Annotated in this window: 52 protein-coding genes (2 of these 52 cut by a window edge); 35 read left to right on the top strand and 17 right to left on the bottom strand. The window is 50.8% G+C overall.

Annotation, left to right across the window (positions count from 1 at the left end):
• A protein-coding gene (locus tag ACTZWV_RS16595) for an RluA family pseudouridine synthase (protein WP_444787607.1) crosses the window boundary here: on the top strand, window positions 1–501 show its 3' portion. It extends 174 nt beyond the left edge of the window; only the last 501 of its 675 coding nucleotides appear in the window; its start codon lies off the left edge, out of view; its stop codon occupies window positions 499–501.
• 40 nt (window positions 502–541) lie between these two features.
• Window positions 542–2,122: an L-lactate permease gene (locus ACTZWV_RS16590; protein WP_444787606.1), complete on the top strand. Its 1,581-nt coding sequence runs from the start codon at window positions 542–544 to the stop codon at window positions 2,120–2,122.
• Here the strand turns inward: ACTZWV_RS16590 and rrtA are convergent.
• Complete coding sequence (gene rrtA / locus ACTZWV_RS16585) at window positions 2,108–2,761, bottom strand: rhombosortase (RefSeq protein ID WP_444787605.1); 654 nt, start codon at window positions 2,759–2,761, stop codon at window positions 2,108–2,110. The two genes, ACTZWV_RS16590 and rrtA, sit on opposite strands and share 15 nt — an antisense overlap.
• A 143-nt stretch (window positions 2,762–2,904) precedes the next feature.
• Here rrtA and ggt point away from each other — a divergent pair, with 143 nt between their 5' ends.
• Entirely contained in the window at window positions 2,905–4,650 is a 1,746-nt protein-coding gene (gene ggt, locus ACTZWV_RS16580) for a gamma-glutamyltransferase (protein ID WP_444787604.1), read from the top strand.
• 22 nt (window positions 4,651–4,672) lie between these two features.
• Window positions 4,673–5,410, top strand: coding sequence for an enoyl-CoA hydratase-related protein (locus tag ACTZWV_RS16575; protein ID WP_444787603.1), 738 nt, complete (start codon window positions 4,673–4,675; stop codon window positions 5,408–5,410).
• Here the strand turns inward: ACTZWV_RS16575 and ACTZWV_RS16570 are convergent.
• Together ACTZWV_RS16570 and cysK are read right to left on the bottom strand one after the other, a co-directional pair.
• Window positions 5,407–5,850 (bottom strand): hypothetical protein, encoded by a 444-nt coding sequence (locus tag ACTZWV_RS16570; RefSeq protein ID WP_444787602.1) that lies wholly within the window; start codon window positions 5,848–5,850, stop codon window positions 5,407–5,409. The genes ACTZWV_RS16575 and ACTZWV_RS16570 overlap by 4 nt on opposite strands.
• 106 nt (window positions 5,851–5,956) lie before the next feature.
• Window positions 5,957–6,931 carry a cysteine synthase A gene (cysK, locus tag ACTZWV_RS16565; protein WP_444787601.1) on the bottom strand — a complete coding sequence of 325 codons (975 nt, stop codon included), beginning with the start codon at window positions 6,929–6,931 and terminating at the stop codon, window positions 5,957–5,959.
• 133 nt (window positions 6,932–7,064) lie between these two features.
• On the opposite strand from cysK, the gene ACTZWV_RS16560 reads away from it, so the two are divergent.
• From ACTZWV_RS16560 to ACTZWV_RS16550, 3 genes are all read left to right on the top strand, one after another.
• Window positions 7,065–7,910, top strand: a complete 846-nt coding sequence (locus tag ACTZWV_RS16560) for an AAA family ATPase (RefSeq protein ID WP_444787600.1) — start codon at window positions 7,065–7,067, stop codon at window positions 7,908–7,910.
• Between the two features lie 184 nt (window positions 7,911–8,094).
• Entirely contained in the window at window positions 8,095–9,264 is a 1,170-nt protein-coding gene (locus ACTZWV_RS16555) for a vWA domain-containing protein (RefSeq protein ID WP_444787599.1), read from the top strand.
• A gap of 84 nt (window positions 9,265–9,348) precedes the next feature.
• The gene (locus ACTZWV_RS16550) at window positions 9,349–10,584 is read left to right on the top strand and encodes an EAL and HDOD domain-containing protein (RefSeq protein WP_444787598.1); all 1,236 of its coding nucleotides are present in this window, start codon (window positions 9,349–9,351) and stop codon (window positions 10,582–10,584) included.
• Window positions 10,585–10,643: 59 nt separating this feature from the next.
• Here ACTZWV_RS16550 and rimO read toward each other — a convergent pair whose 3' ends face one another.
• Window positions 10,644–12,047, bottom strand: a complete 1,404-nt coding sequence (gene rimO, locus ACTZWV_RS16545) for a 30S ribosomal protein S12 methylthiotransferase RimO (RefSeq protein ID WP_444787597.1) — start codon at window positions 12,045–12,047, stop codon at window positions 10,644–10,646.
• Window positions 12,048–12,237: 190 nt separating this feature from the next.
• Between rimO and ahr the strand changes: the two genes are divergently transcribed.
• Window positions 12,238–13,239 (top strand): NADPH-dependent aldehyde reductase Ahr, encoded by a 1,002-nt coding sequence (ahr, locus tag ACTZWV_RS16540; RefSeq protein ID WP_444787596.1) that lies wholly within the window; start codon window positions 12,238–12,240, stop codon window positions 13,237–13,239.
• 60 nt (window positions 13,240–13,299) lie between these two features.
• Here the strand turns inward: ahr and ACTZWV_RS16535 are convergent, their stop codons facing one another.
• Complete coding sequence (locus ACTZWV_RS16535) at window positions 13,300–13,812, bottom strand: DUF1993 domain-containing protein (RefSeq protein WP_444787595.1); 513 nt, start codon at window positions 13,810–13,812, stop codon at window positions 13,300–13,302.
• Window positions 13,813–14,012: 200 nt separating this feature from the next.
• Between ACTZWV_RS16535 and ACTZWV_RS16530 the strand changes: the two genes are divergently transcribed.
• A complete protein-coding gene (locus ACTZWV_RS16530; RefSeq protein WP_444787594.1) occupies window positions 14,013–15,647 on the top strand; it encodes a response regulator in 1,635 nt (544 codons plus the stop codon).
• A gap of 19 nt (window positions 15,648–15,666) precedes the next feature.
• Here the strand turns inward: ACTZWV_RS16530 and ylqF are convergent, their stop codons facing one another.
• The 5 genes from ylqF to ACTZWV_RS16505 form a co-directional block, all read right to left on the bottom strand.
• On the bottom strand, window positions 15,667–16,602 hold the full coding sequence (gene ylqF / locus ACTZWV_RS16525; protein ID WP_444787593.1) for a ribosome biogenesis GTPase YlqF: 936 nt from the start codon (window positions 16,600–16,602) through the stop codon (window positions 15,667–15,669).
• Window positions 16,603–16,722: 120 nt separating this feature from the next.
• Window positions 16,723–17,004, bottom strand: a complete 282-nt coding sequence (locus ACTZWV_RS16520; RefSeq protein ID WP_444787592.1) for a hypothetical protein — start codon at window positions 17,002–17,004, stop codon at window positions 16,723–16,725.
• Between the two features lie 144 nt (window positions 17,005–17,148).
• Window positions 17,149–18,219, bottom strand: coding sequence for a CsiV family protein (locus ACTZWV_RS16515; protein WP_444787591.1), 1,071 nt, complete (start codon window positions 18,217–18,219; stop codon window positions 17,149–17,151).
• On the bottom strand, window positions 18,216–21,692 hold the full coding sequence (mfd, locus tag ACTZWV_RS16510) for a transcription-repair coupling factor (RefSeq protein WP_444787590.1): 3,477 nt from the start codon (window positions 21,690–21,692) through the stop codon (window positions 18,216–18,218). The genes ACTZWV_RS16515 and mfd overlap by 4 nt, the downstream gene beginning before the upstream one ends.
• 47 nt (window positions 21,693–21,739) lie before the next feature.
• Window positions 21,740–22,351, bottom strand: coding sequence for a PilZ domain-containing protein (locus ACTZWV_RS16505; RefSeq protein WP_444787589.1), 612 nt, complete (start codon window positions 22,349–22,351; stop codon window positions 21,740–21,742).
• A gap of 96 nt (window positions 22,352–22,447) precedes the next feature.
• Between ACTZWV_RS16505 and ACTZWV_RS16500 the strand changes: the two genes are divergently transcribed.
• The 3 genes from ACTZWV_RS16500 to ACTZWV_RS16490 are packed head-to-tail and all read left to right on the top strand — an operon-like array spanning window position 22,448 to window position 25,554.
• Window positions 22,448–23,647 (top strand): lipoprotein-releasing ABC transporter permease subunit, encoded by a 1,200-nt coding sequence (locus ACTZWV_RS16500; RefSeq protein WP_444787588.1) that lies wholly within the window; start codon window positions 22,448–22,450, stop codon window positions 23,645–23,647.
• On the top strand, window positions 23,640–24,323 hold the full coding sequence (gene lolD, locus ACTZWV_RS16495; protein ID WP_444787587.1) for a lipoprotein-releasing ABC transporter ATP-binding protein LolD: 684 nt from the start codon (window positions 23,640–23,642) through the stop codon (window positions 24,321–24,323). Before ACTZWV_RS16500 ends, lolD begins: the two co-directional genes overlap by 8 nt.
• The gene (locus ACTZWV_RS16490) at window positions 24,316–25,554 is read left to right on the top strand and encodes a lipoprotein-releasing ABC transporter permease subunit (protein WP_444787586.1); all 1,239 of its coding nucleotides are present in this window, start codon (window positions 24,316–24,318) and stop codon (window positions 25,552–25,554) included. The genes lolD and ACTZWV_RS16490 overlap by 8 nt, the downstream gene beginning before the upstream one ends.
• Here ACTZWV_RS16490 and ACTZWV_RS16485 read toward each other — a convergent pair.
• Window positions 25,551–26,078, bottom strand: a complete 528-nt coding sequence (locus ACTZWV_RS16485; RefSeq protein ID WP_444787585.1) for a DUF2062 domain-containing protein — start codon at window positions 26,076–26,078, stop codon at window positions 25,551–25,553. The genes ACTZWV_RS16490 and ACTZWV_RS16485 overlap by 4 nt on opposite strands.
• Window positions 26,079–26,103: 25 nt before the next feature.
• On the opposite strand from ACTZWV_RS16485, the gene ACTZWV_RS16480 reads away from it, so the two are divergent.
• The 7 genes from ACTZWV_RS16480 to tcdA are packed head-to-tail and all read left to right on the top strand — an operon-like array spanning window position 26,104 to window position 33,536.
• Window positions 26,104–28,353 carry a DNA internalization-related competence protein ComEC/Rec2 gene (locus ACTZWV_RS16480; RefSeq protein ID WP_444787584.1) on the top strand — a complete coding sequence of 750 codons (2,250 nt, stop codon included), beginning with the start codon at window positions 26,104–26,106 and terminating at the stop codon, window positions 28,351–28,353.
• Window positions 28,354–28,385: 32 nt separating this feature from the next.
• The gene (gene msbA, locus ACTZWV_RS16475) at window positions 28,386–30,137 is read left to right on the top strand and encodes a lipid A export permease/ATP-binding protein MsbA (protein WP_444787583.1); all 1,752 of its coding nucleotides are present in this window, start codon (window positions 28,386–28,388) and stop codon (window positions 30,135–30,137) included.
• Window positions 30,134–31,108, top strand: a complete 975-nt coding sequence (gene lpxK / locus ACTZWV_RS16470) for a tetraacyldisaccharide 4'-kinase (RefSeq protein ID WP_444787582.1) — start codon at window positions 30,134–30,136, stop codon at window positions 31,106–31,108. The genes msbA and lpxK overlap by 4 nt, the downstream gene beginning before the upstream one ends.
• Entirely contained in the window at window positions 31,098–31,295 is a 198-nt protein-coding gene (locus ACTZWV_RS16465; RefSeq protein WP_305551276.1) for a Trm112 family protein, read from the top strand. Before lpxK ends, ACTZWV_RS16465 begins: the two co-directional genes overlap by 11 nt.
• Window positions 31,283–32,035, top strand: coding sequence for a 3-deoxy-manno-octulosonate cytidylyltransferase (kdsB, locus tag ACTZWV_RS16460; protein WP_444787581.1), 753 nt, complete (start codon window positions 31,283–31,285; stop codon window positions 32,033–32,035). The genes ACTZWV_RS16465 and kdsB overlap by 13 nt, the downstream gene beginning before the upstream one ends.
• Window positions 32,035–32,739: a pseudouridine synthase gene (locus ACTZWV_RS16455; protein ID WP_444787580.1), complete on the top strand. Its 705-nt coding sequence runs from the start codon at window positions 32,035–32,037 to the stop codon at window positions 32,737–32,739. Before kdsB ends, ACTZWV_RS16455 begins: the two co-directional genes overlap by 1 nt.
• A 2-nt stretch (window positions 32,740–32,741) precedes the next feature.
• Window positions 32,742–33,536: a tRNA cyclic N6-threonylcarbamoyladenosine(37) synthase TcdA gene (gene tcdA, locus ACTZWV_RS16450; protein ID WP_444787579.1), complete on the top strand. Its 795-nt coding sequence runs from the start codon at window positions 32,742–32,744 to the stop codon at window positions 33,534–33,536.
• Window positions 33,537–33,664: 128 nt separating this feature from the next.
• Here tcdA and ACTZWV_RS16445 read toward each other — a convergent pair whose 3' ends face one another.
• The 3 genes from ACTZWV_RS16445 to ACTZWV_RS16435 all read right to left on the bottom strand — a co-directional run bounded on the left by ACTZWV_RS16445 (window position 33,665) and on the right by ACTZWV_RS16435 (window position 36,747).
• The gene (locus ACTZWV_RS16445) at window positions 33,665–34,114 is read right to left on the bottom strand and encodes a SufE family protein (protein ID WP_444787578.1); all 450 of its coding nucleotides are present in this window, start codon (window positions 34,112–34,114) and stop codon (window positions 33,665–33,667) included.
• Window positions 34,111–35,328 carry an aminotransferase class V-fold PLP-dependent enzyme gene (locus tag ACTZWV_RS16440; RefSeq protein WP_444787577.1) on the bottom strand — a complete coding sequence of 406 codons (1,218 nt, stop codon included), beginning with the start codon at window positions 35,326–35,328 and terminating at the stop codon, window positions 34,111–34,113. The genes ACTZWV_RS16445 and ACTZWV_RS16440 overlap by 4 nt, the downstream gene beginning before the upstream one ends.
• Before the next feature lie 135 nt (window positions 35,329–35,463).
• Window positions 35,464–36,747 (bottom strand): citrate synthase, encoded by a 1,284-nt coding sequence (locus ACTZWV_RS16435; RefSeq protein WP_444787576.1) that lies wholly within the window; start codon window positions 36,745–36,747, stop codon window positions 35,464–35,466.
• A gap of 393 nt (window positions 36,748–37,140) precedes the next feature.
• Here ACTZWV_RS16435 and sdhC point away from each other — a divergent pair, with 393 nt between their 5' ends.
• From sdhC to ACTZWV_RS16390, 9 genes are all read left to right on the top strand, one after another.
• Window positions 37,141–37,518, top strand: a complete 378-nt coding sequence (sdhC, locus tag ACTZWV_RS16430; RefSeq protein WP_305551270.1) for a succinate dehydrogenase, cytochrome b556 subunit — start codon at window positions 37,141–37,143, stop codon at window positions 37,516–37,518.
• The gene (sdhD, locus tag ACTZWV_RS16425) at window positions 37,509–37,856 is read left to right on the top strand and encodes a succinate dehydrogenase, hydrophobic membrane anchor protein (protein WP_444787575.1); all 348 of its coding nucleotides are present in this window, start codon (window positions 37,509–37,511) and stop codon (window positions 37,854–37,856) included. Before sdhC ends, sdhD begins: the two co-directional genes overlap by 10 nt.
• Window positions 37,857–39,629 (top strand): succinate dehydrogenase flavoprotein subunit, encoded by a 1,773-nt coding sequence (gene sdhA, locus ACTZWV_RS16420; RefSeq protein ID WP_444787574.1) that lies wholly within the window; start codon window positions 37,857–37,859, stop codon window positions 39,627–39,629.
• 12 nt (window positions 39,630–39,641) lie between these two features.
• On the top strand, window positions 39,642–40,361 hold the full coding sequence (locus ACTZWV_RS16415) for a succinate dehydrogenase iron-sulfur subunit (protein WP_444787573.1): 720 nt from the start codon (window positions 39,642–39,644) through the stop codon (window positions 40,359–40,361).
• Between the two features lie 102 nt (window positions 40,362–40,463).
• Entirely contained in the window at window positions 40,464–43,274 is a 2,811-nt protein-coding gene (locus ACTZWV_RS16410) for a 2-oxoglutarate dehydrogenase E1 component (protein ID WP_444787572.1), read from the top strand.
• Between the two features lie 66 nt (window positions 43,275–43,340).
• Window positions 43,341–44,552, top strand: coding sequence for a 2-oxoglutarate dehydrogenase complex dihydrolipoyllysine-residue succinyltransferase (gene odhB / locus ACTZWV_RS16405; protein ID WP_444787571.1), 1,212 nt, complete (start codon window positions 43,341–43,343; stop codon window positions 44,550–44,552).
• A gap of 145 nt (window positions 44,553–44,697) precedes the next feature.
• The gene (gene sucC / locus ACTZWV_RS16400; protein ID WP_444787570.1) at window positions 44,698–45,864 is read left to right on the top strand and encodes an ADP-forming succinate--CoA ligase subunit beta; all 1,167 of its coding nucleotides are present in this window, start codon (window positions 44,698–44,700) and stop codon (window positions 45,862–45,864) included.
• Window positions 45,865–45,874: 10 nt separating this feature from the next.
• Window positions 45,875–46,747, top strand: a complete 873-nt coding sequence (sucD, locus tag ACTZWV_RS16395) for a succinate--CoA ligase subunit alpha (RefSeq protein WP_444787569.1) — start codon at window positions 45,875–45,877, stop codon at window positions 46,745–46,747.
• 82 nt (window positions 46,748–46,829) lie between these two features.
• Window positions 46,830–47,480, top strand: coding sequence for a glutathione S-transferase family protein (locus ACTZWV_RS16390; protein ID WP_444787568.1), 651 nt, complete (start codon window positions 46,830–46,832; stop codon window positions 47,478–47,480).
• A gap of 206 nt (window positions 47,481–47,686) precedes the next feature.
• Here ACTZWV_RS16390 and ACTZWV_RS16385 read toward each other — a convergent pair whose 3' ends face one another.
• Entirely contained in the window at window positions 47,687–48,475 is a 789-nt protein-coding gene (locus tag ACTZWV_RS16385; protein ID WP_444787567.1) for a hypothetical protein, read from the bottom strand.
• A gap of 118 nt (window positions 48,476–48,593) precedes the next feature.
• A complete protein-coding gene (locus ACTZWV_RS16380; protein ID WP_444787566.1) occupies window positions 48,594–51,572 on the bottom strand; it encodes a TonB-dependent receptor domain-containing protein in 2,979 nt (992 codons plus the stop codon).
• A 183-nt stretch (window positions 51,573–51,755) separates the two neighbouring features.
• Here ACTZWV_RS16380 and nadR point away from each other — a divergent pair, with 183 nt between their 5' ends.
• Window positions 51,756–52,802: a multifunctional transcriptional regulator/nicotinamide-nucleotide adenylyltransferase/ribosylnicotinamide kinase NadR gene (nadR, locus tag ACTZWV_RS16375; protein WP_444787565.1), complete on the top strand. Its 1,047-nt coding sequence runs from the start codon at window positions 51,756–51,758 to the stop codon at window positions 52,800–52,802.
• Window positions 52,803–52,908: 106 nt separating this feature from the next.
• On the top strand, window positions 52,909–54,576 hold the full coding sequence (gene glnS / locus ACTZWV_RS16370; RefSeq protein ID WP_444787564.1) for a glutamine--tRNA ligase: 1,668 nt from the start codon (window positions 52,909–52,911) through the stop codon (window positions 54,574–54,576).
• 57 nt (window positions 54,577–54,633) lie between these two features.
• Here the strand turns inward: glnS and ACTZWV_RS16365 are convergent, their stop codons facing one another.
• Window positions 54,634–54,828: a DUF3185 family protein gene (locus ACTZWV_RS16365; protein ID WP_173500141.1), complete on the bottom strand. Its 195-nt coding sequence runs from the start codon at window positions 54,826–54,828 to the stop codon at window positions 54,634–54,636.
• Between the two features lie 140 nt (window positions 54,829–54,968).
• Here ACTZWV_RS16365 and ACTZWV_RS16360 point away from each other — a divergent pair, with 140 nt between their 5' ends.
• The 5 genes in view from ACTZWV_RS16360 to ACTZWV_RS16340 are tightly spaced (at most 27 nt apart) and all read left to right on the top strand, a layout consistent with a single transcriptional unit that may run on beyond the window.
• A complete protein-coding gene (locus ACTZWV_RS16360) occupies window positions 54,969–55,811 on the top strand; it encodes a hypothetical protein (protein WP_444787563.1) in 843 nt (280 codons plus the stop codon).
• A gap of 27 nt (window positions 55,812–55,838) precedes the next feature.
• Window positions 55,839–56,471, top strand: a complete 633-nt coding sequence (locus ACTZWV_RS16355; protein WP_444787562.1) for a LysE family translocator — start codon at window positions 55,839–55,841, stop codon at window positions 56,469–56,471.
• 18 nt (window positions 56,472–56,489) lie between these two features.
• The gene (locus tag ACTZWV_RS16350) at window positions 56,490–56,819 is read left to right on the top strand and encodes a rhodanese-like domain-containing protein (protein WP_305551233.1); all 330 of its coding nucleotides are present in this window, start codon (window positions 56,490–56,492) and stop codon (window positions 56,817–56,819) included.
• Complete coding sequence (locus ACTZWV_RS16345; protein ID WP_444787561.1) at window positions 56,794–57,333, top strand: hypothetical protein; 540 nt, start codon at window positions 56,794–56,796, stop codon at window positions 57,331–57,333. The genes ACTZWV_RS16350 and ACTZWV_RS16345 overlap by 26 nt, the downstream gene beginning before the upstream one ends.
• Window positions 57,333–57,671: the 5' portion of a hypothetical protein gene (locus tag ACTZWV_RS16340; protein ID WP_444787560.1), read on the top strand. The gene runs 36 nt beyond the window's last position; the window shows 339 of its 375 coding nt (coding positions 1–339); the start codon lies at window positions 57,333–57,335; its stop codon lies off the right edge, out of view. The genes ACTZWV_RS16345 and ACTZWV_RS16340 overlap by 1 nt, the downstream gene beginning before the upstream one ends.

Raw genomic sequence — 57,671 nt, 5'->3', positions numbered from 1 at the left:
CCCTTTGCTGAAGTGGTGCACCGGCTGGATTACGACACCTCAGGGTTAGTGATATTACCGCTAACCAAGCGGGTGTTGTCAGATATCAGTAAACAGTTTCAGGCCCGTAGCGTGCAAAAGCGCTATGTTGCGGTGGTAAACGGTAAGCTGGACAAAGCCAAAGGCGTGATTGATTTACCGCTGGCCGCCGACGAGCAGCAGCGGCCACTGTATAAAGTGTGTCAGCAACAAGGTAAGCCGTCGCAAACCCGCTATCAGTTAGTCAGCTACAACACGGCGACCAATCAAAGCCGTGTGCAACTGGAGCCGGTAACCGGCCGCTCGCATCAGCTGCGGGTGCATATGTTGGCGCTGGGCCATGCCATGCTGGGCGATACTTTGTATGCGCCGGCAGATATCGTAGCCCAAAGCCCGCGCTTATTGCTACATGCGGAATATATCCGCTTTGTGCATCCACTGAGTAAAGCGGTAATGGAGTTTAGCGCACCGGCGTCGTTTTAACACGGCGTTGGTGTAAATTGCAGCGTTAGCAGGAGCAAGGATGAGCTTATTACAACTGATCACTGCGTTAATGCCGCTACTCAGCGTGTTTAGCTTATTGGTGCTGCTGCGCATGCCGGCGCGCAGAGCTATGCCGCTTAGTCTGGTGTGTACCGCCTTATTAGCGTTCTTTGTCTGGCAGATGCCGCTGTTGCAGCTAAGCGCAGCCATCGCCGAAGGCCTGGTGATAGCACTAACCATTCTCTGGATAGTGTTTGGCGCCATCTTACTGCTTAAAGTGCTGCAGCAGACCGGCGCCATTGACAGTATTAAGCAGGGTTTTAGCCGCATCAGCAGTGATAAGCGGGTACAGCTGATCATTATTGCCTGGTTGTTTGGCAGCTTCCTCGAGGGCGCGGCCGGCTTTGGCACCCCGGCGGCTATTGCGGCACCATTATTGGTAGCGTTGGGCTTTAGCCCGCTCGCGGCTGTGGTGCTGGCATTAATTGCCGACTCCAGCGCCGTATCTTTTGGCGCTGTGGGTACGCCGGTGTTGGTAGGTTTGGCTCAGGGCGTACCCGGTATTACGCCGGCAGAGCTGCAACAGGTCGCGGTGCAGGCTATCAGTATTGATATCATGGTAGCTTCAGTGCTGCCGCTGTTGATGTGTGTGCTGTATTGCCGTTTTTTCAGCGCTACATCAGGCTGGCGTGCCGGTTTTGCGATGGCGCCCTTTGCGCTGTTAAGCGGCCTGGCGTTTACATTGCCGGCCTATGGTGTAGCGGTATTGTTGGGGCCGGAATTTCCCTCGGTGCTGGGGGCGTTAATTGGCTTGGCGTTGGTCTGCACTATGGCAAAGCGTGGCATTTTACTGCCAGCGCCATTTGAGCCGGCTGCAGTGCCTGCTGTGAGCTTTAACCAGGCAGGGCCCGGTCTGTTACGGGCCTGGTTGCCTTATATTATCGTGGCGTTGCTGCTGGTGCTGAGCCGGGTGCCGCAATTGCCCTTTAAAGCGGCATTGCAAAGTGTCAGTGTCAGCTGGCCGGATATCTTCGGCTCGGCCATTTCGGTTAGCGTTATGCCGTTATATCTGCCCGGCAGTTTATTTGTGCTTACGGCGCTGATCGCGTTACTGTTGCAAGGTGGTAGTGCGCAGCAACTTAAAACCGCTGTGCGGCAAAGCAGCGCCATGCTGTGGCCATCTTTTATTGCCCTGGCCGCCGCAGTGCCCATGGTGCGGATTTTTCTGCATTCAGATGTCAACGATGCCGGGCTGGCAGCGATGCCGTTGGCGCTGGCAGAACAGGCGGCTGAGCATCTGAGTACGATGTGGTTATTGATGGCACCCTTAGTCGGCGCGCTGGGGTCTTTTATTGCCGGCTCTGCGACCTTTTCTAATTTAATGTTCGGTAGTTTTCAACAGGCAATGGCGCAGGATGCCGCCCTTGAGGAAAGCTTAGTGCTGGCGCTGCAAATGCTCGGTGCCAATGCCGGCAATATGATTTGTGTGGTTAACGTGGTTGCCGCGGCCAGTGTGGTAGGGCTGAACGGCCGCGAGGGCGAGATTATCCGCTATACCCTGGTGCCGATGTTGTATTACTGCCTGGCCGCCAGTCTGGTCGCCTGGCTATTTTTTCTTTAGCAGCTGTCGCGCTATAGCGGCCAGGCCAATAACAATACCGCTTAGCAAGCCATACAAATGCGCATCAATAGCAACGTCGGCGTTAATCAGTGCCGCTAATTTGGCGTCCGGCCCATGCCATTGCTCCCACAGTACCTTGCCCGCGAGGCCTGCCAGCAGCAACCAGCCGGTAGTAAGTTTACGCTGAATATCCTGCAGTGCGCCCAGCGTCAGCATGGCGTGTAACAGCCCGGACAGCCCGACATAAATCTGCAGCTGCGGGCTGAACGCATACATTAGCAGGCTGATGGCCAATGCACAGAGCAACCAGCAGCACAGCAATTGACGGTAAGTGCAGTAACGGCCGTGCAGCAGCATGGCCAGCAGTAAACCGCCCAGGTTCAGCAGTAAATGCCAATAATTTGAATGCAGCAAATGGCCGCTGAATAAGCGCCAGTATTCACCCTGGCCGATAGCACTGCGGTGATACTGCAGCAGTTGTTGCCAACCGGGCGGTAATATTGCCAACAGCACTATTACAGCGCCGAGCAGCAGATAAGGCCAATAGCGGGGGGGGAATGGCAAAAAGCTGGGCAAGGTAAAGGTCGTCTGGTTAGGATTCAGGCCGTCTATGCAAAACGATCCGCTGCTTCGGGTCAAGTAAAATCTGCGCCGGCGCGTTGTACTGCCGGTTTAAACGGCAAAGCGTCAGGCTAAGCAGACCAGTGGCGCTAACGCATATTGATCTTACGCGGCTAACCGGGTAGGGTGTGATCACTTCAGTTTTACCAGATGTATTTGCTATGAGTGTTGCTTTGTTACTGTATCGCGCCGCTGTTGTGGCGTGTGGTTTCACCTTTTTTGCTGCAGCTGCGCAGCAGGAAACCCGCGAGCCGGAAGCGGCAACCGGTATTTATCAGCAACAGCTGGTCAGTGCCAAAAGCTATATGGTGGCCGCCGCCCATCCGCTGGCGACAGAAGCCGGCCGTGCAGTATTGGCCAAAGGCGGCAGTGCGGTAGATGCAGCTATTGCCACCCAGCTGATGCTGGGCCTGGTAGAGCCGCAAAGCTCCGGTATCGGCGGTGGCGCCTTTATGCTGCATTGGCAAGCTAAACAGCAGCAACTGACGACTTTTGATGGCCGCGAAATGGCACCGGCAGCGGCCACGCCGTTGTTATTTACTGAGCAGGGTAAACCAATGAATTGGCGCGAGGCCTATGTTGGCGGTAAATCGGTTGGCGTGCCGGGCGTAATTGCTATGTTGGCAGAGGCGCATCAGCAGTATGGTAAATTGCCCTGGGCTGAATTGTTTGCTGATACCATCAAGGCCGCAGAACAGGGCTTCCCGGTATCATCGCGCACCGCTAACCAGCTGGCAAAAGGCTGGAATAAAGGTATTACGCAGTTTTATGACAGCAAACAGTATTTTATGCCCAACGGCCAACCGCTGGCAGAAGGCAGCGTGCTGAAGAACCCCGCTTATGCCGCCACGCTGAAAGCCATTGCCGGCAAGGGGCCGGACGCTTTTTATCGTGGTGAGCTGGCCAAAGCTATCAGTGAGCGGGTGCAAACAGCGCCGGTAAACCCCGGCACACTTAGTGTTGATGATCTGGCTAACTACAAGGTAGTGCAGCGCGATGCGGTGTGCATGGCGTATCGGGTTTACAAGGTATGCGGTATGGCACCGCCCAGCTCCGGTGGTATAGCGGTAATGCAAATACTGGGCATTTTACAGCAGTACGAGGTTGGCAAACTGGCGCCGGACAGCGTGCAGACCACGCATCTGCTGGCTCAGGCGGCGAAACTGGCCTTTGCTGATCGGGAGCGTTATCTGGCCGATCCGGCCTTTGTTCAGGTGCCGGTAGAGGGCATGTTAGCGCCGGATTATCTGGCACAGCGTGCGGCTTTAATTAAGGCCAACAAAGCGGGTAAGCCGGCACAAGCCGGAATACCAAAGGGCGCGCCGGCGTTACTGCCTGCACCATCGCCGGAGCTGCCGAATACCAGCCATTTTTCTATTGTTGACAGTGACGGCAATGCCGTAAGCATGACCACCAGCATTGAAAACGTGTTTGGCTCCGGCCTGATGGTGGGCGGCTTTTTATTAAATAACCAGCTGACCGATTTTAGCCTCAGCCCGGAAATTGACGGCCATCTGGTGGCAAACCGGGTAGAAGGCGGCAAGCGGCCGCGCTCGTCAATGGCACCTATGATGGTGTTTGATGCTGATAATAAATTGAAACTGATAATAGGCTCACCCGGCGGCAGTCGCATTATTAACTATGTGGCACAAAGCATAGTGGCAGTGCTGGATTGGCAGCTTGATGTACAGCAGGCATTGAATTTACCACGTATTACCCATCGTAATGATTATCTGGCATTGGAAAAAGACACTGCGCTGGCGCAGCAACAGGCCGTGTTGGAAGATATGGGCTACAAAGTGCAGGTACAGGATTTAAACAGCGGCCTGCACGCCATTATGGTGACGGCGGACGGCTTGCATGGAGCCGCCGATCCGCGCCGTGAAGGCAGCGTAGCGGGCAAATAATCAGGGATTAACAAGGATAAGCATGAGTGATATTGTACTGCAGCGCCACAACAGCGTGCTGCAAATCAGCCTGAACCGGCCGGCGAAGAAAAATGCCTTAAGCCAGCAGATGTACCGCGAGCTGACCGCCGCCCTTGCGCAGGCGGCGACAGACAACAGTATTCATGTGGTATTGCTGCAGGGCAGTGCCGACTGTTTCAGTGCCGGTAATGATTTACAGGATTTTCTCGGTGCCGGTGAATTAAATGCACAGCACCCGACGGTGCAGTTTCTGTATCAGCTGGCACAGTTTCCCAAGCCGTTAGTGGCCGCCGTAGCGGGGTTAGCCATTGGTATCGGCACTACCGCTTTGCTGCATTGTGATCTGGTGTACGCCGCCGATAACAGCCGTTTTCAGCTGCCGTTTACCAAACTGGGTTTATGCCCGGAAGCCGGCTCCAGCGTGTTGTTGCCCAATGTGGCCGGTTATCAGCGCGCGGCACAGTATTTATTGCTCGGTGAAGCCTTTGACGCCGCGCAGGCACAGCAGATGGGGCTGGTAAATCAGGTAGTAAGCCAGGATGCGGTGATGGCCTTAGCGCTGGAGAAAGCCACTGCGTTGGCGGCCTTGCCGGCAGATGCGGTACAAAGCAGCAAGGCACTGCTCAAGGTGCAGCAGAGCCTGACTTTGCAAACCATTGCTAATGAATTGGTCGAATTTCAGCGTTTGTTAAACGGGGCTGAGTGTCAGCAGCGCATAGCGGCGTTTTTTCAGCGCTAACGGGCGCTGCTGGCGAACTTATCCACTTTAACGGCCTGTACTACCCAGCGGCTGCCATCTTTAACCATTTCGACTACCCGCAGCTCGTCAACCTGTTTACCGTCGTGCTGGCCGGTAAGCAACAAGGTAATATCGGCGCGGTTATCATATTGCTCGCGTAAATTGCCGCCACTGCGGTTTACGCGAATATCCACCTGTTCAAATGACATATTCATTAAGGTGCGGCCAACCTGGCGCACAGTGCCATAGGATTCCATTAAGTCTGCGTAGTCTTTGGTGCACAGTTGTTTGGCTTTATTCAGATCTTTTTCATTGTACAAGGCATGAAAAAACTCGGTTGCTATGTACTCCGGCGTACCCCACTGGGCGTTAACTTTAGGGCTATCGTCGCCGCAAGCAGCCAACAACAGGAACAGCGGTAGCAAAAAATATAGCTTCATCGGTACAATCCGGTTAGTAAATACGCTCCTCAGTGTGGAACCTTTTGCCCGCGCTGTAAAGTAAAAGGGCTGCATAAGCAGCCCTTTATTATAGCTAAGCGCTTGATTAAGGCTGTAATTCCTGTTCGGTAAACACTTCGGTAAATAACGGGCTGGTTAAATAACGCTCGGCGGCGCTGGCCAGAATTACCACGATATTTTTACCGGCATTTTCCGGTTTTGCGGCCAGGCGCTGGGCGGCGACCAGGGCGGCACCGGAGGAAATACCGGCCAGAATGCCTTCTTCGCGCATCAAACGATGGGCGCCGGCAATGGCTTCGTCGCTGGTAACGCGCTCCACTTCATCCACCAGAGCTAAATCGAGGTTACCCGGAATAAAGCCGGCACCAATACCCTGAATTTTGTGTGGGCCGGGCTTTAACTCTTCACCGGCTTTGGCCTGAGTGATCACCGGCGATTCTGCCGGCTCTACGGCCACGCTTAACAGCGGCAGCTTTTTCTCTTGTTTCAGATAGCGGCTGACACCGGTAATAGTACCGCCGGTGCCAACACCAGCAACGAAAATATCGACCTTGCCGTCTAAGTCATTAAAAATTTCCGGCCCGGTGGTATCAAAGTGAATTTGCGGGTTAGCCGGGTTTTCAAACTGGCCTAAAATTAAATACTTATCCGGGTCAGATGCCTGAATTTCTTTGGCTTTTTCAATGGCGCCCTTCATGCCCTTAGGGCCTTCGGTCAGCACTAAATTGGCACCTAACGCTTTTAACAGCTTGCGTCGCTCTAAGCTCATGGTGGCCGGCATGGTCAGTGTAAGCTTATAGCCACGGCTGGCCGCAACAAACGCCAGCGCAATACCGGTGTTACCGGAGGTAGGCTCGACAATTTCTTTATCAGCCGTTAAGGTACCTTTTTTCTCGGCATCCCAAATCAATGCAGCGCCCAGGCGGCATTTTACGCTGAAGCTGGGGTTACGTGCTTCAATTTTGGCGTAGACATTAGCGCCGCCTTCAATAGTCCGGTTTAATTTGACCAGCGGGGTGCGGCCGATAGACAATGAGTTGTCTGCATAGACGTTTGCCATAAAAAAACTCCGTTTACGATAAATTGGTTATAAGAATACGCCAGCGTGGCAAAAATTACAGTAGCTTTTGGCTATAAGATATTACATTTCACCACAAGCCTGACGGGCTTCACAATAAGAGTAGAGGGTAGTAATGGCCTTTGTAAGCACAGATAATTATATCGTGTCTGATGAACTGGCATTAGCGGTAAATGCCGCAGTAACGCTGGAAAAACCGCTGCTGATAAAAGGCGAGCCGGGCACCGGTAAAACGCGGCTGGCAGAGGAGCTGGCGGCAAGCCTTGGCACAGAGCTTATTCAGTGGCATGTTAAATCTACCACCAAGGCACAGCACGGCCTGTACGAGTACGATGCGGTGTCGCGCTTGCGTGACAGCCAGTTGGGCAGTGACAAGGTGCACGATATCAATAACTATATCCGGCCGGGTAAATTGTGGCAGGCGTTTACTGCTGCTAAACGCCCGGTACTGCTGATAGACGAAATAGATAAAGCCGATATTGAGTTTCCCAACGATTTACTGCACGAGCTGGACCGGATGGCGTTTTACGTGCACGAAACCGGCGAGCAAATAAGCGCGGTTGAACGGCCAATTGTGATTATTACCTCAAATAACGAAAAAGAACTGCCGGATGCTTTTTTGCGTCGCTGCTTTTTTCACTATATCCGCTTTCCGGATGCCGATACCTTGCGCGCCATTGTCGCTGTGCATTACCCGCAGATCCAACAGCAGCTGTTAAGCACAGCGCTGGAGGTGTTTTTTGAGCTGCGTGAGCTGCCAGGCTTAAAGAAAAAGCCGTCGACGTCTGAGCTGCTCGACTGGTTAAAGTTATTGCTGGCCGAAGATATTCCGCCAGAGGTATTAACCGACAAGCAGCAAAAAGGCGGCTTAATGCCAATGTTTGGCGCGCTGCTGAAAAATGAGCAGGATGTGGCGCTGGTAGAGAAATTGGCGTTTTTGGCAAAAAGACAGGGCAGATAAGAGTGGCATACGCTGAATTGATAGAGCGGGTTCTGTGCTGCCTCCTGGCTCGACTGCAATACTCCTTTTGGCTCGTCGCAGCAACTCGCTTCGGCTGGCGCCTGCGCTCAGACACTCTGCGCCGACCAAAACGAGTTTCCAGTCTCACCCTGATATATGAGCAAGCCAGACTGCGGAACTTGCCATGCTAATCGATTTCTTTTTTACTTTGCGCAAATACGGCTTAAAAACCAGCATTACCGAACTGCTGGATTTACTTAATGCGCTGAAACAGCAAGTGATCTTTGCTGACACTGAAGCTTTTTATCAGCTGTCCAGGCTGTGTCTGGTAAAAGATGAAACCCAATACGATAAATTCGACCGCGCCTTTGCTGAGTACTTTGAGGGGGTAGCAGAGGTGGACATCGCCGCCAGCATACCGCCGGAGTGGCTGGTGCCTGAAGTGCTGCGCAAACTCAGCGATGAAGATAAAGCCAAACTGCAAGCCATGGGTGGCCTTGATAAACTGCTGCAAACCCTGCGAGAGCGCTTGGCTGAACAGCAAAAAAAACACAGCGGCGGCAATAAATGGATTGGCACCGGCGGCACCTCACCCTTTGGCGCTTACGGTTATAACCCCGAAGGCGTGCGCATAGGGCAGCAGGGCAGCGGTGCGCGCCGTGCGGTAAAGGTGTGGGATAAGCGCGAGTTTAAAGACCTGGACACCGACAGTGAGCTTAACAACCGCAGTATAAAGCTGGCACTAAAACAGCTGCGTAAATTCGCCCGCAGTGGGGCAGAGACCGAGCTGGATTTACACGGCACTATTCAGGCCACGTCAGAGCAGGCTGGTTGGCTCGATTTACGCTTTATGCGCGAGCGGCACAACGCCATTAAACTGCTGGTGTTTTTTGATGTTGGCGGCTCAATGGATGACCATATAGAACAATGCCAGAAACTGTTTGCCGCTGTTAAAAGCGAATTTAAACATCTGGAATTTTTCTATTTTCATAACTGCGTGTACGAAGGTGTGTGGCGCGATAATAAACGCCGTTACACTGAGCAAATTAAAACTGACGATATTATTCACACCTACGCCAGTGACTATAAGCTGATTTTCGTCGGTGACGCCACTATGGGGCCGTACGAGATTGACTACCCGGGCGGCAGTGTCGAGCATTTTAACGAGCTGCCGGGCAAGGTATGGCTACAACGTCTGCTGGCGCAGTATCCCAAAGCAGTGTGGCTCAACCCCCAACCGCAGCAGTGGTGGGGGCATTATTATTCTATCGGCATGATAGAGCAGCTGATGCAAAAACGTATGTATGCTCTGACGCTGGAGGGCTTGGGGGGAGCAATAAAGGCGTTATTATAATAACCGGCGTGCTGCTGGACAGCATGCCGGTGTGGCTTTATATTGGCCGCGTTTATCTGAATTGTATTGTGGTAAGGACAGGATTTGACCCGCCAAAGCATGGAAACCGACAAAAGCACTGCTATCCAACAAGTGTATGCTGCCCAGCCCATTTTTGACCGTAAGCAAAAACGCTATGCCATTACCTTGCTTAACCGTAGTGGCGCCGGTGTCAGCGCTTTGCTGCTGAGTGATGCCGCGCTCAGCGACGCTCAGTTACAGCAGTTGTGCAGTGATATCAGCGCGCAAAGTGCTGTATATAAGGCGCCGCTGTTTGTTGCCGTGGCGGTTGACTTTATCTTATCAGGCCGCGCTTTGCCGCTGGAGCCGGACACTGTTGTGCTGGAGCCGGTTATTCCGCCGCAGCCGGATGCAGCCTATATTGCCGCGCTCAGAGTGTTGAAGCAGCAGGGCTTTCGGCTGGCACTGCATGACGTTGCGCTGACAGAGGTTGCACAGCAGCTGTTGCCGTTGGCTGATATTGTCCGGCTGGATGTATTAAACAGCAACCTGGCCGATACAGAGCGCTATAAAACGCAGTTTGGCCGGCCAGGCTTATTATGGTTGGCCGAGCGGGTAGAAACGGATGAGCAGTTCGCTATTTTTAAAGCGCTGGGCTGTGATTTATTTCAGGGCTATTTTTTAACCAAATCGCTGCTGGTGGCCGGCAAAAAAATTGAACCCGGCGCACTTAAAGTAGCAGAGATTATCAGCTGTTTGTTTGCCGCCGAGCCGGATATTGCTCAGTTGTCGGCACTGCTGAAAAATGAACCCAATATAGTGATGGGGCTGCTGAAAATTGCCAACAGCCCGCTGTACCGCAGAACGCGTGAAGTAGGCTCAATTAAAGAAACTGTGACCCGGCTTGGCCTGGAACTGACCCGAAAATGGTTGCTGATGTGCGCAGTGCTTAGCGGTACTTCACCGGCGGCAGCAATAACGGTATTAACCCGGGCTTATACGGCACAACATATAGCGCAGCAGTGGCAACTCGGTGCCGTGCAATGCCAACAGTACTTTTTGGCGGCGCTGATCTCCGGCACAGATCTGCTGTTTGATATCCCGTCAGAGCTGTTTTTACGCCATGTTAATCTGCATAAAGACATTAAAGCTGCGATTAAAGGTAACCGCGGCCGCATGGCCGGTGCATTGGCTATAGTGCGTAGTATAGAGCGTGGCTATGCGCTGAAGCTGGCAGCCAGTGATGCTGAGCTGCCTTATATAGCGCTGTATAACCAGCAACTGTCTGATGTGCAGCAGCGCTTGCTGACACTGGAGTAGTTAACCGCACAGACAGACAAAAGGCAGCCTAAGCTGCCTTTTTCACTTAACTACAACCGTTATTCAACCAACGAGGCCCACAGGTCATATTCATCGGCTTCTTCGACCACGGCATCGATAATATCGCCAGGTTTAACCGCGGTTAAACCGTTTAAGTATACAGCACCGTCAATTTCCGGCGCATCGGCGTGGCTGCGGCCAATGGCGCCTTCGTCGTCTACTTCGTCAATCAGCACCTTAATGGTTTTGCCGATTTTCGCTTGTAGCCGTGCACTGCTGATCGCTTGCTGGGTTTGCATAAAGCGATGGTAACGCTCTTCCATTACTTCTTCTGTTACCGGGTCTGGCAAGTCGTTAGCTTTGGCGCCCTCTACCGGGCTGTATTTAAAGCAGCCCACGCGGTCCAGTTGTGCTTCCTGTAACCAGTCGAGCAGTATTTGGAAGTCTTCTTCCGTTTCCCCCGGAAAGCCGACAATAAAGGTGGAGCGGATGGTTAACTCAGGACAAATCTCGCGCCATTTTTTAATCCGCTCTAATACGCGGTCGGCCTGGCCCGGGCGTTTCATCAGCTTTAAAATCCGCGGGCTGGCATGCTGAAACGGGATATCTAAATACGGCAGTACCTTACCCTGTGCCATCAGCGGGATAATGTCATCGACATGCGGGTAAGGGTATACATAATGCAAGCGCACCCAAATACCCATCTCGCCTAAGGCTTCACACAGTGACTGCATCGAGGTTTTTACCGGTGAGCCGTTCCAAAAACCGGTTCGGTGTTTTACGTCAACACCATAGGCGCTGGTGTCTTGCGAGATGATCAGCAGCTCTTTTACGCCGGCATTTTTCAGCCGCTGGGCTTCATCCAGTACTTCACCTACCGGGCGGCTGACTAAATCGCCGCGCATGGACGGAATAATGCAGAAGGTACAACGATGGTTACAGCCTTCAGAGATTTTCAAATAAGCATAATGCTTGGGCGTTAGTTTAACGCCATGGTCCGGCACCAGCATGGTAAAGGGGTCGTATTTGGGCTTAGGTACAAATTCATGCACCTGCTTTAATACGTTTTCATAGCTGTGCGGCCCGGTAATGCCCAATACATTCGGGTGTACCTGGCGGATTTCATCTTCGCGCGCACCCAAACAGCCGGTGACAATCACTTTGCCGTTTTCGGCCAAGGCTTCGCCAATAGTATCTAACGACTCCTGCACCGCAGAGTCGATAAAACCACAGGTGTTAACAATAACCAGCTGAGCATCGTCGTAGCTGGGTACTATGTTGTAACCTTCGCTTTTCAGTTGGGTAAGAATACGCTCTGAGTCGACGAGGTTTTTCGGGCAGCCCAATGACACAAAACCTATGGTGTTACCTTTACCGGCACCGGCTTTAGCCTGCTCTGCTAAGGCTTTGGCAGGAGTGTCCAGAGTGGTGGTTTGTGTCGGGTCAAAGGTTTGTACTGTCATAGTGTCTCTTAAAGTTGGCCGGGCCGGAAAAAAGTCGGCGGATTATACCTGAAAGCTGCGCAAGAAACAGGCCTTGCTGTACAAATAGTGAGCGCCTTGCGGTTATTTCCGGGCGGGCGCACAGATCTGGTCAATACTGTTAGCTGTATAGCTACACAAAGTGCTACACCGTAACCTTGCAGGAGAGAATATGATTAACGCTTACGCCGCACCGGAAGCTAATGCCAAGCTGGTGCCTTGGCAATATGAGCCCGGGGAACTTGGCCGCGATGACGTGGAAATAGACGTCGATTACTGCGGCATCTGTCACTCAGATGTGTCAATGTTAAATAATGAATGGGGTATGTCGGCTTACCCACTGGTAGCCGGCCACGAAGTGGTGGGCCGTATCAGCGCGGTGGGCTCTGCTGTAAGCCATCTTAAAGCCGGTCAGGTGGTGGGTTTGGGCTGGCATTCAGATTACTGCAAAGTGTGCAGTAGCTGCGGCAGCGGCGACCATAACCTGTGCAATAAGGCGCAAGGCACCATAGTAGGCCGCCACGGTGGCTTCGCCGACAAAGTAAGGGCGAATGCTGCCAGCGTGGTGCCATTGCCGGATGGCATGGATGCGAAAACAGCCGGGCCGCTGTTCTGCGGCGGTATTACTGTATTTAACCCTCTGGTGCAGTTTGATATAAAACCCACCGATAAAGTGGCAGTAATCGGTATTGGTGGCCTTGGCCATATTGCGCTGCAGTTTCTGCGTGCCTGGGGCTGTGAAGTTACTGCTTTTACTTCCAGCGACAGTAAAGCCTCAGAAGCACAAGAGCTGGGTGCGCATCAGTGCATTAATTCACGCAGCAGTGCCGAAATTGAGCAGGCGGCAGGGCGCTTTGACTTTATTATTTCTACTGTCAATGTGGCGCTGGATTGGAATTTATACCTGTCGACATTAAAGCCCAAAGGCCGGTTGCACTTTGTTGGCGCCACGCTGGAGCCGCTGAACATCGGCGTATTTGGCCTGATTATGGCGCAGCGCTCTGTGTCTGGCTCACCGGTTGGCAGCCCGGCTACCATTGCCAAAATGCTTGAGTTTGCCGTGCAACACAATATTAAACCGGTAGTGGAAATGTTTAAGTTTGCGCAAATAAACGAGGCACTGGCGCATTTAAAAAGTGGTAAGGCACGTTACCGTATCGTGTTAGAACGCTAACACGGTTGACACCTGAAACAACAACGCCGGGTTATGACCCGGCGTTGTTGTTGTTGCTAATTAAACTTTATAAGGCATGGCACCAAGATAATCTTTTTTACCGACATCGACACCATTGTGGCGCAAGATGGCATAAGCGGTAGTGACATGGAAGTAGATGTTCGGCAGTACATGTTGCATTAAAAACTCTTCACCGGTTAAATATTTACCTTCCCAGCGCGGTTGGCTGATCTTCTGCGTGGCAGCGTTGGCAAAATCCGCTGCGCTAAACGTAGCCAAATAAGCCTGAGTGTCGCTGATACGTTGTTTTAACTCAGCCAGGGTGGTTTCATCATCAGCATGTTTTGGCGCGCTGTCTACTTTGTTGCTTAGCCTTGCTGCACCGAGCTTGGCCGTATCACAGGCAATTTGTACCTGGCGGGTCAGGTTAAACTGGTCCGGTGCCAGTCTGGAGTTTAACAGTACCGCCATCTCTACTTTTTTGCTGTCGGCAAAGGCGGCGCCTTTATCCAGTATATGCTGTAAATTTTGTAGCATTTTGCTCATTTGTACGATGCTGAGTTGATAAAACATAGTTTGGCCCTCTGGCTCGGTTGATAAAACGTCTGGTTGCTGAGTTTGGGGTGATGGCTGCGACTGACAATGGGGTCGGCGGATTATATTTTCGCGATGTTGCTTTTATCGCAGCTTGCTAATATAACTGATATTAACCTTAGTGCATTTATAGCCGTTGTCGCAGGGATGCAAAGTATGCTGATGGAACAAGTACGCTGATGGAACAAGAAGAACTTACCGCTTATGACAAGTTAAATGTACTGATTATTGATGATCAGATACTGGTACAAAACGTCATTAAATCGGCGTTACTTGAACTGGGCATCGTGAATATTAAATATGCCGAGAACTCTTATTATGCCCTGCGTTTATGCGAACAAACTCTGTTTCATGTGGTGATCTGCGCCTTTAATGTTAAAAGCGACAAAGACGGTTTTCATTTGCTCGAAGAGCTGAAGTTTAAGCGGTATGTCACTAAATGCACGGTATTAATTTTCCTCAGTGCGGAAACCAGTGAAGATTTGGTCAACAGCATTGTTGAGTTACAGCCGGATGATTTCTGGGTTAAACCGTTAAACAGTAAGCATGTGCAAACGCGACTGCCGGTGACACTGGAAGTAAAACGCACCTTGTTTAACGTGTATCAGGCGATTGATCGCCAGGATTACAGCAAGGCAGTGTATTTTGCCGAACGGCATTTGCTTAACCCAGCGCTGAGTAAATACCATCTGCAGATGAAGCGGTTAAAAGGCGAATGCCTGCTGAATTTGCGCGAGTTTGCCGACGCCGCGGTGTATTACGATACCTTACTGAAAAGCCATAAGCTGTCATGGGCTTATCTGGGCTATATCAAGGCTTTATTGCAACAAGATAAGCTGGCAGAAATTCAGACGCTGTTGCAGCAACTTACCGACAAAACCGACACGCGGTTTGCCACTTACGATATGCTGGCGCATTACTACATAGGTAAGCAAGACTATGAGCAGGCCTATGAAGAAATTAAAAAAGCCACACGGTTAGCGCCGCGTAACATTGAACGCAATAAACGCCTGCTGGATTTAGCACGGTTAAATCACGACCATATCGGCCAATATCAGGCCACTATTGCTATGGCCAAACATGCGAAAAACTCGATTCATGACTCGCCTTTGCTGCGGCTTAACGTGGTGCGTGCCGGCATCGATTATGCTACGACGCTGGATAAAGCCGATGCGGTAAAAGTGCTGAGCCAGTCTGATTTACTGCTAACTGAGTTGGAAAAACAGCTGCCGTTAGCGGCGCAATTAAAAGATCAACTGCTGGTGGTGCGGGCCAGGTTACATACGGCCCGCGAGGAGCGCAGCAAGGCTGAGGGTATTGTTGATAATCAGGTTAGCTTGCGGCCGGGTACCTCAGTAGAGGATAACCTGGATAAAGTGAAAGCCCTGCATGAGCTGGGCCGGCGTGAAGATGCGGTATCGTTGCTGGATGCGATTAAACGGCAAATTACCGGCACCGGCCTGACCAATCAGGTAGTGGGCAAATACATTGAACAGGAAGCCGCTGAGCGCAGTGCGGTGCACTTTACGCCGCAGCAGTTAAACCGGATGGCGGTGGAGTTTTTTAAACGCAATAAATTTCATGCGGCGCTGAATTCGTTAGAGCAGGCGTTTTCATTAACGCCGAATAATATGAGTGTGGCATTAAATATTCTAAAAGTGCTGGCGGCATTGCGTGGCCAGGAGGCGCTGGATGAGGGGCATATTGCGCTGGCGAAAACCCTGCTGCAGCAGCTGTCGCATGAACAGCTCGACAGCGAGCAACAGGACAAATTTGCCGAGTATCAGCAGTTGTTGAGTAACATTTTGGCGTAACAGTGCTCGGGACAGCTGCTTAGCGGTATTTTCGCTGTGCTTTGCGTTTGCGCTCGGCTTCACGCTCGGCTTTTTCCTTTGCTTTGGCGCCTTCTTCGGCTTTGGCGTCAATTTGCTCCTGGCTTACCATTTCCGGCGTTTCCAGCGTAATGGGGCCAAGGTTACCGGCGCGCAGTTCGGTGATTAAAATACTGCCGGCTTTTTCCAGATCGACGATACCGCCTTTGCGCATTGCGCCGCGCTTGATACCGATAGCATCCATTAACGCCAGGTCGTTCTGAGGTTGTTCGGTTAAGCCAAAGCGTTGCATGACCGCTTGCGGATAGCGTTGCAGCAGGTAATCTGCAGCGAACATAGCAATATCCGCGTAGTCGAACACGGTATCTTTAATCGCACCGGTTACGGCCAGGCGATAACCACAGGTAGGCGGGCTGAGTTTAGGCCAGAGAAAACCCGGCGTGTCGGTCAGGATCACATTGTTATCCAGCTTAATGCGCTGCTGCATCTTGGTAACGCCGGCTTCATTACCGGTTTTGGCAATGGTTCTGCCGGCCAGGGTATTAATTAAGGTAGATTTACCGACATTGGGAATGCCCATAATCATGGCGCGGGCACCGCGAATATCCAAATTACGCTGTGGCAGCATGTCGTTACACAGTTGCAGCAAGGCACGGATTTGCTCCGGGTTCTGCTGGCTGATAGGAATGGCCTTTACGCCGGACTGGGCATCAAAATGTTCAATCCAGCGCTTGGTTAATTCCGGGTCGGCTAAATCGGCTTTATTTAATACTTTAATACAGGGCGTATTGCCGCGTAGTTGCGGCACCAGCGGGTTTTCGCTGGAAAACGGAATACGGGCATCCAGCATTTCGATAATAATATCAACCTGCGGCATGACTTCGGCAATTTCTTTACGGGCTTTGTGCATATGGCCCGGAAACCAGTTAATCGACATCCGTTGCTAAACCTTAACGAGAATAAAATGAGCACAACAAGGTACCGGCTATATTAAGCCTTGTGACGCTGTGCAGAGTATGTGGGCGCTATAATAACGCAAAAATGGCAAAAGAGTGGGTTATTGCAGGATAAACTGATAAAAACTCAACAATGATAACGGTGCCAGAATGGCTGAATAGCAGGCTACGCCCGGCAAATTAATGATGCCTAAGCTGCGAAACAGTAACAACAACTGATATAAACCAAGCAAAGGTGGCAGAAAAGTAAGCCAAACGGTACCAACCAGGGCGGGAAACAGCCAGCCCAACACCGGACTGCAACTGGTTGCCAGTAATAACAACGCCAACAACAGCAAATACTGTTTCGGAGTAAACTCCGGCATTGGATTCAGCTCATTCATAATGGTCAGTGCTGCTCTGATACGGTACAGGTAATATAAGAAAATAACATGTTGTTTACCCGTACAGTTTTGTATAAAGATGTTAAAGACGGCAGAAGCTTAGGCACTTAACGCCGCTTTAGCAATAGTTTTATTCGAAAATTATCATTCCGTTAGCAAGTTAGCCTCAATATCTTCTGTCTGCGGTGGCTCAAACCGACGAATTTGCAACACTATGCCGAGGTAAGGGTGATCCAGATAGTGGATTTCGCCACTGATCACCCGCCGGCTTTGCCGCACATACACCGTTTGCAGTTTATCTTGCTGCGCCAGGCGCAAATTAAACTCGGTATTAACGAATAAGTAATGGTCTAAATGCAGTTTGAACAAGCCATCCAATTGCCATACCTGGTCCGGCAGGCTGGCTAACGCCGAACTGTTATTTGTGGCGACATCCAGCGGTGCTGCAGGTTGTTCAGGTAACTGGTTGTTGGCCGTTAATTGTTGCAACAATTGCTCAATATTGGTCAGTAGCTCATTTGTTGTGGCCGGGTTGTCGCTGCCGGCTGGCTCTGCTGCAGTAATTCCGGCGTTCAACACATCGGCTGGGTGGCGTGGCTGGCCCCAATAATCAAACTGAGTACTGAAGTTTTGTCCGGCAAACCAGCGGCTGGCAATGGCCCTGCGCTCTGTTACCGGCGCCTGGCGCCAACTGGTGTGCAACAGCAGTTTGTTACCGGGCTGGCGTTGAATTTTAGCGGCAATATCACCCAGCTGCAGTGCTTCAGCTTCGGCCAGATAGGGCACACTCTGGTGCACGGCGTCGCCGCTAATCACTACAGCGGTTTGCTGCGGATAAGGCACGGTGCTGATGGTTAAGCGCGGCTCAAACAAGTTACGCTGCTGCCAGGCTTCAGGCTGGGGTTCAAAAATACACAGCAGGTTGGCGGCTAATTGCGGCACGGCATATTCGATACTGAATTGCTGCGGTACAGGGCACAGCGGCAATTCAGCCAGCAGGTTTTTCAGTGGTGGCTGGTAGCGCGAAGTTAATAAATCAATAGCGCGACCGGGTTTAACCGGGGTAACCACTGTATCAAATTGCTCCTGCAGGGCGTTAGCAGGGGTTTGGCTGAAGATAATCATTTCCACTTCAAACCAGCGTTGTTCCCGGGCACTGACAGCGCTGCTCAGCATAGCTGCTGCCAGGCAACAAAATTTAATGGTGTTACTCATCTTTCTACCTTATGTCGGGCAAAGTCAGACAACATGTTGGCTATCAGGCTCAGGCGTTCTGCCGTGTCGTTCGAGGCAATAGTAAAACGCAACTTTTGCCCACCTTCGAGTTTGAATACCCGTGATTGTTTTTGGATCAGCTCAATAATATAACCCGGTGACACAGCGGTTTTCTCGCTGAATTCCACCACGCCGCCTTTATTGTTGGCTTCAATACGGCGAATTCCCAGCGCCTGGGCCTGTAGCTTAAACTCAGACAGCGCTACCAGATTTTTTGCCGCATCGGGTAATAAACCAAAGCGATCGATCAGTTCCACCTGCACTTCATCCAGCTCGTCGCTGCTTTGCGCCGAAGCCAGCTTTTTATAACAGGATAAGCGCAAATTGACATCCGGAATATAGCTGTCGGGCAGCAGGGCCGGTATGCGCAGTTCCATTTCGGTTTGCTGGCTTAGCATTGCATCCAGGCTGGGTTCGCGGCCGTTTTTCAATGCCTGCACCGCCTGTTCCAGCATATCCATGTATAAACTGAAACCGACCGATTCTATCTGGCCGCTTTGTTCATCACCTAATAATTCGCCGGCACCACGGATCTCTAAATCGTGCGTCGCCAGCGCAAACCCGGCGCCTAAGTCTTCCAGGCTGGCAATAGCCTCTAAGCGCTTTTGCGCGTCTTTCGTCAGCCGCTTCGGTGGCGGTGTTAACAAATAAGCATAAGCCTGGTGGTGCGAGCGGCCAACGCGGCCACGAAGTTGGTGTAACTGCGCCAGGCCAAAGTTGTCGGCGCGGTTAATCACGATAGTATTGGCAGTGGGCACGTCGATACCGGTCTCAATAATGGTAGAGCACAGCAATACATTAAAGCGCTGATGGTAAAAGTCCGACATAATTTGCTCAAGCTCGCGCTCGCGCATCTGGCCGTGCGCTATGCCTATCATGGCTTCGGGTAGCAATTCGGCTAAATCGGCGGCGGCTTTTTCAATAGAGGCAACATCGTTGTGCAAAAAGTACACCTGGCCGCCGCGCAGGATTTCACGCATTACCGCTTCCCGGATCAGGCCGTGTTCGTATTGCCGTACAAAGGTTTTTACTGCTAACCGCCGTGCCGGTGGCGTGGCAATAATGGATAAGTCGCGCATACCGGACATCGACATATTCAGCGTGCGCGGAATAGGCGTGGCGGTAAGGGTTAAAATATCGATGTTGGCACGCAGTGCTTTAACTTTTTCTTTTTGCCGTACACCAAAGCGGTGTTCTTCATCGACAATCAGCAAGCCTAGATCCTGCAGCTTGATATCGTCCTGCAGCAGTTTATGCGTGCCGATAAGGATGTCGACTTTACCGTTTTGTACATCGACCAAAATAGCTTTTTGCTGTTTCGGGCTGACAAAGCGCGACAGCACTTCTACCCGCACCGGCCAGTTGGCGAAGCGGTCTTTAAAATTGTCAAAATGCTGTTGTGCCAGCAGCGTGGTCGGCACCAGAATAGCTACTTGTTTACCGTCGTTTACCGCAACAAAGGCCGCGCGCATCGCCACTTCAGTTTTACCAAAGCCGACATCGCCGCAGACCAGCCGGTCCATTGGTTGCGGGCTTTGCATATCGCGCAATACGGCGTCTATAGCGTCTTGCTGATCAGCCGTTTCTTCAAACGGGAAGCTGTCGGCAAAGGCCAGATATTGCTGTTCATCCAGCGCAAAGGCATAACCCTGATGGGCGGCGCGTCTGGCATACACATCCAGCAGCTCGGCGGCGACATCACGCACTTTTTCTGCTGCTTTACGTCTGGATTTTTCCCAGCTGTCGTTGCCCAGCTTATGCAATGGTGCATGCTCGGTATCGCTGCCACTGTAGCGGCTTAGCAAATGCAGCGAGGTAACCGGCACATATAACTTACTGCTGCCGGCATATTCAATGCTGACAAACTCAGCAACGATGCCGGCGGCATCCAATAGCTGCAAGCCCTGATAGCGGCCGATACCGTGCTGTAAATGCACTACCGGCTGGCCCGGGCTTAACTCCGCCAGATTGCGGATCACGGTGTCTGACGACACCTGCTGGCTGCGTTTACGGCGCCGGCGTTGGCTTATTTTCTGGCCGAATAATTCGTTTTCGCTGATCAGCGCCAGTTTAGCCGGCTGCTGAATAAAGGCGCCTTGCTCCAGAGCGCCAACCACTATGCCAAGGTCGTCTTTGCTGTGGTTAAAAGCGTCTAAGTCATCAAATTGCGAAATATGGATGCCGGCTTTATGCAGCAGCTGCAGCAGGCTTTCGCGCCGGCCTTCACTTTCAACAAAAAACAGCGCACGGCCCTGTTGTTGCTTTAACTGTAAAATAAACTGCTGCAAGGCTTGCAGCGGGTTCTTCAGCTGGTGCTTAACGCTCAAGTCCGGCAAGGTGGCTAAATCGGCATTGGCCTGGCCGGCTTTTGCGCTCAGCTGAGCCTGGCTTAAGCGGATGCGACCATATTGCTTTAACCGCGCAAATAGTTGGTCTACCGGCAAATACAGTTCGGCCGGGCCAAGAATTGGCCGCAGCAGGTCGATGGCTCTGTCATCAAAGCGGCGTTTCAGCTCTAACCAGAACTTATCTGCACTGTGTTCAATATCACCTAACAGCAGACAGCGACTGTCGGCGGGTAAGTAATCAAATAAAGTGGCTGTTTTTTCGGTAAACAGCGGCAGATAGTACTCAATGCCGGCCGGCAGTATGCCCTGGCTAACCTGCTGGTACAGCGACTCTTTTTCATTGCGGGCAGCAAAGCGCTCGCGATAAGCCATGCGAAAACGCTCGATGGCCGCTTTGTCGGTTGGGAATTCGTGCGCCGGTAACAGCTCAATGTAGTTAACCTGCGCCAGGCTGCGTTGGTTGTCGGGGTCAAAGGTGCGGATACCGTCGACGTCGTTATCAAAAAAGTCGATACGGTACGGCGCGGTAGCCCCCATAGGGTACAGATCCAGTATAGAGCCGCGGGCGGAGAACTCGCCGTGCTCCATCACCTGGTCGACACTGCGGTAGCCGACTGCGGTTAACTGACGTTTCAGCGCGGCTAAATCAACCTGTTGGCCTTTTTTGATCAGAAAGCTGTTTTGTTCCAGATAATCGCGATGACATATACGCAGTAACAGCGTACTGACCGGTACTATCACCAAACCACGTTTTAGCCGTGGCAATTGATACAGGGTTTTTAAGCGCTGGGAAATAATATCCTGATGCGGAGAGAAAACGTCGTATGGCAGGGTTTCCCAATCGGGTAGCGAGAGCAACGGGCAATCTTCGCTTTGATAAAACACGCTTAATTCCTGCTCCAACCGCAACGCTGTCGGCGTGTCCGGCACCAGCAACAAATAAAGCGCCGCTTGTTGCTTTAACAGCTGCGCAATAGCCAGCGGCAGGGCAGCGCCCTGTAAATTGCCCCAATGTAACTGGTCGGCAGGTTGTTTCAGCTGTGGTAAAGAGGAGATCAGATCCATGTAAAACGACAAACCCTTAATAACACTTGAATACCGTAGTTGCCGGTTCAGCCCGGCGTAGTGTGTTGCCGCTGTCCGGCTTTTTGCTCAGCTTGTTGTTTTAACAGTTTGGACTGCTGATGCAAACTGGCCCGCACTATCAGCTCACGATCTTCGTCTCTGATGCAGGCAAATACAACCTTTATCTGCCATTTTTCTGCCTGTGGCTCACAGCTTAACACCTGGCCGTAGCAAAATACCGCGCCATCGTTGTTATCCAAAAACAGTTTTAATTCAACTATCTGCAGCGGTTGCAGCGGGTTGTCGGCTAAATAACAACAGCCGCTGCCACCATAACTTTGCGTAACAAAGCGCTGTGCGGCGTCATCTTGCTGGCGTAATACGTAGTGCAGCAGCATATCGATTTTACGCGCTTGTTGTTGCAGGTAATTCGCCAGCTCCTCTGCCAGGTCTCCCAGCCGGTGCAGTGAGCGCAGGGCTGAAGGGTTCAGGCCGCCGGCATCGGAGGCCAGTAAAAATGCCGGTGGAATAGCGGCTGTCAGCGCGGTTTTATCCGGCAAGGCTCCGCCAATGGCTTTAGCATTGATGCTGATACAGTGTTCAACGCTGAAATAGTCCTGATAGGCATCAGCTAACTGCTGTACTGTTAACTCATTCATGGCGCTACCTTTGCAAGCTGCTTGTCACGACAAACAATAATCTCTATCATCGTCGCCACTTTACCATCTAACGCAGGTCTTGTCCTGAAGAATAGGATGCAGTTACCAGTCAGCTTATTTATCGGCTTACGCTACAGCCAAAGCCGCAAGGGTAATGCCTTTATCTCCTTTATCACGCTGTTTTCTGTGGCCGGTATTTTCCTGGGCGTAATGGCGTTGACCATTGTCAGCTCGGTGATGAATGGTTTTGAAGGCGAGCTGAAAAAACGCATTTTGGGTGTGATCCCGCACTTAGTAGTGACCACTGCGGCAGAGCACCCGGATAACTGGCAACGCCAGGTATTGCAGCAGCCCGGCGTGGCGCAAATCAGCCCGTTTTTGCAAGCTGAAGCGCTGGTGCAATCACCCAGGCAACTCACCGGTGTGTTGCTGCAGGGTGTTACTACCGACGCTTTACCGGCTTTTATGCAACAAGCCTTAATGGTTGGCAGTTGGCAGCAGTTTGCGCAGCAGCGCTACGCTGTCGTGCTGGGCAGAGCGCTGGCAGAGCAGTTGGAGGTGTCTGTGGGTGATAAACTGCGCTTTATGCTGCCTCAGGCCGGCAGTTATACGCCGATGGGCTGGGTGCCGCGCCAGCGTTTATTTACTGTTAGCGGTATTTTAGATACCGGCTCAGATGTAGATAAACTGATAGCGGTAACGGCGTTGGAGGATTTGCGCCGTTTACTCAGCAGCACAGCGCAGCAACAACAGTGGCGGATAACGTTGGATGAGCCTTTTTCTGCCCCGCAGTTTGCGCAGCAGTTAGCAACCGACAGCAGCCTGCAGGTTCAGGACTGGCGCCAAAGCCACGGTAAATTGTTTGCCGCGGTAGCAATGGAAAAAGCCATGATGTGGCTGATGTTGTTACTGATAGTGGCCGTGGCCGCTTTTAACATTGTCTCGGCGCTGGTGATGATGGTGACCGACAAACAGGCTGAAATTGCCATTTTGAAAACCCTTGGCATGACAGATCAGCAATTGTTTAATGTGTTTGCGGTACAGGGGCTGAGCAACGGCATAGCCGGGGCTGTAGCGGGCGGCCTGGCCGGTGTGTTGTTGTGTTGGCAGTTAAACCCGCTGTTGGCGGCACTGGGCTTACAATTGGCGCCCGGCATCATTTTGCCGATAGATATTCAGTTTGATCAACTCGTGTTTATTTTGCTCAGTGCTGTTGCACTGACTGTGTTGGCGGTGTGGTATCCGGCCAAACGGGCTGTGGGCATTAATCCGGCGGACATTTTGCGTGATGAGTAATGTATTAACGGCAGAGAAAATCTGCAAAAGCTACCGTGATGGTCAGCAGGTTACCGATGTATTGCACGGCGTAGACCTGTGCATTAACCGCGGCGATATGCTGGCTATTGTCGGCAGTTCCGGCTCGGGTAAAAGTACCTTGCTGCATATTCTCGGTACCCTGGATCAAGCTGACAGCGGTGCGCTGAGTATTTTGGGTAAGGATATTAAGCAGCTGAGCGCCCAACAAAAAGCGGCGCTGCGCAATGAACAATTGGGATTTATCTATCAGTTTCACCATTTGCTGATGGATTTTACCGCACTGGAAAACGTGGCGATGCCGCTGTTAATCCGTGGTTTGTCGCAGGCTGCAGCGCAGCAACGTGCCGCTATTATGCTGGATAAAGTCGGCTTATCGCACCGCGCCGGCCATCGTCCGGCAGAACTCAGCGGCGGTGAGCGCCAGCGGGTTGCTATTGCCAGGGCTCTGGTGGGCGAGCCGGCGCTGGTGCTGGCTGATGAACCGACCGGTAATTTGGATCAACACACGGCTGAGTCGGTGTATCAGTTGCTGCGAAGCCTGAACCGTGAGCTGGGCACCAGTTTTATTGTGGTCACACATGATATGGAGCTGGCGTCAAAACTGGACAGCTACGTACTGATGCGGGCCGGCCACCTGGAGATGGCGCATGGCTAGTTTAGCCTGGCAACTGGCCCGGCGTTACCGCTCAACCCGGCACAGCAGCGGTTTTATCCGCTTTATTTCTGCCAGTTCTACCTCCGGCATTGCGCTGGGTGTGGCGATCTTAATATTAGCCCTGTCGGTAATGAATGGCTTTGAGCAAGCATTAAAACAGCGTTTGTTGTCGGTTATCCCGCATGTCGAGCTCGAAGCGGTGCAGCAAAGCATTCATGACTGGCAACGCAAACAACAGCAGTTTGCCAGCGTACCCGGTGTAGCCGCTGTAGCACCCTACATCAAAAGCAATGGTATGTTGCGCGTAGGCAGTAATGTTAAAGCCGCTGAAGTCAGAGGCATCGATATTGTGTCTGAGCGGCAGATCAGTGATTTCGCCAGCTATATCAGTGGCGGCCAGCTGGATAGTTTAAATGATGGCGAAGTGGTGCTGGGCCAGGGTATTGCCGATGCACTGCAGGTGGCTGTTGGTGACCAGGTGCAATTGTTGCTGCCGAAACTGACCGACGATGGCCGGCTTGCCAGCCACAGCACAGCGGCGTTAACGGTCACGGCAATAGTTGCTGTTGGCGGCCAGCTGGATTACAGCCACATTTGGCTGAATATGGCGAATTTGGCACAGTTGCTGGCGTTTGAGCCAGATGCTGTGCAGGGCTTTGCCTTTCGGATCAACGATATTTTTCAGGCGCCGCAGATGGCGAGGCAGTTGGGCCGGATGTCGGAGGATTATGTCTATATGCTCGACTGGTTTCGCAGCCAGGGCCATGTATATCAGGATATTCAGATGGTAAGAACCATTTTATATCTGGTGCTGGCACTGGTGATTGCGGTGGCCTGTTTTAATATTGTCGCTACCCTGGTGATGGCGGTGCGGGAAAAAGAAGGTGATATTGCTATTTTGCTCACTATGGGAGTATCGCCGGCCAGCGTAGTGCTGACCTTTATGTGGCTGGGCTGGCTTAATGGTTTAATTGGTGCGTTGATTGGTACAGTCGCCGGCGTGTTACTGGCCAGCTATATTGAACCGTTGTTTGCTTTTGTTACCTCGGTACTGGGCCATTCATTGCTAGACCCGAGTATCTATTTTATTAACTTTATTCCGTCTTTACTGCAATGGCAGGATGTGGCTTTAACTTTAGGCGTAGCCCTGTTGATGAGTTTGCTGGCAACCTTATACCCGGCATGGCGGGCCGCAAAAGTGCAACCGGCCATGGTATTGGGCCAGCATTAATGCGGTTTGCGCCGGCGTTTTAGTTTGCGTAGCAACTGTTCTTTTTTCACCGATAACCGCCACAGCCAGTCAATAACAAAGTAGCCTGCGACAGCAGAACAGGTTCCCATCAACAGACAACCGGTCAGGAATGGTTTGCCGATATTACTCAGGCTGTGCTGCAGCCAGGCCCAACTGGCTTCAAAGGCAAAGGGCTCCAGCGGTGTCCTAAGCACTACAGCGCCTACTAAATAACTGATATAAAACAGAATCGGCATAGTTAGCGGGTTAGTTATCCAGACTAACACCACTGATAACGGCAGGTTTACCCGCAATGGAATTGCCACCGCGGCAGAGGCGACCATTTGAAACGGTATCGGCATCCACGCAAAAAACAAGCCAACCGCAAAGGCGCCGCGGGCAGAGCGGCGGTTCAGGTGCCACAAATTACCATCGTGTAACAGCGAACCAAACAGCTTTAGCAGCTTTTGTTGCTTGATTTTTTCCGGCGATGGTAAATATTTCTTAATAAAGTTCTTTGGCATTACAACCTATTCACAAAAAACAAACATGAAATCTTTTTGTATCGGTGTGCTTGCAGGCAGCCTATTGTCATTATTTTTGCCAATAGTGCCAGCTTTTTTCACAGTATTTTTGTTACTGCCGCTAACTATGTGGCTGCTTAAATCCGGCAGATACTTTTGGGCCGGTGCGGCCGCATTTTTTATCTGCTGGATTTGGCACTACGATGCCTATCTGCAGGCGCAACAGAGCTTGTTGGCGTCTGAACAACTGCTTACCGGCACAGTGCTCGGTTCGCCTAAACATTACCCTGAGTATAGTCAGTTCAGGTTACGGCTTGATGCCGGTGCAACAAAAGGCTATCAGGTACAGCTGAATTGGCCGATGCCGGCACAATTACCCCAACCCGGCGAGCAATGGCAGCTTAGTGTGCGTTTACGGCCGGTAGCCGGAGTGGCTAACCCGGGCGGGCCGCACAAAGAAGCCAATGCGCTGTTACAACAAGTCTTGGCGCAGGGCAGCGTTAAAGCTGACACTGCAGCTGTACTGATTAAACAACAGTTCAGCGCGCGACATCACATAGTATCGCACATAACGCAGGTAACAGCCTCATTACCCACTGCGCCGCTGTTGTTAGCGCTGAGTGTTGGTGAAAGGCAATTTTCCACACTGTTATGGCAGGGGCTGTTGCAATCGTCATTGGCGCATTTAATGGCCATTTCCGGCTTGCATATTGGTTTAATCTTCGGTTGGGGCTTATGGTTGTTACGGCTGCTGCCTCTGCCTGCGGCCTGGTCGGCGATACGTTACCCGTTGTCACTGGCCGGAGCTTTAGTACTGGCGTGTGTCTATGCCTGGCTGGCCGGTTTTGCGGTGCCGACTGTGCGCGCAGCCTTTGCCTTGTTATTGCTGGTATTGGCGCTGCTGCAGCATAAATCCTTGAGTTACAGCCATTACTGGTTGTTACTTACCGCCAGCTTGTTATTGCTGGAGCCATTTTTTGTGCTGAGTAAAAGCTTTTGGTTGTCGGTGCTGGCGGTGGCGGTGATTTTATTTTTATTGTGGCAAAGCCACAGTAGAACAGCAGGCTGGCGTGGCAAGCTGATGTTATTTTTGCGCTTTCAACTGAGCTTAACGCTGTTTATGGCGCTGCTTAGTGTGTTGATGTTTGGCGGCAGCTCATGGTTGGCGTTGTTGTCGAATCTGTTATTTGTGCCCTGGTGCAGTGTTATTGCTATTCCGTTGTTGTTTATTTGTGTCGTAGCAGAGTTATCCGGCTTCCCGGCGGCAGCCTGGTTGTGGCAATGGTGCGATTGGGCCTTCCGGCCGTTATTGTGGTGGTTAAATTGGAGTGCCGGCCAAAACAGCTGGTGGGCACTACCGGATCTGTCCTGGTTTGTCGTGGCAGGGCTGGCGGTGGCACTGGCACTGTATTGGTTAACGACGCGGCGTTTAATGCTGTGTGCCGCGATATTGTTGGCATTGCCGCTGTGCTTACAGTTGCTGCGCCCGGCGCAGTGGCAACTGCATGTTATTGATGTAGGTCAGGGGCTGGCGGTGTTGCTGCAGCATAAAACACGCGGCATTTTGTATGACGCCGGGCCCCGTTACGGTGAGCACAGCGCTACCGCAGCGCAAGTATTGCCTTATTTGCGCCAGGCAGGGATCCGCCAACTGGACATGGTAATTTTAAGCCATGACGACAGCGACCATACCGGCGACTGGGCCTTGCTGCAGCGGCAGTACCCCGGGGCGCGTTTTTATGCCGATATTGCCCATATTGATATTGCGCAGCCTTGTGCTGCCGTGCCGCAGCAGTATTTGGGCGCTACGCTTAACATGTTGCATGTTGATGCCAATCCGCTGCTGGCAAAGAACGATCGTTCCTGCGTGTTGTTAATTACGGTGGCAGGATGGCGGCTGTTGCTGCCGGGCGATATCGGCCGCCAGGTTGAGCTGCAGTTGCTGCAGCGCTACCCGGATTTAGCCACAGATATGCTGGTGTTGTCGCATCACGGCAGTAACAGCTCCAGCCATTTCAGCTTTTTGCATCAGTTGGCGCCGCTATTGGCACTAAACAGCGCCGGTTTATATAACCGGCATCAGCATCCGGCGCCGGCGGTACAGCAGCGGCTGGAGACCTTGGGTATAACGCTGCTGAATACCGCACAAAGCGGGGCTATCCGGCTGGATATCGAAGCAGAGTCGGTTACTGTGCAGCAGTACCGGGCGCAAAGAATGCCCTTTTGGCTGCAAAAGCCGGTGGGAAATGCTGAAACCTTGCTAACAACACGCTAGAATAAGCGAAATTTTTCTTTGAGAACTATTCTTTGGCTGCGTCTCAGTTTACTTCACCTGCTACTTTTCGCCGTCTGCTCAGCTATGTCAAACCGTACCGGTTAGGTTTTGCTGCAGCTGCTTTTGGCATGTTGGGTTATGCCCTGGTCGATGTGTTTTTTATCTCACAGTTAGAAGACTTTATTGATATTGGTATTAATCAGAAGAACACTGACTATCTGCGCTATGCTCCGCTGTTTATTATCGGCATTTTTATTTTGCGTGGCGTGTTTAACTTTATTGCCAGCTATTGCCTGAATTGGGTTGGCACCCATGTGGTGCAGGAAATGCGCCGCCAACTGTTTCGTCACTATATTCGCTTACCGGTCAGTTTTCACGATCAACACTCTACCGGCGAGTTAATCTCTAAGGTGACCTACAATACCGAACAGATTAAACAGGCCACTTCTAAGGCTCTGGCCGTATTGCTGCGTGAGGGGGTATTTGTCATTGGTTTGTTGGTGATGATGTTCTGGATCAGCTGGCAGCTATCGTCGATTTTTTTACTGATAGCCCCGGTTATTGCCATCGTAGTGCGGCTGGTATCGAAACGTTTTCGTCTGCTTAGCCGCAATATTCAGGGCGCTATGGGTGAAGTGACTACCTGTTCGGAGCAAATGTTAAACGGCCATAAAGTTATTCTGTCGTTTGGCGGCCAGCAAATAGAAGAACAGCGCTTTGCCACAGTGAACAACCTGACCCGACGCCAGGATGTTAAAATGGAAGCCACCCGCGCCATCAGCGTGTCGTCTATCCAGATTATTGCCTCTTTTGCGCTGGCTTTTGTGATCTACATGGCCAGCTTCCCTGAGATGCTTGACAGCCTTACCGCCGGTAAATTTACCACTATTGTCGGCTCAATGATGATGTTGCTGCGCCCGCTTAAGCAACTGACCACGGTAAACAGTGAGTTCCAACGTGGCCTGGCTGCCGCCAACAGCGTATTTGAAGTGTTGGACCAGCCGGTAGAGCAGGATACCGGCACGACGGTATTGAACGATGTCAGCGGTAATATCCGCTTTGAAAACGTCAACTTCAGCTACCCCGGCCATGATAAACAAGTATTGTTTGATATCAGCTTTAATGCGCCGGCCGGTAAAACCATTGCGTTGGTGGGCCGCTCCGGCAGCGGTAAAACCACCATTTCCAGCTTGCTACCGCGTTTTTATGAGCTAAGCGGCGGCAATATTTTTATTGATGAGCATAATATCCGTGATTGCACCCTGGCATCGTTGCGTCGCCAATTGGCGGTAGTGTCACAGCATGTCACCTTGTTTAACGACAGCATTGCCAACAATATTACTTATGGCTGCACTGAGCCGGTATCACCTGAATACTTATTGCAGGTGGCAGAAAAAGCCCATGTACTGGAGTTTGCTGACAACCTTAAGGATGGTCTGGATACGGTGATCGGGGAAAACGGTGTCAGCTTATCCGGCGGTCAGCGCCAGCGCATTGCTATTGCCCGCGCTTTATTGCGTGAAGCACCGATACTGGTGCTGGATGAAGCTACCTCGGCGCTGGATACCGAGTCTGAGCGTAAAATTCAGGCGGCGCTGAATGAACTGCTCAAAGGCCGCACCAGCATTGTGATTGCGCACCGATTATCCACGATTGAAAATGCCGACAGCATTATTGTGATGGATCAGGGCCGTATTGTAGAGCAGGGCGACCACCACACTCTGCTGGCGCAAAATGGTGCCTATGCTCAGCTATATAAATTGCAGTTTGGCGAGCCGCAGTGAGTTTTACTGAACGTTTGTGGTATCAGGGCCATAAAGCTTATTGGTTGTTATTACCGCTGGCCTGGCTGTATGGCGCCGTCACGGCATTGCGCCGTTTGCTGTTTCGCTCCGGCATAAAACAACAGGTCAAAGTGAAAGCCCCGGTCATCGTTGTTGGCAATATCAGCATTGGCGGCACCGGCAAAACACCTTTTACGCTGCTGCTGTGCGCCAGGTTACAGGCGCTGGGCTGGACGCCGGGTATTGTCAGCCGCGGCTATGGCGCCAATATTACCACTCCGCTGTTGGTAAAGCCTGATGCTGTTGCAACAGAGGTTGGTGATGAGCCGTTGTTACTGGCACAGCGCAGCGGTTGCCCGGTAGTAGTGTGTCCGGATCGGGTGGCGGCAGCACAATATCTGCTGGCCAATACCGATGCCGATATTATTGTCAGCGATGATGGCCTGCAGCATTACCGCCTGGCGCGGGATATTGAAATTGTACTGATAGACGGCAGCCGTGGTTTGGGCAACGGCCGGTTATTGCCGGCAGGACCGTTGCGCGAAGGTGCCTGGCGTTTGGCCGGCGCTGACCTGGTGGTAGCGAACAGCCAGCCGTTTGCTTTGGCAGATGGCATAATGACACTGCTGCCGTCAGCGGCAAAACAGCTGAACGGTAATGCCAAACTTGCGCCCTGCGCGGTAAGCCTGGTGGCCGGCATCGGTAATCCGGCGCGGTTTGAGCGTACGGTGCTGGCAGCGGGTTTCACTGTTAATCAACGGCATTACTTTGCCGACCACCACCAGTTTGTTGCGGCAGATTTTGCCGGTATTGAAGGCCCGGTATTAATGACAGAAAAAGACGCGGTGAAGTGCCGTGCTTTTGCGCGGGATAACTGGTTTAGTTTGGGCGTCGATGCGCAGTTGGATGAACAACTTACTATTAAAATAAATACAATATTGACTAATTTGCGGAGCAGTTATGGCACTTAAAGTAGCATTAACCGAAATATTGGCCTGTCCGCTGTGTAAGGGCAAGCTGAAGTATGATCAGGCCTCGCAGCAGCTGATTTGTACCTTTGATCGTCTGGCCTATCCGGTACGCGATAATATTCCGGTACTGCTGGCCGACGAAGCCCGTGAGCTGACGCTGGACGAGGTAGAGCAATGGCGTTCATAGTTGTTATTCCTGCACGTTTCGCCAGTAGCCGTTTGCCGGGCAAGCCGCTGGCTGATATCGCCGGCAAAACCATGATAGAGCGGGTGTATCAGCAAGCACTGCAAAGTGGTGCCGCCCGTGTGGTGGTAGCAACCGACGACCGCCGGGTAGCCGATGCGGTAGACCAGTTTGGCGGCGAAGTCTGTATGACGCGGCCGGAGCATAACTCCGGTACCGAGCGTCTGGCCGAAGTGGTGGCGAAACTCGGGCTTTCTGCTGATACTGTGGTGGTAAACGTTCAGGGCGACGAGCCCTTTATTCCGCCGTTGATTATCCGCCAGGTGGCGCAGAATCTGGCGGCGCAGCAAAAAGCACAGATGGCGACATTAGCCGTGCCACTGACGGATGCGGCAGAAATTGCCAACCCGAATATTGTTAAAGTGGTGAGCGATAAACATGGTTACGCGCTGTATTTCAGCCGCAGTGTGATCCCCTTTGACCGCGATGGGCAATTTCAGGCCGAATTAGCCAGCCATTATCGCCGTCATATCGGTATTTATGCTTATCGCGCCGGCTTTATTCAGCATTATGTTGATTGGCCGGCGTCGACGCTGGAGCAAATCGAGGCGTTAGAGCAACTGCGGGTGCTATGGCACGGTGAAGCTATTCATGTTGATACTGCACTGGAAACGCCGGCAGTGGGTGTAGATACGCCGGCAGATTTAGAACACGCCAGGCGCTATGCCGCCAGCCTTAACTGATGCCGTCTGCTTTTAGTCTGGTAGCTGAAACGCCCGGTTTTGTGCTGCTGAATAAAGCCGCCGGGGTCAGTTTTCACTCTGATGATGGCCCGGGCCTGGTGGTGCTGGCTGAGCAGCAGTTGGGTTATAAATTGTACCCGGTGCACCGGCTGGATAAGGTGACCTCCGGTTTAATTCTGCTTGCCCGCAGCAGCGACGTTGCAGCACAGCTAACACAGCTGTTCAGCAGTCATCAGGTAGAGAAATATTACCTGGCGGTGAGTTTGGCCAAACCGGCAAAAAAGCAGGGCTGGGTAAAAGGTGATATGACACCGGCACGGCGCGGTAGCTGGAAACTGCTAAGCAGCCAGCAGAACCCGGCGGTAAGCTACTTTATCAGCCGCGGTTTTGAAAACCTGCCGTTTCGGGCATTTCTGGTTAAACCCTACAGCGGCAAAACGCATCAAATCCGCGTGGCGTTAAAAAGCGCCGGCGCTGCCATTGCCGGCGATGCGTTATACCAGGGCGGCGCGGCAGACAGGGTGTATTTACACGCTTATGCGCTGCGCTTTTGCCTGCACAATACAGAATATCATTATGTCCAGCCGCCCACAGAGGGCGTCTTGTATCAGCAATTGCTGCAAAGCGATGCGCTGCAAGACTGGATGCAGCCGTGGCAGCTGAACTGGCCACAATACTCTTTACCCAAGCAGGTTAGCGAATAACGATGTCCGATTATCAATTACGTTTTGCCGGTATCGCCAGGTTATATGGCGTGGCGGCACTGGAAACTTTTGCCAAAGCCCATGTCTGTGTGGTTGGTATCGGCGGGGTTGGCAGTTGGGCAGCAGAAGCGCTGGCCCGCTCCGGCATAGGCGAAATTACGCTGATTGACCTGGATGATGTTTGTATCAGCAATATTAACCGCCAGTTACATGCCCTGAGCGAGACAGTAGGCCAGGATAAAGTGGCGGTAATGGCGCAGCGTATTAAAGCCATTAACCCCGACTGTATTGTGCATCAGATAGAAGATTTTGTGACTACTGATAACCTGCGTGAGCTTATCAGCGACGAGATGGATTATGTGGTGGATGCTATCGACTCGATTAAAGCCAAGGTAGCCCTGCTGGCGCATTGTAAGCGCAATAAAATTAAGCTCATCAGCACCGGTGGTGCCGGTGGTCAAACCGATCCGACGCAAATACAAATTGCGGATCTGACCCAAACCATTAATGACCCTTTGTTGGCCAAAGTGCGCAATAGCTTGCGGCGTGATTACAATTACAGCCGTAACCCGAAACGCCGCTTTGGTATCGATTGTGTGTTTTCAACCGAGCAACTGGTGTATCCGCAACCGGATGGCAGCGTGTGTCAGCAGAAAACCGCACAGGTAAACGCTGAAGGCGGGGTAAGCAGTATGCGGCTGGATTGCAGCGGCGGTTTTGGCGCTGTTACTGTGGTAACGGCCAGTTTTGGTTTTGCTGCAGTGTCGAGAGTGTTGAAAAAGCTGGCACAAGCTTAAAGCGATAGTTATTAGCGCAGAAGGTGTGCTTAAAGCTGACCGTTGAAGGCATGGATGCCTGAATCGAGCCTACATGGATGTATTCACGGCGTGTCGGCGTAAGCATTCCTTCTGTGCAAAACACATTACTACTTTGCAGGGCAGCAGGCTTTAATCCTTTCAGCCATAGCGGTTAATCCATTACCACGTGACTGGCTTAAATACGGCTTTAAATTCAGCTGATCAAACTTATGGCACAAATCAAACTTCGCCAGCTCTGCGGTTGTCATGCCGTTAACCAGGCACAGCATAATAGCCATTAAGCCTTTAACAATACGGGCTTCGCTGTCGAGTACAAAAAAGTGTTTGTCTTGCACTTTATCGTGATAATGCATCAGCCAGGCGCGGCTTTCACAGCCCTTTACCAGTAAATGTGGCTGTTTCATTTTTTCCGGTACCGGCGGCAGCTTTTTACCCAGCTGCATCAGCACCCGGTATTTGCTTTGCCAGTCTTTCGCCGCGGCAATGTCTGCCAAATCCTGCTGCTTTATCTGTAACAGGGCAGGCTGTGTTTCTGCTAATAATTGTTCTAATGTCATGCAGTTAAAATCTCCACGGCCTGCTCCAAAGCGAGCAGGCACCGGTTTACATCGTCCAGCGTGTTATAAGCAGCAAAAGAGCATCTGACAGCGCCTTGCTGCGCTAAGTAGCTGAATAACGGCATAGCGCAATGTTGGCCGGAACGCACCGCTACCTGCTGCTGATTTAATAATTCAGCCACATCAGAGGGATGCTCGCCGCGAACATTTAACGCCACTATACCGGCATTATGCACAGGCATAGATAAAATATCTATGGCTTTTATTGCCTGCAACCCATTGTAGAACTCTTTTAATAACAGCGATTTATGTTGCTGAATTTGGCTTGTGTTATATTTTTGTAGCCATGAGATTGCCGCTGATAAGCCTATAGCCCCCGCAATATTTGGTGTACCGGCTTCCAGCCTGAACGGCAATTTATTGAATGTAGTGTTAACAAAGCTGACAGTGTCAATCATTTCACCGCCGGCAAAAATTGGCGTTAATTGCTCTAACTGCGCGGTTTTGCCGTACAACACACCAATACCCGTTGGGCCATACAGTTTATGGCCGGAGAATACATAGAAATCACAATCCAGCTGCTGCATATCCGGCTGTTGGTACACTATGCCCTGAGCACCGTCAATTACGGTAACTGCGCCTGTGGCTTTGGCCAGAGCTACCATTTGCGCGACCGGCTGAATATGGCCCAACACATTGGAAATATGACTAAAGCTGACGACTTTAGGGCCAAGTGCCAGCAGTTTTTCATAAGCGACAAGGTCTATGCAGTGATCTGCGGTTAATGGCACCACATCTATTATCACGCCATGGCGCTGACAATGCAGTTGCCAGGGCACAATATTGGCATGGTGTTCCAGTTGCGTCAGTAAAATGCGATCACCGGGTTTAAGCAGGGTATGCATTAAGCCAAAAGCAATTTGATTTAACGCCGCAGTAGCTCCGCTGGTAAAAATAACTTCATGCGAATGAGCAGCGTTAAGATACCCGGCTATGTTGCTGCGCGCTTGTTCAAACAGCACAGTGGCCTGCTGGCTTAGCTGATGCGCCCCGCGATGCACGTTGCTGTTATGTTGTTGATAAAACTGCGTGACTGCATCCAGCACGGCCTGTGGTTTATGCATAGTGGCCGCGTTATCCAGATAAACCCAATTGGGCTGCTGCTGAAAAAACGCAAATTGCTGGCGAAACTGCTGTACGTCGAAACCGGGCATAGGGGCAGGGATCCTGATGAAGATGGCGCGATTTTGCCTTTTTTTACGCAGTGGCGCAAATCAGATACCGGATGGCAGGCAAGAAAAAAGCGGCCGCAGCCGCTTTTTCAACACTACTGATAAGTGCCGGTGAAATTAACGCTTGTTCAGCGGTTTAAAATCACGGGTAGTGTAGCCGGTATACAGCTGACGCGGCCGGCCGATTTTGTGGCCTTTTTCGCCGAGCATTTCGTCCCAGTGCGAGATCCAGCCAACGGTGCGTGACATGGCAAAAATCACCGTGAACATGCTGGTTGGAATACCAATGGCTTTTAAGATAATACCACTGTAGAAATCCACGTTCGGATAGAGTTTTTTCTCGATAAAGTACGGATCAGACAGCGCAATACGCTCTAATTCCATCGCTACATCTAACAACGGATCTTTAATGTTCAGCTCTTTTAACACTTCATGGCAGGTATCACGCATAACTTTGGCGCGCGGGTCAAAGTTTTTATAAACACGGTGACCAAAGCCCATCAGGCGGAAGCTGTCATTTTTATCTTTAGCACGGGCGACAAACTCAGGGATACGATCTACAGAACCAATTTGCTGTAACATCTTCAGGCAAGCTTCGTTTGCGCCGCCGTGTGCCGGGCCCCACAGTGATGCTACGCCAGCGGCGATACAAGCATAGGGGTTAGCACCGGATGAACCGGCTAAACGTACAGTAGAGGTAGACGCATTTTGCTCATGGTCCGCATGCAGCATAAAAATACGGTCCATCGCTTTGGCCAAAATAGGGCTGACGTTGTAATCTTCTGCCGGCACAGAGAACATCATGTGCAGGAAGTTAGCTGAATAGCTTAAGTCATTGCGTGGGTATACAAACGGCTGACCTACAGTGTACTTGTACGCCATAGCAGAGATAGTCGGTAACTTGGCAATTAAGCGATGCGCACTGCGTTTACGCTGCTCCGGGTCGTTGATGTCCAGATCTGAGTGATAAAACGACGACAAGGCGCCAACCACACCGCACAGCATGGCCATCGGGTGCGCATCAACACGGAAGCCCTGGAAGAAAGAGGCAATTTTTTCGTGCACCATAGTATGGCGGGTAATGGTGTTCTTAAATTGGTTGTATTGCTCAGCTTGCGGTAATTCACCTTCTAACAACAGGTAGCACAGCTCAAGATAGTCTGAATGGTCTGCCAGCTGCTCAATCGGGTAGCCGCGGTGCAATAACACACCGTTGTCGCCGTCGATATAGGTAATTTTAGATTCACATGAACCGGTAGACATAAAACCCGGATCAAAAGTGAAGTACCCTTGCTGACCCAAGGCGCGAACATCAATTACGTCTGTGCCGGCGCTGCCAGAGTAGATTGGCAACTCGAACGATTTCCCATCGATCTGCACGACGGCCTTTTTATCTGCCATTGGATTTCTCCTGTTGTTGTAGTATCGGGTTAAAGGAATTTAGCAAATTGGCCGCTATTCTAACTGCAAACGACCCCTGAAAGTCAATTTTAATGCGTTTCTGCTTAATAAGTATTCGACTCTGGTATTATTGCTCTAATGCGTAAAATGTGTAATGTTCCAAATACGGATTTTTTCGAGTAAAACCAAACAAAAATTGTAATAGCGAGTCACGAAATATATACTATTGCGGTTTTTAAACAGTTCACTCAGCAAGCACTTTTTGCTGAATCCGGCAGGACTGATCCAGCTTGAGCAATAAGGTGTATTGGTTTTGGCTGTTGACTGTTTATACAGCAATGACAACGACAATGACAACAAGAGCTCGATAATGGGCATCGATGGGCAAGCACTGTGAAAAAACAAAGACCAGTAAATCTAGACCTCTCTACCATATCGTTTCCGGCACCTGCCATAGCGTCAATTTTACACCGGGTTACCGGGGTGGCATTGTTTTTCGCATTGGTATTCGTTATTTGGGCCTGGGCGTATTCGCTGCAGGACCAACAGAGCTTTGACTTTGTCAAAGAACTGATGACGTCTCACCTGGCTAAATTCATTGCCTGGGGCACTATCACTGTTCTTATCTATCACCTGGTTGGCGGTATCCGTCATCTGATTATGGATATGGGACACTGGGAAGAGCTGAAATCCGGCAACTTAAGTGCCAAAGTAACAATAGCGCTGTGGGTAGTATTAGCAGTATTAGCAGGAGTATGGTTATGGTTCTGAACCAGGCAAGCCTGAAACGCGATGGCGTGCAGGATTACGTGTCGCTGCGCGCAACAGCCATAGTGCTGGCGCTGTACAGCGTATTTATTTTGGGTTTCTTCCTTATTACGCCGGAAGTAACCTTTGAAGTTTGGCAAGCCTTGTTTGCCAACACCCTGGTAAAGGTATTTACCTTGTTAGCCTTAGTGTCTATTGCCGTGCACACCCGCATTGGTTTGTGGCAGGTGCTGACTGATTACATCAAATCAGCTGCTCTGCGCGCAGTATTACAATTCTTCCTTTATGCGCTGGCTTTCGCTTATGTTGCGGTTGGCCTGTTTGTTCTGTGGGGTGTTTAAGTGACTATTCCTGTAAGAGAGTTTGACGCCATCGTAATTGGCGCAGGTGGTGCCGGTATGCGTGCTGCACTGCAAATTACCCAATCTGGTTTAAGCTGTGCTTTATTATCCAAAGTGTTTCCAACCCGTTCGCACACGGTATCTGCTCAGGGCGGTATTACTGTAGCACTGGGTAACAGTCACCCGGATAACTGGGAATGGCACATGTTTGATACCGTCAAAGGTTCTGATTATATCGGTGACCAGGACGCTATCGAATATATGTGTAAAACCGGCCCGGAAGCGATTACTGAGCTGGAGAATATGGGTTTACCTTTCTCCCGTTTTGAAAATGGCCGCGTGTATCAGCGTCCGTTTGGCGGCCAGTCTAAGAATTTTGGTGGCGAACAAGCTGCCCGTACTGCTGCTGCCGCAGACCGTACCGGTCATGCTTTATTGCACCTGCTGTATCAGCAAAACGTAAAGAACAAAACTCAGGTATTCTCTGAGTGGTATGCGCTTGATCTGGTGAAAAACCAGGACGGTGCTGTGGTGGGTTGTACTGCCATAGATATTGAAACCGGCGAAATCGTTTATTTCAAAGCCAAAGCAACGGTGTTGGCAACCGGTGGTGCCGGTCGTATTTATGCTTCTACCACCAACGCGCACATTAACACCGGTGACGGTGTAGGTATGGCGCTGCGTGCCGGTGTGCCGCTGCAGGATATGGAAATGTGGCAATTCCACCCAACCGGTATTGCCGGTGCCGGTACCCTGGTGACTGAAGGTTGTCGTGGTGAAGGCGGTTACCTGCTGAACAAAGACGGCGAGCGCTTTATGGAGCGTTATGCTCCTAACGCCAAAGATTTAGCCGGTCGTGACGTGGTTGCCCGCTCCATGATGACGGAGATCCGTGAAGGTCGTGGTTGTGATGGCCCTTGGGGTGTTCACATCAAACTTAAATTAGACCACTTGGGCGCGGAAGTATTAGAAAGCCGTTTGCCTGGTGTGTGTGAGCTGTCAAAAACTTTCGCTCACGTTGACCCGGTAAAAGAGCCGATTCCGGTTATTCCAACTTGTCACTATATGATGGGTGGTATTCCGACTAACGTGCATGGCCAGGTGATTAAACCCACTGCTGACGGCGGTGAGACTATTGTTGCCGGCTTATTTGCTTGTGGCGAAATCGCTTGTGTGTCAGTACACGGTGCTAACCGTTTAGGCGGTAACTCGCTGCTGGACTTAGTAGTGTTTGGCCGTGCTACAGGTCTGCATTTAGGTGAAGCGTTGGCGGCAACTTCTGAAGCACGCCCAGCATCACAATCAGACCTGGATGCTGCCTTAGCGCGTACTCAGCGCTGGGAAGATACCAAGCCAGGCCAGGGTGAAGACCCGGTGCAAATTAAGAAAGACCTGCAAAAATGTATGCAACTGAACTTCTCGGTATTCCGTGAAGGTGCTGCCATGGCTGAAGGTTTGGCTGAGTTAAAAGAAATTCGTGAACGGTTAAAGTTTGCCCGTCTGGATGATAAGAGCTCAGATTTTAATACCGCGCGTATTGAATGTTTAGAGCTGGACAACCTGATGGAAACGGCGTTTTCAACTGCGGTAGCGGCTAACTTCCGTACCGAAAGCCGCGGTGCTCATGCCCGTTTTGACTTCCCGGATCGCGATGATGAAAACTGGTTATGCCACAGTGTGTATACACCGGAATCCGAATCAATGTTTAAGCGTAAAGTGAATCTGGAACCTAAGTTCCGTGAAGCTTTTGCGCCTAAAGCACGTACGTACTAAGAGGGCACAGCGATGAAGAAGTTGGTATTCTCAGTCTATCGTTACAACCCTGATGTCGACAAAGCGCCGCGCATGCAGGATTACACCCTGGATAATCCGGAAGGCCGGGACATGATGGTGCTGGACGCGCTGATTAAGTTAAAAGAGCAGGACCCGGGTTTATCGTTCCGTCGCAGCTGCCGTGAAGGCGTATGCGGTTCAGATGGTTTGAACATTAACGGTAAAAACGGTCTGGCCTGTATTACGCCTTTGTCAGCGGCAGGCTTAAAAGGCGGTAAAATTGTGGTTCGTCCATTACCGGGTTTACCGGTAGTGCGTGACCTGGTAGTCGACATGAGCCAGTTTTACACCCAGTACGAGAAAGTGAAGCCGTACCTGATCAATGACAGCAAGTTACCACCGGCCGGTGAGTACCTGCAGTCACCGGAAGAGCGCGCTAAACTGGATGGTTTGTACGAGTGTATTCTGTGTGCCTGTTGTTCTACCTCGTGCCCGTCATTTTGGTGGAACCCGGACAAGTTTATCGGCCCTGCCGGTTTACTGCATGCTTACCGTTTCCTGGCAGACAGCCGCGATACGGCAACTGAGCAACGCTTAAACGATTTGGATGATGCATTCAGCGTATTCCGCTGCCACGGCATCATGAACTGCGTTAACGTATGTCCTAAGGGCTTAAACCCTACCAAAGCGATTGGCGAAATTAAATCTATGTTGTTGAACCGGGCGCTGTAATGCGCCCTTTTTTGGTATGTGCATGAAAAACAGCCTGGTTGTATGCAACCGGGCCATTTTTTTGCTACTTTTTCCAGGTGCGCGGAAATTAAGGGAAACTAAATGCACGAAGGTGTAATGAAGGCGTGGTTAGAGTCTTCTCATCTTGGCGGCGGCAACATGGCCTACGTCGATGAGCTCTATGAATCCTACTTAGCTGAACCTACCAGCGTTGGTGATGAATGGCGTGAGTTTTTCGCCAAACTGCCAAAACTTGACGGTGTCGATCTTGAAACCCGTCACTCAGACGTCAGACAGCAGTTTGCCGACTTGGCCCGCAATAAACACCGTGAAGTGGTGGTGGTCAATTCCGGCACCGCCGCCGACAGTCGTCAGGTTAAGGTGTTGCAACTGATTAACTCTTTCCGCTTTCGCGGCCATCAGCAGGCTAATTTAGATCCGCTTGGCCTGTGGAAGCAGTCTCGCGTGCGTGACTTAGAGTTGTCTTATCACGACCTGTCCGAGAGTGATTACGACACTGAGTTCAATGTTGGCTCCTTTGCCATTGGCAAAGAAACGATGAAATTAGGTGATTTGCACAAAGCACTGGAGAAAACCTACTGTGGTTCTATCGGTGCGGAGTACATGCACATCGTTTCCACCGACGAAAAACGTTGGATCCAGCAGCGCCTGGAATCTATTCAGTCAGCGCCTTCTTATGACAAAGCCGCCAAAACCCGTATTCTGAAAGGCCTGGTTGCGGCAGATGGCCTGGAAAAGTACCTGTCATCCAAATTCCCTGGCGCTAAGCGCTTTGGTTTGGAAGGTGGTGATGCCATGGTGCCAATGCTTAAAGCCATGATCCACCGTGCCGGCGAGCAGGGCGCGAAAGACTGTGTTATCGGTATGGCGCACCGCGGCCGCTTAAACACCTTAATTAACGTATTGGGTAAAAACCCGTCAAAGTTATTTGATGAGTTTGCCGGTAAGTATGAAGTAGTGGGTGCCGGTGACGTGAAATACCATATGGGTTTCTCGTCTGATTTTGAAACGGCCGGTGGCAATGTGCATTTAGCGCTGGCGTTTAACCCGTCACACCTTGAAATTGTAAACCCGGTAGTGATGGGCTCGGTGCGCGCTCGTTTAGACCGTCGTGGTTGTACTGACGGCTCTTTGGCACTGCCCATTACCATTCATGGTGACTCGGCATTTGCCGGCCAGGGTGTGGTAGCCGAAACCTTTAATATTTCGCAAACCCGCGCCTTTAAAGTGGGCGGTACTATCCGTCTGGTGATTAACAACCAGGTAGGTTTTACCACCTCGAAGCAGGAAGATACCCGCTCTACAGAATACTGTACCGATATCGCTAAAATGGTGCAGGCACCGATATTCCATGTTAACGGTGATGATCCTGAAGCTGTGGTGTTTGTCGCGCAGTTGGCAGTGGATTACCGCAACACCTTTAAGCGTGACGTGGTAATTGACCTGGTTTGTTACCGCCGTAACGGTCACAACGAAGCTGATGAGCCAAATGCAACGCAGCCGTTGATGTACCAGAAAATCAAAAAGCACCCGACGCCACGCGAAATTTATGCGAAAAAGTTGGTGGCCGAAGGCTTGTTCAGCACTGAGCAAATCAGTGACATGACTGAGCAATACCGGGATGCGCTGGATAAAGGCGATTGCGTGGTAGAAGAATGGCGGCCAATGACAGAGACTTCTGTCGACTGGACGCCGTTTATCGGCCACGACTGGGATGCCACCTACGACGCCAGCGTATCGGTAGAAAAACTTGTTGAGCTGGGCAAAAAAGCCACTGCTATTCCACAGTCACATACACTGCAACGTCAGGTTGGCCGTGTGTATGAAGACCGTGCTTTAATGCTCTCCGGCGAGAAGAAAATTGACTGGGGCTTTGCCGAGATCCTGGCTTATGCTTCAACGGTAGCCGAGGGCAGCCGCATTCGTATTGTCGGCCAGGACTCCGGTCGCGGTACTTTCTTCCATCGCCATGCAGTACTGCACAATCAAACCGACGGCAGCACCCATATCCCGCTGGAGCATATCAGTGACGATCAGGGCCCGTTCCAGGTATATGACTCTGCATTGTCAGAAGAAGCCGTATTGGCGTTTGAATACGGTTATGCCACGGCAGAGCCACGCGCCATGGTGATTTGGGAAGGCCAGTTTGGCGACTTCGCCAACGGTGCTCAGGTGGTAATTGACCAATTCTTAAGTTCAGGTGAGCAAAAGTGGGGCCGCTTGTGTGGTTTAACCTTACTGTTGCCGCATGGCTACGAAGGCCAGGGCCCGGAGCACTCTTCAGCCCGTCTGGAACGCTTCCTGCAGTTATGTGCTGATCACAATATGCAGGTCTGTATCCCGACTACGCCGGCGCAGGTGTTTAATATGTTGCGCCGTCAGATGGTACGGCCAATGCGTCGTCCGCTTATCGTCATGTCGCCTAAATCGTTACTGCGCCACCCGCTGGCAACCTCTACGCTGGAAGAGCTGGCCGACGGCAAGTTCCACAACGTGATTGGTGAGATAGACGATCTTAAGCCAACAGATGTTAAGCGCGTGGTGTTCTGTAGCGGTAAGGTGTACTACGAACTGCTGGAAGAGCGGCGTAAGCGCGAACAAAAAGACGTGGCTATAGTGCGTGTTGAGCAGTTGTACCCGTTCCCGCACGAGGAAATGGCCGAAGTGTTAAGCCAGTACCAGCACGTGACGGACTTTGTCTGGTGTCAGGAGGAGCCGCAAAACCAGGGCGCCTGGTATTGCAGCCAGCACCATTTCCGTGCTGCTATTCCTAAAGCAGGCTACCTGACTTACTCAGGTCGTGAAGCTTCGTCATCGCCGGCAGTGGGTTATCTGTCGGTGCATAACAAGCAGCAACAGGCTTTGGTTAACGACGCGCTGAGCATTAAATAATGACTTGTCCGGCCCGCGCTGCGGGCCGGTTGAACGAAATAAGACCAACCGGTAAAAGGTGAAAAAGTGGAAATTAAAGTACCCGTACTGCCAGAATCTGTTGCTGATGCAACCATCGCCACCTGGCACGTTAAAGCAGGCGAAGCTGTAACACGCGACCAGGTATTAGTTGATATTGAAACTGACAAAGTAGTACTTGAAGTTGTTGCTCAGGCCGATGGCGTAATGGGTGAAATCATTCATGACACCGGTGCGACCGTAACGGCAGAAGAAGTCATCGGTAAAATGGAAGCTGGTGGTGCACCAGCGGCGAAAAAAGACGACGCCCCGGCTAAAAAAGATGATGCTAAAGCCGAAGCCTCAGATGCCAAATCAGATACTAAATCTGATGATAGCAACGACGATGCCTTAAGCCCGTCTGTGCGCCGCATGATCGCGGAAAAAGGCTTAGATGCCGGCAAAATCAAAGGTACCGGCAAAAATGGTCGTGTTACCAAAGAAGACGTAGAGAAGTTTGTTGCCGGTGCGCCTGCTAAAGCGGCGTCTGCTGCGCCAGCTCCTGCAGCGGTAGCCGGTGATCGCAGCCAGAAACGTGTGCCTATGACACGTTTGCGCAAAACCATCGCTAACCGTTTGTTGGAAGCGAAAAACTCCACGGCCATGTTAACTACTTTTAACGAAGTAAACATGAAGCCGATTATGGACCTGCGTAAGCAATACCAGGACGTGTTTGAAAAGCGTCATGGTATCCGTTTAGGCTTTATGTCGTTCTATGTTAAAGCGGTTACTGAAGCGCTGAAGCGTTTCCCGGAAGTAAACGCTGCTATTGATGGCGATGATATTGTTTACCACAACTACTTCGATGTCAGCATTGCGGTGTCTACACCACGTGGCCTGGTAACGCCGGTACTGCGTGATTGTGACAAAATGAACCTGGCCGAGATTGAAAAAGCCATTAAAGAGCTGGCACTGAAAGGTCGTGACGGCAAGTTGGCTATGGATGATTTAACCGGCGGTAACTTCACCATCACTAACGGTGGTGTGTTTGGCTCATTAATGTCTACGCCAATTATCAACCCGCCACAGTCCGCTATTTTGGGTATGCATAAAATCCAGGATCGCGTTATGGTGGTCGATGGCAAGATGGAAATTCTGCCAATGATGTATCTGGCGCTGTCTTATGACCACCGTATTATCGACGGTAAAGAGTCTGTAGGCTTCCTGGTAACTATTAAAGAGTTACTGGAAGACCCAACCCGTATTTTGCTGGATATCTAATTATTCAGAAAAAATAGCTAAAAATGCTGTTGTTTTGTGACAACAGCATTTTTTATCAAACCGATTGGCATTATAATACGCGCCGATCAAAGTCAGGTTGGACCATAGTGGCCAGCCTCCATATTCAAATGAACGGAAAATAGCCATGAATTTGCACGAGTATCAGGGTAAGCAACTGTTTGCCCAATATGGTTTGCCTGTATCTAAAGGCATCGCCGCAGCTACAGTTGAAGAAGCGGTAGCAGCTGCAGATAAAATCGGCGGCGATATGTTTGTTGTCAAGGCGCAGGTTCACGCTGGTGGTCGCGGTAAAGCGGGCGGTGTGAAGCTGGTTAAGAGCAAAGAAGACATCAAAGCTTTCGCAGAAAAATGGCTTGGCAAGAACCTGGTAACTTACCAAACTGACGAAAAAGGTCAGCCGGTAAGCCGTATCCTGGTTGAACCTTGTACTGACATCGCAAAAGAGCTGTACTTAGGTGCAGTAGTAGATCGCTCTTCACGTCGTATCGTGTTTATGGCCTCTACTGAAGGTGGCGTGGAAATTGAAACCGTAGCCCACGAAACACCGGAAAAAATTCTGAAAGCCGCTATCGACCCGTTGGTTGGCGCTCAGCCATACCAGGGCCGCGACCTGGCCTTTAAACTGGGCCTGGAAGGCAAACAAATTAACCAATTCGTGAAAATTTTCATGGGTCTGGCGAAATTGTTCCAGGAAAAAGACCTGGCACTGTTAGAAGTAAATCCGCTGGTTATTACACCGGCCGGCGACCTGCACTGTTTAGATGCCAAACTGGTTATCGATGGTAATGCATTGTACCGTCACCCTGAATTAAAAGAAATGCAGGATCCATCACAGGAAGATCCACGTGAAGCACACGCTGCTTCATGGGAGCTGAACTATGTAGCCTTAGGTGGCGACATCGGCTGTATGGTTAACGGTGCCGGCCTGGCAATGGGTACGATGGACATCGTTAAATTGCACGGTGGCCAACCGGCTAACTTCCTGGACGTTGGCGGCGGCGCAACCAAAGAGCGCGTAGTTGAAGCATTCAAAATTATCCTGTCTGACACTGCGGTTAAAGCCGTTTTCATCAACATTTTCGGCGGTATCGTGCGTTGTGACATGATTGCTGAAGGTGTTATCGGCGCAGTGAAAGAAGTTGGCGTTAAAGTACCGGTTGTTGTGCGTCTGCAAGGTAACAATGCAGAACTGGGTGCTAAAGTGCTGTCTGAAAGCGGCCTGAACATTATCGCTGACACAGACCTGACTGGCGCAGCCAAGCAAGTCGTTGCAGCAGCGGCCAAGGCATAAGGGGTAAGCAATGAGCGTTTTAATTAATAAAGATACCAAAGTAATTTGTCAGGGTTTCACCGGTGCACAGGGTACTTTCCACTCTGAGCAAGCCATTGCTTACGGCACTAAAATGGTTGGTGGTGTAACGCCGGGTAAAGGTGGTCAAACGCACCTGGGTTTACCGGTGTTTAACACTGTAGAAGAAGCGGTAGCGGCTACCGGCGCGACAGCGTCTGTTATCTATGTACCGGCGCCATTCTGTAAAGATTCTATTTTAGAAGCAGCAAACGGTGGTATTAAGCTGATCGTTTGTATCACCGAAGGCATTCCTACGCTGGACATGCTGGACGCTAAAGTAAAATGTGACGAATTAGGCGTAATCTTAATTGGTCCTAACTGCCCGGGCGTGATCACGCCGGGTGAATGTAAAATTGGTATCATGCCAGGCCATATCCATAAGCCGGGTAAAGTTGGTATCGTTTCACGTTCAGGCACGCTGACTTATGAAGCGGTAAAACAAACTACCGATTACGGTTTTGGCCAGTCTACCTGTGTTGGTATCGGTGGTGACCCGATCCCGGGTTCTAACTTTATCGACATCCTGAAATTATTCCAGGACGATCCACAAACTGAAGCCATCGTAATGATCGGTGAAATTGGTGGTTCTGCAGAAGAAGAAGCGGCTGCTTATATCAAGCAGCACGTGACTAAGCCTGTAGTATCTTACATTGCCGGTGTTACAGCACCAGCAGGTAAGCGTATGGGCCACGCCGGCGCTATCATCTCTGGTGGTAAAGGTACTGCGGACGAGAAATTCGCTGCACTGGAAGATGCCGGTGTTAAAACCGTGAAGAGCTTAGCCGATATCGGTAAAGCACTGAAAGAAATCACTGGCTGGTAATAAGCTACTGATTTAAATTCTAAAAAACCCGCTTACTCAGCGGGTTTTTTTTATCTCTGCTGATTCAGATTAAGGAGGGGCTATGTACAGCATTTACGGCGCTGCAGGTTCAGGCTCCGTAGCCGTTGAAGCCACGCTTGAGCTGATTGGTGCTGCCTATCAGGTGCTGGTAGAGGCGCCAACCTGGGAAGGAGAGCACCAACGTAACAAAGTGGCGGCGGTAAACCCAATGCGGCAGTTGCCGGTATTGATAACACCGCAGGATGAAGTAATAACCGAAAGTGCCGCCATTTTATTATGGTTAACCGAGCAACATCCTGAAGCGGGGCTGGCACCATTACCCGGCACCGCGACCCGGGCGCAGTTTTTGCGTTGGATGAGCTTTATTCCGGCAGCGATATATTCCATGTATTGGGTGCGGGACGAGCCAGAACGGTTGATGGGGCCAAACACCGCATTATATCCGCAGCTGCTGCAACGTACCGCAGAGCGCATAGCCTGGTGCTGGCAGGTCATGGACCGGCAACTGACACCAGGTTGTTTTCTGCTGGGAGATCAGCTTAGCGTGCTGGATATCTATGTCGCCGTGGCCAGTCGCTGGACACCCGGACGCAGATGCTTTTACAGCGAAGCTCCGGCTATGGCCGACGTTGTGAAACGGGTAGATGCGTTGCCGCAGTTACAGGATTTCTGGATCAGACGTTTCCCGTTTGAGCCAGGCTGGGAAGGATAATTTACCCGGAAAGGCTCTGGGTGGCGTTTTTACTGATTTTCGGATGGTGCGGATGAGAAATTCGCGGCACCGGAAGAGACCAGTGTTAAAACCGTGAAGAGCTTAGTCGATATTGGTAAAGCACTGAAGGAAATTACCGGTTGGTAATAACTTACTGATTTAGATTAAAAAACCCGCTGGCCTAGCGGGTTTTTTGTTGCCAAAAATCAGGTATAACCCAGAAGCTGCCTAAGCCCTGGGGCCGCATAATCGACAATCCGCTTTTGCATTTCTGGAAGCTGCTTCGGGAACTTCATCGTGATCCCGGTAAGATTATCACGATAAGTACTCGATTGCGCCGGATCGGCACCAATACGGACACGTTCGCGCCAATCGGCCGGTAATGAGCTGTGTCCGAGTATACCTAGCAGATCAGCGAAATAAACCTCGGCTTCGATGGTGTCCAAATGTTTAATGTGATGCGTTAAATCTTCCAGCCGCACCAGTTTGCAGTCGGTACCCAGCCAGGCTACAGCATTCAGATTATAGATCTCCTGTAGAGTAGGGGCGAGACCATAGATACCAAACACCATCAAGTTGAGTAGTTCTGTTACCGTAATTCTACCACTGCGGATCACGTCGGTATGACCAACAAAGTTATCCGACATGAAAAACCGGGCGCGCGCTATTACCCAGTCATAGGGATCACGCACCAGCACCAGTTTACGTGTTTCGTGCAATACCATCGCCGAAACGTCGCTAAATACCAAATGCCCCCAGCTAACTTCAGGTTTGCGCGGGTCAAAAGCCTTTTGGTGTTGCTCCAGTACCGGAAGTTGGACAAAAGCTTTATTGTATTGCTGTTCTAAAGGTACAAACATGCGAAAAATATTACGGATTAAGTGTGTTCCGCTTTTTGGTACGGAATTTAGAAATACATTGTGTTCAAGTCGTTGCTGATTAAAGTTAGCGTTTAGTTCGTCTAAGGTATCAGGCTTGGCGATAATGCGTGGCATGCAGATCCTCGTTTATGGGTTTAAAATGTCGCTGATGTTATCAGTAAAATAGGTTGCTGTTACAAAATAAAATGCCGGCCTAAGCCGGCATTTCGTTCAGTTTTAACACAATAATCAGTTAAAACGAGTAGGTGATATCAACAAACAGACGCCGACCAATAAAGTCATACTGGCTGTAGAATGCTGAAGTACCAACACGGTCTGTATAGTTCGTTGCACGACTTAACTTCGGCGGTTCTTTGTCAAATAAATTTGATACACCAGTTGTTAAGGTTACGCCACTGTCACTGAAGTTGTAGGTAGCGGATAGTGAATGGTAGAACACAGATGGTGTTGATAAATCAAGATCAACTTGCTCCTCCCAGTAGGTAACGGTGTTTTTGTTGTTATCCGCTATATATTTATCCATCTCAGAAGCTTTACCTACCATACGAGTTGTCCAATTGATCGTAAGATCATTCATTGTCCAACCTAAAAACAAATTACCGACATGGCGCGGCCGGCCCAAGCGGCCTGCTTCGTTTTCAACCGGGCTGGTTGGTAGTAGTCTTTCAGCGGCTTCAATCTGAATGGTGTGATTGTAGCTCGCGAAGAACTGACCATATTCAGTGTCTTTATTGTAATTAAAGATAAAGTCGAAGCCGCGGTTGAACTGACTGGCAATATTCAGATAATCCAGTCTGATATTGTCAACTTGTCCCAAATCATTACGTTCGAATAAATTACATAGTGGCTCTGTGCTAAATTCGGTCGACGAATAACAACCGGTAACTACCTGGGCTGCGGTAAGCTGAGTCACTTCACCTTTAATTTCGATATCGAAATAATCGACGCTCATGCTGAAGTTGGTCCACTCTGGCGTGTATACCAGACCAACAGTGCGTGCGGTAGATGTTTCTGCAACTAACTCGCCCAAGCCGCCACCTGAAACGGCAGTATTGCTGGTAGCCGGTGGTCTGAAATCAGGCGCAATACCTTCAGCGGCACAGTTGTCGGCTGTTAGCTGTGAAATGCCACCATTTGCAAGCGAAGTGCCCCAGTTGGCACAAGGGTCAGCTACGCGCGGGAAACTTACCTGGTCGTTCAGATACAACTCATACAGCGCTGGTGAACGGAAAGAGGTACCTTGCGAGGCGCGTAAACGTAAACCTCCGGCAATGTCCCAGTTTAAACCAACTTTATAGGTTGTATCGTTACCTGAGGTTGAAACATCGGTATAACGGGCTGACAACTCGAGATCTAAACGCTCGACAGCCGGTAATTCGCGTAGCAGTGGCAGCTGCAATTCTGTGAAGACTGCTTTGGTTGTTGATTTACCAGCCGTGATCCCTGCAGACGAAGTACCCCAGGTATTACGGGCCAGAGTGACTGCGCCGGGTGTATCAAGAATTTCATCCCGTTGATGCTGCATACCAAAAGCCATGCCAGCAATACCTGCCGGCAGCTCGAACAGGTCGCCACTGATTACGGCTTCAAAAGTATGCTGTTTGTATACGGTATTACCGGTTTCATCACCGAACATAAAAGCACGCTGCTCTGATGTATATTGGCCGTTAAGGAAATCTGGGTCTAACCAGGGCAAATCTATACACGGGATATCCCGTACTGACAAGTTAGTGCCAACACAGGATTCGGTAATAAACTCCTGCGAGCGAATGGCATCGTTAAAGATTAACTTACTGTAGTAGTCACCATCACTGCGGCTGGTCTGAAAATTCATATCCCAGCTCCAGTCACCGAGACTACCCTCAGCACCCACAACAAAGCGGCGGTAATCTACCGTTATTTTGTCTCCGTCGTGATCGGTAATTGGAGTAGAGCTCAGGCCCTGAGCACCGGTCCAGCCCGGGCTTAAGGTGCTGTCTGGTAATACACCAGCACCATCGTTGGTGTAATGGAACAGGTTCCAGAACTGACGGTAACCATTGGAGATGGTTTCACGACGGTTAAATAGTGCTTCAGCGTAAAGTGTAACGTCATCAGTTAACCAATATTCACCCTGAGCAAAGGCTGTTTGAGTTTCACGCTCCGGCACTAGTGTGCTCAGAGATTGAAACGGATGGCTTGAGTTGGTTAAACCTGCAGTTTCGCGGCTGTAGTTCACCGGGTACCATCCGGCTGGTACACGTAAATGCGCCGGATTAGAAGGGTCTGCCGTAAAAGGCGGTAAGTACTGTGCTAAATTGCCATCATAGTCGTACTGCAATAAGGTTGAAGCACCGCCACCGTTTGGTACGTTAGTTGTGCCATCACCGCCATATTGCGCATAGTCGTAAACCCAAACATGGCCGGCAGGTAGGTCATTACAGTGGTATGAGCCGGTACGTGGATCGATAACATCTTTGCGCTCACCGGTTACTGTATCAAAATAGTAGTTTTCTGCACAATCAAAAAAGTCGCGGTCTCCACGTTGTAATTCGCTATCTTTGCGGTAGTCTGCAACCAGGCGAACAGAACCTTTACTAAAGGTTCTGCCAATGCTGCCACTTAGCCGCAGCGTTTCGCCACCATCGTCCTGAGGTTTACTCATATTGACATTAAGAGTGCTCTCATCACCTTTTTTCGTAATGATATTTACCACACCGGCAACGGCATCGGAGCCATAAAGAGAAGACGCGCCATCTTTTAAGATTTCAACCCTGTCAACGGCAGCCAGCGGCATAATATTTAAATCGAACGCTGAAACTGAACCGCGGGTACCGGCTGGGCCAATACGGCGACCGTTTAACAGAACCAGAGTGCGGTTAGCGCCAAGTCCGCGCAGTGACACTGTTTCTACACCGATACCACCTTCAGAAATTGATGTCGATGTAGCCGAGGTGATTTGGTTCGCACCTGCGGCAACAGTGGAGTTGCGCAACAGATCTCCCAGCGTACTAAGACCTTGTCCTATAGCTACGTCTGCACTGATAACTTCTACTGGTGAGGCTTTATCCAAACCATCTGAGCGAATCCTTGAACCTAAAACTGAAATACGCTCTGTACGTTCAGCAGTTGGACTGTCTTTCTCAACTTCCTGCGCTGCTACAGAAAATGCGGTACTGGTTAATAAACTGCTTACTGCTAATGCGAGTGGTGAAAGTCTCGATATTTTCATAAGATATTTCCTGGATATTTTTTATTATTAGTTAGTATTTAAACAGCAAAAATGATATTGCTCAAGACTGTTATATCAATGATCCAAACGAATTTAAATGAATTTATTTAACATCGGTTAATTTAGGTTAAGTTCGGTACAGCGGAACTTAACCTTGCCATTATAATAAGGGGCCTGGCTCACATGGCGAAAATTGGTGTTTTTCCGGGTAAGTTTTTACCACCGCATCGCGGTCATATTACAGCGATACTGCGCGCACATGCGTTGTGCGACAAGCTGTATGTGGTAGTCAGTGAGCGTACTGCGGAAGATGGTGAGCTGTGCCGCAGCGCCGGTATCGGTTATATCAGCGGTGTGCTGCGTCAGCGTTGGTTGTCGCAGGAGTTACAGGGTCTGGGCATTGAGGTGCTGCTGCAAAACGAAGATGCCATGGCACCCTTCCCGCAAGGTTGGGCTGATTATGCCGCTTTGCTTAAACACACTGTATCTGAACATTTTGCCGTTATCTTTGGCGGTGAAGAGAGTTATCGCGACGGCCACAGCCGGCACTTTCCGGGTATTGACTACACAGTGCTGGACCCACAGCGTACGCAGTGGCCTATCAGCGGCACCGAAATCCGTAATCACCCGTATTTACACTGGGACTATATTGCCGGGTCTGCCAGACCATTTTTTGCCCGTAAGGTGTTAATTACCGGGCCTGAGTCCTGCGGCAAAACTACCTTAACCCGCAAGTTGGCCAAAGTGTATTGCACCTCCTGGTCAGAAGAGCTGGGACGTGATTATCAGCAAGACGTAGTAGGCGGAAATGGTGATCTGTTTGAGGCGGAAGACTTCAACCGTATCGCGCATTTACAGTATGAGCAGGATTTAAAAGCTCTGCGAAGTGCTAACAAAGTGTGTTTTTTTGACACCGATGCCGTGGTAACCGCCTTTTTCAGTAAGGTATTTTCCGGCGAGGTGGCCAGCCGCGTCGGGAGCTTTATCGCGCCTGAGAAATATGACTTAGTCATTGCACTTAAACCCACAGTGCCCTGGGTTGCTGATGGTATGCGTGAGCTGAGTGAGCAAAAGGTACGGGATCTGAGCTTTGAACAGCTGATGAGCTTGTATCGCCGGTATGGCTTCGACACGGACAATTTTTGCATTGTTGATGCCCCCGAATATTATCAACGGCTGGAGGCGTGTATCAGCGCAGTAGAGCAGCTGTTAAGTCCATCGCCTGTATAGGCGGACAAAATCTTTCAGTTAAGACACCACCGGCAGTGGTCAGCAGTGTTTCTGCTGCTATAATGCCGCGATATTTTATTTTCAGCACTTAAGGATACAGCGCATTATGGCGGACGCAGAACATCGCCCAACTAATTTTATCCGGCAAATTATTGATACCGATTTAGCTTCCGGCAAGCATAGCGCGGTGCAAACCCGTTTCCCGCCTGAGCCTAACGGTTATTTACATATTGGCCATGCCAAATCAATCTGTCTGAATTTCGGTATCGCGCAAGATTATCAGGGCCAGTGCAACCTGCGCTTTGATGATACTAACCCGGAAAAAGAAAACGTCGAGTTTGTGAACTCGATTCAGCAAGATGTGAACTGGCTGGGTTTTCAGTGGAGTGGTGAGGTACGGTATTCATCTGACTACTTTGATGCGCTGTATGGCTATGCGGTAGAGCTGATTAATAAAGGCCTGGCCTATGTGTGTTTTTTAAACGGCGAGCAAATGCGCGAATATCGTGGCAATTTAACTCAGCCCGGCAAACCCAGCCCAACGCGCGATACCAGCCCGGCAGAAAACCTGGCGCTGTTTGAGAAAATGCGCGCCGGTGGCTTTAAAGAAGGTGAATGTTCGCTGCGCGCCAAAATTGATATGGCCTCCAGCTTTATGTGCATGCGTGACCCGGTAATATACCGTGTTAAGTTTGCCCACCACCATCAAACCGGCGATAAGTGGTGCATCTACCCGATGTACGACTTTACTCACTGTATTTCTGATGCGCTGGAAGGCATTACGCACTCGCTGTGTACGTTGGAGTTCCAGGATAACCGCCGCTTGTACGACTGGATCCTGGATAACATTACTATTGCCTGCCACCCGCAGCAAATTGAGTTTTCCCGGTTGAATCTTGAATATGCGGTAATGAGCAAGCGCAAGCTGCAAACCCTGGTAGAGCAAAACGTGGTATCCGGCTGGGACGATCCGCGTATGCCAACCATTGCCGGCTTACGCCGTCGTGGTTATACCCCGGCCGCTATTCGTGAGTTTGCCAAACGCATTGGTGTGACCAAGCAAGACAATGTGATTGAAATGAGCGCGCTGGAAGCCTGTATCCGCGAAGATTTAGACGCCGCAGCACCACGCGCTATGGCCGTACTGGACCCGCTGAAGGTAACTATTACTAACTACCCGGCCGGTGGCATTGAGTGGGTAGAGGCGCCGAACCATCCGAAAGATGACACCATGGGCAGCCGTAAACTGCCGTTTGGTCCGGTAGTGTATATCGACAAAGCAGATTTTCGTGAAGAGGCGAATAAAAAGTATAAACGCCTGGTGCTAAACGGTGATGTACGCTTACGTAATGCCTACGTTATTCATGCCGATGAAGTGGTAAAGGATGCTGACGGCAATATTGTTGAGCTTAAATGCTCATACTTGCCGGAAACCCTGGGTGAAAACCCGGCTGATGGCCGTAAGGTGCGCGGTGTTATCCATTGGGTTGAAGCAGGTAATGCTGTACCGGCTGAATTTCGCGTGTACGATCGTTTATTCAGTGTGGCTAACCCGGCAGCGGAAGAGGATTTCCTGCAGGTGATTAATGCGCAATCATTAGTGGTGAAGCAGGGGCTGGTTGAACCTTCATTGCTGGCGGCTAAGGCTGAGCAAGCCTACCAGTTTGAACGCGAAGGCTACTATTGTGCTGATAGCCGTGACTCCGGCACAGACAAGCCGGTATTTAACCGCACTGTAGGGCTGCGTGACAGCTGGGGTAAAGAAGAAGAGTAAGTTACTGTTAAAACAAAAAATAAAGGCCGCATTGCGGCCTTTATTTTTTTAACTGCGTTACTTTTTCAGTAATACACCCAGACCAATAATGGCGGCTACGGCACCACCGACCAAAAACCAGATGGCGTTATCGGTAGGGTTGCCGGTAACTACCTCTGTTACCTGAGAAGCGGTGGAATTATATTCGGTGTAACCAAAATACAACAGAATGACACCCGCGACTAAAATTGCCAGACCCAGAATTTTATTCATATTTATCTCCATATGTTATTTTTTTGAGCAGTGATAATGCTGTGTTTTTTATAAAGTAAATATCAGATTTTAGCCAGCCGTTTTCGGCAAAGCCGGCAATACTACAGTAATAACATGGCACAGTTATTTGGTGAAAAATAGTGAAGCGTGCAATTTTGTGCTGTTTTTGTTTACTGCTGGCAAATACAGTCCTTGCTGAACTGGTGCGTTATCCTGCCATAGCGCATGTAGAAGACCCGCGCTCGGCTTATCCGTTGGCGTTGCTGGAGCTGGCCCTGGCGCAATCGCCGCGGCAGTATCAGCTGCAAAGCTCGTCAGAGCGGATGTCAAAATCGCGCAGCATGGTGTTTTTAAAAGAACACACTGAGCTTGATGTGTTATGGACCATGACATCGGTAGAGCGCGAGCTGGATTTACGCCCGATACGTATTCCTATTTTCAGGGGCCTCAGTGGCTACCGCATTATGTTGATCCGTGCCGATCAGCAGGCCAAATTCGCCGCTGACACGTCTGCAGCGGTGATCCGGCGCCTGGTGTATGCACAGGGCCATGACTGGGTTGACGCCAAGGTACTGCAGCTCAATGGTTTTTCGGTATTAGGTGCCGCCGGTTATGACAACTTGTTCTCCATGCTGGAAAAAGGCCGCGTAGATGCTGTACCGCGTAATGCGCTGGAAATTGCCGATGAGGCCTCGCTGTTAAGCCCGCGTAATATTGTGATCGAACAACATTGGGTGCTGTATTACCCTACCGCCAGTTATTTCTTTGTCAATAATGCCAACGAGCAATTGGCGCAGGATATTGAGAACGGCCTGCGCAAGATTATCGCAGACGGCACTTTTGAGCAGCTGTTTCAACAGTTTTTCGCCGGCCACCTGGCTGAGCTTAAGCTGGAGCAGCGGCAGATTATCCGCTTGAAAAACCCGTTATTACCGGCACAAACGCCTATTAAAGACGCACGACTCTGGTATTATCCGCAGTAACTATTCAGCTTTTAGCACAGGTTTAACATGGAGTTGTTTTTCGCCGTTTTGTTTTTTGCCTTTTCTACCACCATTACACCAGGCCCGAATAATGTGATGATTATGTCATCCGGCGTAAACTATGGCGTGAAGGCCAGCGTACCGCATTTGCTGGGGATTTGTTTAGGTTTCCCGCTGATGGTATTGCTGGTGGGATTGGGTTTTGGGGTAGTGTTTGAACGTTATCCGCATTTGCATCAACTGATTAAAGTATTAGGTGTAGCCTATCTTATCTGGCTGGCCTGGCATATTGCCAGTGCTGAGCCCAAAGCAATAGAGCAGGGTAAAAGTAAGCCGTTCAGTTTTATGCAAGCGGCATTATTTCAATGGGTTAACGGTAAAGCCTGGGTTATGGCCAGCGGCGCAGTGGCGGCCTTTACCACAGTAGGCGGTGTGTATTGGCTTGAAGTCAGTGTTATTACCTCCGCCTTTTTGCTGGTAGCGTTTCCCTGCGTCGGTTTGTGGTTAGTGTTTGGTGCAGCCCTTCGAACGGTGCTGACTAAGGCGCTGTTTCAGCGTATTTTTAATATTTGTATGGCGATTATTTTGCTGTTATCTGTTGTACCGGTGATGATCGAAATTTGGCAATATTATTTCACTCCGGCCATTGCCGGAGTCTAACGTACAGGAGCTGGCGAAATGAGACAAATCATTATAGGTTTGCTGTTGTTACTTAGCGGTTGTGCTGCCACGCAGCCACAAACGGTCTGGTTGGATGTACGCAGTGCTGAGGAGTTTGCTTCCGGCCATCTGCCGGGTGCAGTTAATATTCCGCACACTGAAGTTGCACAGCGAATTAACGAGCTGAAGCTGGATAAAGACACTAATATTGCCCTGTACTGCGGTAGCGGGCGTCGGGCCGGTATTGCCATTGAAACCTTGCAGCAACAGGGCTATACCAACCTTACCAATCACGGTGGTTATGACACACTGAAGCAAAAGTATGTTGCAGCAGATGAACGGCAATGAAGAAAAAATAAAACTGGAGCATGAAGCTGCTCGTTTGTTTATGCGCTTGTACGAGCAGCGCTTTGGTATTGCAATGCGGCATATCTGGCATAATGAGCCGGCGCGGCCGGATGTATCCTGTTACTACGACGAGCAAAAGCTCGATCTGGAAATTGCGCATTTATATGGCAGTGAAGTGGAAGCAATGCATATTCTCGGCCGCGAGCTTGGCAGTAACACCCACAAAGAGCTGTTGGCATTGCTGCGCACCCCGGTGCAACATCGTTTGCTGACGGCACTGAACCGGCTGATCAGTAACAAAGCAGAAAAAACCTACCATACCGAGCGGGTTTGGTTAGTTATCCGCAATGCTAATCCGCTGTGGACAAGGCGCGAAATTTTGCAGCACTACCATCAACTGCATATGCCCAAACGCCACCCGTTTGAACAAATCTGGTTAATCGGCGACATGCAGGGCCAAAGCGGTATTCTGGCACTGTATCCCTCCACGCTAACTATATTGGAGCACGGCTGATGCTGGCGTTTTATCAGCGCTGGGCGCGGCGGCTGTATCCACTACGGCCATTTTTTTTACTGTTATGCACTTTGGCGGTAGCCGCTTTTGGCTGGTTATTATTTGCCGCTGCTGTGGAGCAGGCGCAGCGCTGGCAACTAAGCAGTGTGCTGCTGGCCGTCAGCAGTTTGCTGCTGTGGTTATGGGCCGGCTTATTTAACCGTGAGTTGCCGGTGGTAATCAGCGGACAAGGCCTGCTACTGAAGCTTAAAACCAGCCTGGTAAGGCTGTTTTACTATTTGCTGGCGCTGCTGATCACGCTGCTGCTGTTGGCAACCACCTACCTTGGCCTGCGCGCA

It is taken from the genome of Rheinheimera sp. NSM, assembly GCF_052380015.1.
GTDB lineage: Bacteria > Pseudomonadota > Gammaproteobacteria > Enterobacterales > Alteromonadaceae > Alishewanella.
This window is presented reverse-complemented; position numbering and strand designations above follow the sequence as displayed.

Excerpts from the sequence above, each read along its gene's own strand:
- ACTZWV_RS16590 (WP_444787606.1), top strand. The coding sequence starts at position 542 with ATGAGCTTATTACAACTGATCACTGCGTTAATGCCGCTACTCAGCGTG.
- ggt (WP_444787604.1), top strand. The coding sequence starts at position 2,905 with ATGAGTGTTGCTTTGTTACTGTATCGCGCCGCTGTTGTGGCGTGTGGT.
- ACTZWV_RS16575 (WP_444787603.1), top strand. The coding sequence starts at position 4,673 with ATGAGTGATATTGTACTGCAGCGCCACAACAGCGTGCTGCAAATCAGC.
- ACTZWV_RS16570 (WP_444787602.1), bottom strand. The coding sequence starts at position 5,850 with ATGAAGCTATATTTTTTGCTACCGCTGTTCCTGTTGTTGGCTGCTTGC.
- cysK (WP_444787601.1), bottom strand. The coding sequence starts at position 6,931 with ATGGCAAACGTCTATGCAGACAACTCATTGTCTATCGGCCGCACCCCG.
- ACTZWV_RS16560 (WP_444787600.1), top strand. The coding sequence starts at position 7,065 with ATGGCCTTTGTAAGCACAGATAATTATATCGTGTCTGATGAACTGGCA.
- ACTZWV_RS16555 (WP_444787599.1), top strand. The coding sequence starts at position 8,095 with ATGCTAATCGATTTCTTTTTTACTTTGCGCAAATACGGCTTAAAAACC.
- rimO (WP_444787597.1), bottom strand. The coding sequence starts at position 12,047 with ATGACAGTACAAACCTTTGACCCGACACAAACCACCACTCTGGACACT.
- ahr (WP_444787596.1), top strand. The coding sequence starts at position 12,238 with ATGATTAACGCTTACGCCGCACCGGAAGCTAATGCCAAGCTGGTGCCT.
- ACTZWV_RS16535 (WP_444787595.1), bottom strand. The coding sequence starts at position 13,812 with ATGTTTTATCAACTCAGCATCGTACAAATGAGCAAAATGCTACAAAAT.
- ACTZWV_RS16530 (WP_444787594.1), top strand. The coding sequence starts at position 14,013 with ATGGAACAAGAAGAACTTACCGCTTATGACAAGTTAAATGTACTGATT.
- ylqF (WP_444787593.1), bottom strand. The coding sequence starts at position 16,602 with ATGTCGATTAACTGGTTTCCGGGCCATATGCACAAAGCCCGTAAAGAA.
- ACTZWV_RS16520 (WP_444787592.1), bottom strand. The coding sequence starts at position 17,004 with ATGAATGAGCTGAATCCAATGCCGGAGTTTACTCCGAAACAGTATTTG.
- ACTZWV_RS16515 (WP_444787591.1), bottom strand. The coding sequence starts at position 18,219 with ATGAGTAACACCATTAAATTTTGTTGCCTGGCAGCAGCTATGCTGAGC.
- mfd (WP_444787590.1), bottom strand. The coding sequence starts at position 21,692 with ATGGATCTGATCTCCTCTTTACCACAGCTGAAACAACCTGCCGACCAG.
- ACTZWV_RS16505 (WP_444787589.1), bottom strand. The coding sequence starts at position 22,351 with ATGAATGAGTTAACAGTACAGCAGTTAGCTGATGCCTATCAGGACTAT.
- ACTZWV_RS16500 (WP_444787588.1), top strand. The coding sequence starts at position 22,448 with ATGCAGTTACCAGTCAGCTTATTTATCGGCTTACGCTACAGCCAAAGC.
- lolD (WP_444787587.1), top strand. The coding sequence starts at position 23,640 with ATGAGTAATGTATTAACGGCAGAGAAAATCTGCAAAAGCTACCGTGAT.
- ACTZWV_RS16490 (WP_444787586.1), top strand. The coding sequence starts at position 24,316 with ATGGCTAGTTTAGCCTGGCAACTGGCCCGGCGTTACCGCTCAACCCGG.
- ACTZWV_RS16485 (WP_444787585.1), bottom strand. The coding sequence starts at position 26,078 with ATGCCAAAGAACTTTATTAAGAAATATTTACCATCGCCGGAAAAAATC.
- ACTZWV_RS16480 (WP_444787584.1), top strand. The coding sequence starts at position 26,104 with ATGAAATCTTTTTGTATCGGTGTGCTTGCAGGCAGCCTATTGTCATTA.
- ACTZWV_RS16465 (WP_305551276.1), top strand. The coding sequence starts at position 31,098 with ATGGCACTTAAAGTAGCATTAACCGAAATATTGGCCTGTCCGCTGTGT.
- kdsB (WP_444787581.1), top strand. The coding sequence starts at position 31,283 with ATGGCGTTCATAGTTGTTATTCCTGCACGTTTCGCCAGTAGCCGTTTG.
- ACTZWV_RS16455 (WP_444787580.1), top strand. The coding sequence starts at position 32,035 with ATGCCGTCTGCTTTTAGTCTGGTAGCTGAAACGCCCGGTTTTGTGCTG.
- tcdA (WP_444787579.1), top strand. The coding sequence starts at position 32,742 with ATGTCCGATTATCAATTACGTTTTGCCGGTATCGCCAGGTTATATGGC.
- ACTZWV_RS16445 (WP_444787578.1), bottom strand. The coding sequence starts at position 34,114 with ATGACATTAGAACAATTATTAGCAGAAACACAGCCTGCCCTGTTACAG.
- ACTZWV_RS16440 (WP_444787577.1), bottom strand. The coding sequence starts at position 35,328 with ATGCCCGGTTTCGACGTACAGCAGTTTCGCCAGCAATTTGCGTTTTTT.
- ACTZWV_RS16435 (WP_444787576.1), bottom strand. The coding sequence starts at position 36,747 with ATGGCAGATAAAAAGGCCGTCGTGCAGATCGATGGGAAATCGTTCGAG.
- sdhD (WP_444787575.1), top strand. The coding sequence starts at position 37,509 with ATGGTTCTGAACCAGGCAAGCCTGAAACGCGATGGCGTGCAGGATTAC.
- ACTZWV_RS16415 (WP_444787573.1), top strand. The coding sequence starts at position 39,642 with ATGAAGAAGTTGGTATTCTCAGTCTATCGTTACAACCCTGATGTCGAC.
- ACTZWV_RS16410 (WP_444787572.1), top strand. The coding sequence starts at position 40,464 with ATGCACGAAGGTGTAATGAAGGCGTGGTTAGAGTCTTCTCATCTTGGC.
- sucC (WP_444787570.1), top strand. The coding sequence starts at position 44,698 with ATGAATTTGCACGAGTATCAGGGTAAGCAACTGTTTGCCCAATATGGT.
- sucD (WP_444787569.1), top strand. The coding sequence starts at position 45,875 with ATGAGCGTTTTAATTAATAAAGATACCAAAGTAATTTGTCAGGGTTTC.
- ACTZWV_RS16390 (WP_444787568.1), top strand. The coding sequence starts at position 46,830 with ATGTACAGCATTTACGGCGCTGCAGGTTCAGGCTCCGTAGCCGTTGAA.
- ACTZWV_RS16385 (WP_444787567.1), bottom strand. The coding sequence starts at position 48,475 with ATGCCACGCATTATCGCCAAGCCTGATACCTTAGACGAACTAAACGCT.
- ACTZWV_RS16380 (WP_444787566.1), bottom strand. The coding sequence starts at position 51,572 with ATGAAAATATCGAGACTTTCACCACTCGCATTAGCAGTAAGCAGTTTA.
- nadR (WP_444787565.1), top strand. The coding sequence starts at position 51,756 with ATGGCGAAAATTGGTGTTTTTCCGGGTAAGTTTTTACCACCGCATCGC.
- glnS (WP_444787564.1), top strand. The coding sequence starts at position 52,909 with ATGGCGGACGCAGAACATCGCCCAACTAATTTTATCCGGCAAATTATT.
- ACTZWV_RS16365 (WP_173500141.1), bottom strand. The coding sequence starts at position 54,828 with ATGAATAAAATTCTGGGTCTGGCAATTTTAGTCGCGGGTGTCATTCTG.
- ACTZWV_RS16355 (WP_444787562.1), top strand. The coding sequence starts at position 55,839 with ATGGAGTTGTTTTTCGCCGTTTTGTTTTTTGCCTTTTCTACCACCATT.
- ACTZWV_RS16350 (WP_305551233.1), top strand. The coding sequence starts at position 56,490 with ATGAGACAAATCATTATAGGTTTGCTGTTGTTACTTAGCGGTTGTGCT.
- ACTZWV_RS16345 (WP_444787561.1), top strand. The coding sequence starts at position 56,794 with ATGTTGCAGCAGATGAACGGCAATGAAGAAAAAATAAAACTGGAGCAT.